Origin of the sequence: Mycobacterium sp. 1465703.0 (assembly GCF_001672975.1) — a bacterium.
Taxonomy (GTDB): domain Bacteria; phylum Actinomycetota; class Actinomycetes; order Mycobacteriales; family Mycobacteriaceae; genus Mycobacterium.
Window position 1 is genome coordinate 1 of record NZ_LZKU01000171.1, and the last position, 55,088, is coordinate 55,088.

Sequence of the window (55,088 nt, forward strand, 5' to 3'; positions counted from 1 at the left end):
GGCCATCGATGCCCTCGTCGGTTCGGGTGCGATCAGATAAGCGACGAGTGGGATTTCCACCAGCGCGAAGGCAACGACGTTGAATGTCAGCAGCGCGCCCAGTTGCGTTGTGACCGCCGCGCCGGATGCCAGAATCACCGCCAGAGCGGCCAGATAATCCACCGAAGGCAGCGCGATGCCCAGGCCCGCCACTGCGGCGACCCACAGCGACCGTCCGTCCAGCAGTCGTCGGGTGCCCGTCATCAGCCTTCCCGGTCCGGCGGTGCTTTCGTCGGCAGGAGCTGGCTCGCTGCCGCTCAACCGGTCCGCGAAGGTTTTCATCGCCAGCAGGGCGGCGGCCACCAGCGCCAGTGCGCCGATCAGAAATTGAACGCGCGGCAATGTGAAGTACGTCGACCCCAGCAATATGTGCCGCAGGGCGAACAGGACGGTCGCGCCCACCGTGATCCCCATCGCGAACCCGCCACCCAGAAACGCGAGCAACTGCAGCTGCGGGCGGGGTCTGTTCAGCATCAGGACCGTCATGCCGATGCGGAAGGGCTCCATGCTGACCGCCACGGCCATGACCACAACGGTGAACAACATCGCAGATATGGTTTCCTGTCCCGCCCGACCGCTCAGCCGTCCAACCGGGCGAACTGTTGGCGGCGGTACTGCTCGACACACGCGGCCCGCCGGATCTTTCCGCTCGTCGTGGTGGGGATCGATCCCGGCGGCACCAGGACCAGATCGGCGACGGTGAGACCGTGCGAGTTGGATATCGCCGCGGTGACGTCGTTCTTGATGATGTCGAGCTTGTGCAGTGCGTCGTCATCAGAATCGCCGCGCTTCTTGAGTTCGATGATGGTCACCAGCTTTTCGGTCTCGTCCACCGGAACCGAGATCGCCGCGACCCGGCCGCCGGTGATCTGTTGCACCGTCGATTCGATGTCCTCGGGATAGTGGTTGCGGCCGTAGACGATCAGCAGGTCTTTCATCCGGCCCACGATGAACATCTGATCCTCGGAGAGGAAGCCGAGGTCGCCGGTGCGCAGCCACGGTCCCTCCGGGGTGCCGGGCGACGGATCGGCCAGGACGCCCCCGAAGGTGCGCCGGGTTTCTTCCGGTTTCTGCCAGTAACCGTCGGCGACGTTCTCGCCGTTGACCCAGATTTCACCGACTGTTCCGGCCGGGCACTGTGTGTTGGTGTCGGGGTCGACGATCCGCACCGTCGGCGATGTGGGTGTGCCGTAGCTCAGCAGCGGTGAGCCGGTCTCTGCCGAGCACCGCTGGGCGCTGCCTTCCGACAGCCGCTCGGGATCGAAGTGGACGACTTCCGGGGCTCCGGCCGCGGCGCGGCTGGCGACATAGACGGTCGCTTCGGCCAGCCCGTAGGAGGGTTGCATCATCTGTTCGCGAAAGTTGTACGGGGCGAACCGTTTGCAGAACCGATCGAGCGTGGCGGGATGGATGCGTTCGGCGCCGCTGACGATGCTGATGACGTTGCCCAGATCGACTCCGGCCAGGTCCGCCTCAGTGGTCTTGCGGACGCTGAGCTCGAAGGCGAAGTTGGGCGCGGCGGAGAAGACCGGATTGGTTTTGGACATCGCGTGAATCCAGCGTGCGGGGCGTTGCAGGAACGCGACCGGGCAGGTCAGATCGCCTTGGTAGCCGCCCAGGATCGGCGCGATGACGCCTTGCACCAAACCCATGTCGTGGTAGAAGGGCAGCCACGACACGCAGACGGTGTCGCGCGGGGCGACTCCGTTGAAGTCCGGAAAGTACGCGGCCATCAACTGCTGGAAGTTCACCAGCAGGTTGCGGTGCGAGACCATCACCCCGGCCGGAAGACGCGTGGAGCCCGAGGTGTACTGCAGGTACGCGATGCTCGGGGCGCCGCTGACCCTGATGCTCGACGACTTCGGTTGGTCCAGATCCAGTGCATCGACCGCGATCACGGCTGGGGCGCAGTCCTTGCGGGCCAAGTCCGGACCGTCCAGATAATCGCGGACAGTCGCGGCGGCCGCGGACGTGGTGAGAACGACGGCGGGCGTGGTGTCGGCCAGGACGGCAGCGACACGCTCATCGTGCGAGCCTGGCTGCGGGACCGAGAGCGGGACCGCGATCAGCCCGGCCTGGATTGCGCCCAGGAACGCCACGATGTAAGCCAGGCCCTGGGGAGCAAGGATGACGGCGCGGTCTCCGGCGGCGCCATGCCGCTTGACCTCATGCGCGACATTCAGCGTTCGTTGATACAGCTGCGCCCAGGTCAAAGTCTCGGTGACGCCCGCCCAATCCTGCTCGTAATCGGTGTACCGGAAGGCCAAATCGTCGGGCTGCAGACCGGCGCGTTCGCGCAGCAGGGCGACGACCGACAAGCTTTGCACGCGGGCTACGCTACCGCTTCGCGATTTTCGCGCACGGCGGACGACGCCAGGCAACGGGGCGCGCTGTGCTTGCGCCGGCGACGTGCTAACCCCGCTGCAAAACCCGCAATCCCAGCGAAAACAACAGCCGCACCTCGGGATCGGCCAGCGACGTCGACAGCAATTTCTCGATCCGTCGCACCCGGTAGCGAACCGTATTCGGATGCACCCGCAACGATTGTGCTGCCGCGGCGATGTCGCCGAAGGCGTCCAGATAGGTCCGCAGCGTCTGGGCCAGCACCGGATCGTCGTCGCGCAGCGCCACGATCCGCGGATCGATCAATCGCTGGTCGTCGCCGACCAGGGACACGATTTCGTCGAGCAACACGGTGGTACGCGCTTCGGCCAGCGACGTCACCTGCCCGAACGAGATCGGGTGCCGCTCAGCGCTGTCCAGCACCCGGTCGACTTCGATGCGCGCCGCGGCGATCGCGGCAAGTCCGGCGACTGGCGCGGCGATGGCCGCCCGTAGCTGCACCCCGAGCTCGGCACGCATGGCGCCGATGGTGCCGCGCACCCACGAGGTCAGCGACCGGCTATGCGTCTGGGGGAGCAGCACATATGTTCTCGAGCCGTGCGAGGCGACCTGGGCGTCGTGACGAAAAGCGCTGGCGCTCAGAGCAATAACATCGGCAAGCCGAGCGTGACGGGGTGAGCTGTCCGTCACGTCCCAACCGATCAGGGCCGCGTCGCCGTCGGCGGCCAGGCCGAGTTCACCGGCAACCGCAACCACGTCGACGGGCCCAAGGGCGTCGGGTTCGGTGAGTCCGAGAAGTTGCTGCACCCGCCGGGCGTGGGTGGACGGCCGCGCCGCGAGCCGGGAGATGATGCGGGCTGCCAGCACGGCGGCGCCTACCAACATCTCCTCGGCGTCGTCGGCCAGCGGCTGCGAGCCTTGCTGTACCCAGATGGTTCCGGCGAACACCGACGGTCGCCGGGCATCGGGTGCGGGCTGGTGGATCCCGACGGCCAGTCGCGGACGCAGGCCTAATTCGGGCCGCTCGGCGACGCGGACCACCTCGCTGCCCGACCGCAGCGCATCGAAGATGCCCCATTGGCCGATCCACTCGAGATGCTCGGGCGGGCCCGCCCTGCCCAGGATGGAAAGGCGGCGCAACTCGTCGGCCTCGTCGTTGGAGGCCGAGTAGGCCAGCACGTGTGATTGGGCGTTTTCGATGCTGACCATGCCGTGGATGCGGTCGGCGAGCGACTGGGCCAACCCGAACAGGTCGGTGCCCGAGTCGTCCATGGCATCGGTGCGGTCCCCGTGATGTTCCAGAACATGGTTGACCAGTTGATAGAGCCGCTCCCAGCGGGCCCGCGGATCGACGGCCACCACCGCCGAGCCGGCCGCGATGGCCATGTCCACCAAGGCTTTCGACGGCTCTTTGACGAAGATCGCCACCGGTACCCGTTCGCGCGCCTGCTTGTTCATCCATTGCCGCGCCTCGTCGTCGGCGACCCCTAGCAAGAAGAAGACGTCGGCGGAGCCCGCCGCGGCCGCCAACCCGAGCCGCACGTCGTCGGAATCGATCAGCGCCGCCGAGCCCACCGACAGATCCAGGCCCCGGGGGGCGTCGACCAGGCTGACCAGGGTCGCGTCCAGCGCGAGCAACAGTTGCCCCAGCCCGACACCGGCCATGTTGTCCGATTTTACTATGAACAACGGCCTCTATTGTTCATTCGGCTAACTCTATGCGGCGGCGACGCGAGGATCCTTGCAACATGGACGCCGTAACCCAGGTCCCGATGCCGGCCAACGAGCCGGTCCACGACTACGCCCCGCGCTCCCCGGAACGCACCCGCCTGACCGCCGAGCTGGCGGCGCTGGCCGACCACCCGACGGACCTGCCGCACGTCATCGGCGGCGCCCACCGGATGGGCGACGGCGAACGCATCGACGTTGTCCAGCCGCACCGGCACGCCGCGAAGCTGGGCACCCTGACCAACGCCGGGCACGCCGAGGCAACGGCGGCGATCGAGGCCGCGATGGCCGCGAAGAATGCTTGGGCTGCACTGCCTTTCGATGAGCGTGCGGCGGTGTTCCTGCGTGCCGCCGACCTGCTGGCCGGGCCATGGCGGGAGAAGATCGCCGCTGCGACAATGCTCGGCCAATCAAAGTCGGTGTACCAGGCCGAGATCGATTCCCCATGCGAGCAGATCGACTTCTGGCGATTCAATGTGGCGTTCGCCCGACAAATCCTCGCGCAGCAGCCCATCAGCGGGCCCGGCGAGTGGAATCGCAGCGAATACCGCCCACTGGATGGCTTCGTCTACGCGATCACGCCGTTCAACTTCACCTCGATTGCCGGCAATCTGCCGACCGCGCCGGCGCTGATGGGCAACACCGTGGTGTGGAAGCCGTCGATCACCCAGACGTTGTCGGCCTATCTGACCATGCGCTTGCTCGAGGCCGCCGGCTTGCCGCCCGGGGTGATCAACCTGGTGACCGGCGACGGCCTGGCCGTTTCCGAGGTGGCGCTGGCCGATCCGCGGCTGGCCGGTATCCACTTCACCGGGTCGACGGCCACCTTCCAGCGGTTGTGGCAGCAGGTGGGCGCCAATATCGGCCGCTACCAGAGCTATCCGCGGCTGGTCGGCGAGACCGGCGGCAAGGACTTCATCGTCGCGCATGCCTCGGCGCGGCCGGATGTGTTGCGCACAGCCCTGATTCGCGGGGCATTCGACTACCAGGGACAGAAATGCTCGGCGGCATCGCGCGCCTTCATCGCGCAGTCCGTGTGGCGCCGGATGGGGGACGACTTCCTAGGCGAGACGGCCGCGCTGCGCTACGGAGACGTCACCGACCTGATTAATTACGGGGGAGCACTGATCGACCGGCGCGCCTTCACCAAGAACGTCGACGCCATCGAGCGGGCGAAGGGCGCAGCACACGTCACTATCGCCGTCGGCGGCGAATACGACGACAGCGAAGGCTATTTCGTGCGCCCCACGGTCTTGCTGTCCGATGACCCGACCGACGAGTCGTTCGCGACGGAATACTTCGGCCCGCTGCTGTCGGTGCACGTGTACCCCGACGAAGATTTCGAACGGATCCTCGACGTCGTCGACACCGGCTCTCGGTACGCGCTGACCGGCGCGATCATCGCCGACGATCGTGCCGCCGTGCTGAGCGCCCAGCATCGACTGCGGTTCGCTGCCGGGAACTTCTATATCAACGACAAACCCACCGGCGCGGTCGTCGGGCGCCAACCCTTCGGTGGCTCGCGTGGCTCAGGCACCAACGACAAGGCCGGGTCGATGCTCAACATGTTGCGCTGGACATCGGCGCGCACCATCAAGGAGACATTCGTCCCGGCAACCGAGCACACCTATCCGCATATGGGCGCCGACTGATGACCGGACTGTTCGCCACCACCTTGCGCCCGGTGATCCTGGCCGCCGGCCGCGGCGAAGCATTGCGCCGGACCGCCGAGCGACTGTCGGTCACCCGTAAGGTGGTGCGTCGGTTCGTACCCGGGGAGACCATCGAATCGGCACTGAATAACGCTGTGACGCTTCGCGACTCGGGCCGCTTCGTCAGCATCGACTATCTGGGCGAAGACGTGATCAGCGCCGACGACGCCGATGCAAGCGTCCGGACGTACTTGAATCTGATCGGCACATTGGCTGACCTCGATACCGCGGCTGACACGGTGCGGCCGCTGGAAGTCTCGGTCAAGTTGTCGGCGCTTGGGCAGTCGCTGGAGCGCGACGGGCACAAGATTGCACGGGAGAACGCATGGTCGATCTGCGATGCCGCCCAGCGTGCCGGCGTGTGGGTGACGGTGGACGCCGAGAACCACACCGCCACCGATTCGACGCTGCGCATCGTGCGCGATCTGCGGACCGAATTCCCCTGGCTGGGACTGGTTTTGCAGGCTTATCTGCGGCGAACGCTGGATGACTGCGAGGAGTTCGCCGACTCCGGCGCCCGGGTGCGACTGTGCAAAGGCGCCTATGACGAGCCCGAGTCGGTGGCCTACCGGAAACCCACCGAGGTCACCGACTCCTATCTGGCTTGCCTTCGGGTGCTGATGGCCGGTTCCGGCTACCCGATGGTGGCCTCCCACGATCCGATGATCATCAGCGCGGTGCCCGGTCTGGTGCACGAATCAGGGCGCCGCACTGACGAATTCGAATACCAGATGCTGTATGGCATTCGCGACGACGAGCAGCGACGCCTCGTAGCGGCCGGCAAGCAGGTGCGGGTCTACGTCCCGTTCGGTACCCAGTGGTACGGCTACTTCATGCGGCGACTGGCCGAACGGCCGGCCAATCTGGCGTTCTTCATGCGGGCGCTGGCGCACTGACCAGCTCAGCAGGGTGGCTGAATCCTTGCGTGTGAAGCCTGAGTGTGAGCACATGGCGGCGACACGCCGTAAAACCTCGCCGAGGCTTCACACCCGACGCCCGGGATTCACAACCGAAGGCCGTCGCTACCCGCGCCGCGGCCGCGGACGGTCGCTGGCGAATCCGCGTACCACATGGGCCCGAACGAATTCCGCTGCCACCTCGGGATCATCCATGTCCAGCGTCGAGGACGGCGTGCTGAAAAGCGAGAACAGGATGCGCGCGAACCATTCACCGGCGGCCTCGATGTCGAGGTCCTTGCGCACCTCGCCGGTGCGCCTGGCGGCGGACAAATAGGGGGCGAAGAATTCCGCGCATTCGCGCAGCAGCACGGCGGCGTCCTTGGTCAGCAACAGGCTGATTGCATCTTCGTCAAAGTACTTCTCCGAGGCGATGACCCGTCGTGCCTGAGTGACGAAGACCGCGGCCTGGCTGAGCTTTTCCTCAAGCGAACCGCCCCGGTCCATGGCCTTGGACATCTCACGATAGAACTGCTCCGACGCGTGCTCGGCGCAGGCTTCGATGATGGCGGCTTTGTCGCTGAAGTACTCGTAGATGGTGCTGCGGGAAACGCCGGCCGTCCTGGCGATGTCGACGATCGTCGCTTTCTGCAGTCCCTGCTTGCGAAAGCAGGCGTACGCGGATTCCACGATCAGCTCGCGGGTGTCGATGGCCTGGGCCGCTTGCGTCATCACGGAATCAGCGCCCCCCGTGGCACCAGCCCGGCATTGGCCGAGGCGAACGCGGCGTTGACGTCGGTCAGATGGAATGGCTTGGGCATCAGCCGCTCGAACGGAAAACTGGTGTGCTGCAGGAACGATAGACCGGTGGCCAGCGTGATCGGGTCGTACAGCATCACGCCGCGCACGGACTTATTGCCGTAGACCAATGCGCTCGGGTCCAGCTCGAAGGTGCGTCCCATCCCGACGTTGCCGACCTCGAGCAACGTCCCGCCGTTGTTGAGAAATCCGACGCCCTCGGGGATGACGCCCGGCACGCCGACAACCTCGAGCACCCAGTCGGCACCGATGCCGTCGGTGTGCTTGCGCACCTGCTCGCCGACGTCTGCCGACGAGATCCCGCTGGCATCGATGCAGTGGGTCGCGCCGAAATCGGCGGCGACGTCGAGTCGCTCGGCGATCTTGTCGATGACGATGACCGCGGCGGCGCCAGCCGTTCGCGCGACGGCCGCGGCGTTGATGCCCAGCCCGCCGGCGCCCTGAATGACGACGGTGTCGCCGAGCCGCACATCGCGCAGTGCGAACAACACTTGGGCCAGCGCACAATTCAACGGTGCGACGGCCTCATCGGGCAGGTCCTCGGGGACCTTGTACAACGGCTGCCGGCGGCTGGTGTAGTAGTACTCGCCATAGGCGGCGACGAAGTGCGGCGGCTGTTCATGGGTGCGGTATTCGCCGGCCATCAGGTTCTGGCATGCGTACGACCGTCCCCGCGCGCACGCGTGACAACTGCCGCAGAACCAGAAGTACGGCGCCACCACACGATCGCCAACGGCCAGCTGTTTACCGGTAGCATCGGTGGTCAGACCCTCGCCGAGTTCGGCGATCTCGCCGACCATTTCGTGACCCATGGCAAACGGGCACGGCAGGGGCAGCTCGCCGCGGAAGATGTGCAAGTCGGAACCGCAGATGCCGGCCATCCGCAGTCGTAGCGCTGCAGTGCCCGGCGCCGGTGTGGTCAACGGGAATTCGGCGAGTTCGATTGGCCCGCCGTGGGCGGTCAGCAGCGCAATCCTCGGCATGACGGTTCGCTCAGCCGGCCGGTGCGAGGATCAGGCCACTGGTGGGTACGCCGGTTCCCGACGTGACGAGCACGTGTTCGACGTTGTCGACCTGGTTGTACGACGTGCCGCGCACTTGGCGCACCCCCTCGGTGATGCCGTTCATGCCGTGGATGTAGGCCTCGCCGAGTAGGCCGCCGTTGGTATTGATGGGGAACTCTCCACCGAGCGAGAGCCGCTCGACGGTGGCGAAGTCCTTGGCCTCCCCGCGCCCGCAGAATCCCAGCTCCTCGAGTTGGGCGAACACGAACGGCGTGAAATGGTCGTAAATGAAGGCGGTTTGGATGTCTTGCGGCTTGAGGCCCGAGTCGCGCCACAGCTGGCGGGCCACCACGCCCATCTCGGGCAGCCCGGTGATCTCGTCGCGGTAGTAGCTGGTCATCATCTCTCCGTTGGCGGCCGCACCCTGGGCGGCGGCGGTGATGATGGCCGGTGGCTGCCGCAGGTCGCGGGCGCGCTCGGCGCTGGTGACGACGAGAGCGACGCCGCCGTCGCTCTCCTGGCAGCAATCCAGCAGCCGCAGCACGGGTTCGACGATCCACCGCGAATTCTGGTGATCTTGCAGGGTGATCGGACGTTGGTAGAACCAGGCATCGGGGTTGGTCGCCGCGTGCTTGCGGTCGACGACCGCGACCCTGCCGAAGTCCTCGTTGGTGACGCCGTACGTCGACATGTAGCGCTGGGCGTGCATCGCGACCCAGGCCGCGGGAGTGAGCAGTCCGAACGGTGCGTAATGCGCCATGAACAACGGTGTTTCGGCCATGCTGCGTCCGCTGCCACCGAACCGGAAGCCGGACCGTTCGTTGAAGGCACGCCAACACACCAGGACGTCGGCGACACCGGTGGCGACGGCCATTGCCGCATGCACCACCGTCCCGGCTGCCGCGCCGCCGCCGTGATGGACGCGGGAGAAGAAGCTCAGGTCGCCGATGCCGACATTGCGGGCGATGTCGATCTCGTCGCTGGAGTCCATGGTGAACGTGACCATGCCGTCGACGTCGCTGGGCGTAAGACCCGCATCGTCAAGCGCGGCGCTGACCGCTTCACACGCCAATTGCAGCTCGCTGCGCCCGGATTCCTTGGAGAACTCGGTCTGGCCGATCCCGACGATGGCCGCGGCGCCCGGCAGCGTAGTGGTCACGCGCCGACCCCGCCGAGCAGGCTGAGCACCGCGGTGCCGGAAACGTGATCGCCCAGACTGTTGGAAGCCTTGAACGTCACCTCGACGAAGTTCTCGCCGCCCGATCCCTCGGTCTTGCCGGTCACACTACCGGTGAAGCGCAGTGGATCGTCGGGAAAGCACGGCACGCCAAGGCGAATCGACAGGTTCTTCACCATCGCTTCGGGCCCGGCCCAATCGGTGAGGAAGCGCACGCAGTAACCGTTGGTGGTCAGGATGTTCATGAACAGGTTCGGCGAGCCCTGCTGCTTGGCGTAGTCGCGGTCGTGGTGCACCGGCATGAAGTCCCGGCTGGCGATCGCACCGGCGACGATCATCGTTGTGGTGATCGGTATTTCGAGCGGGGTGACCTCGTCGCCGACCGAAATGTCTCGCCATGGCAAAGTGCGGGTGGCGGTCGTCGTCATGCGTGTCCTTCCGAATGGGTTGCGCCGTAGGTTGCACCGAGTCGGGCCAGCTGCGCCGAAGCGGGACCGAGGGTCAGCTCGTTGTGCTTGGCCCACAGGAAATACCGGTGCAGGGGATAGGTGACGTCGATGCCGATACCGCCGTGTACGTGCTGTGCGGTGGCGGCCACCCGGGCGCCGGCCTCGGCGGCCCAGAATTTCGCGATGTGCGCCGCGCGGTCGTCCGGACGGCCATGCGCGATCAGCCAGGCCGCCTGCCAAGTGGTCCACCGGATCGCCTCGACGTCGATGAAGGCGTCGGCCATGCGCTGCTGCACCGCCTGGAAGCTGCCGATCGGGCGGCCGAATTGCTCACGGGCGCAGGTGTATTCGGCGGCAATGTGCAGCGCCCGCTCGGCGACACCGAGCTGGATTGCGCACAGCGCCACCAGAGCACGGGTGTGCAGTGACTCGACCACCCCGGCACCGGCGATCACGTCCGCTGCGGAAACGATTGCGCCGTCCAAGAATACGTCGGCGTGTGGTTCGCGGTTGGTGGTCGGCACCGGGCGAATTTCCACGCCGGCGGCGTCGCGGGCCAGCAGGAACAGGCCCACAGTGCCGTCGTCGACAGCGGCGGGAATCAGCACCGTGTCGGCGAGTTGCGCGGCCGGCACCACCTCCTTGGCGCCATCGAGGCGCCAGTTCGGGCCATCGCGGCGTGCGGTGGTGACCGGGCGTGCCGGGTTTGAGCGGCCCGGTTCGGTCAATCCCGTTGTCATAACCCGGGATCCGCTGACCACGCCTGGCAGGAATCGCTGTTGCTGTTCGTGGTTGCCGTGCCGGGCGATCGGGTCGGCGCCCAGCACCAGCGTCGGGTAGGCGGGCACCGGCGCGACGCTGTAGCCGACCTCGGCCAGCAGTACCCCGAGTTCCACGAAGCCGCCACCGTTGCCGCCGACCGACTCGGGCAGCGCGGTGCCCAGCAGGTCGGCGGCGGCCAGCTCTTTCCACAGCGCGTCGTCGTAGCGCACGTCACCGGCTTCCAGCTCGGTCAGCCGTTCCGGCGTGGCGCGGCGCTCGAACAGATCCCGCGCCAGTTTGGCGATCGTCTCTTGCTCTTCGGTGAAGGAGAAGTCCATGACGGTCCTAGGCTTTCGGCCGGACCTGGTGTAGCACCAGGTCGTCATCGAACGTCTGGAAATGGACCTCGACCGGCATTCCGGGGGTTATATCGGCGGGGTTGATGCCGGTCAGGTTGGACACCAACCGTACCCCCTCGTCGAGTTCCACCAGCACGACGACGTAGGGGTACTCGAAGAACGGGAACTTGGGTTCGTGCGGCATCACGTAGCTGTAGACGGTGCCGCGGCCCGACGACTCGATCGCCTCCCACTCCAGTGACCGACAGTGCGGGCACATCGGGCGGGGCGGATGACGCAGCTGCCCGCAGCCATCGCAGCGCTGGATCAGAAGTTTGTTCTGCCGCAGCCCATTCCAGAAGAACTCGGTGTCCGGGGTGATCGCCGGAGCCAGACGGGCCGCCATCAGTTCGCCGGCCTGAAACGCAGCACCCGGAATCGCTGTCGGCCCAACACCTCACCGTGCTGGTCGGTGTAGGTCGTCAGCCAGGTCAGGAAGAAGCCGGTGCCCAGCGCCGTCTTCTTTTCGTCGGAGACCGACTCGTAGACCGTGGTCGCGCTGATCTCGTCGCCCAATCGTGGGTAGCGCTCGATCTCGAATTCCGAATTCGTCGCCACCGTGCTGGTGTAGCCCGCCTCATCGAGGAATGCCGTGGGATTGCTGTGGATCTCGACCGGCGCCCCACCCCGCTCACCGATTCCCTCCAGCTTCGGCGACGGCATCGTCCAGGTTTGCAGCATGACCGGCGGCGACACGATGCCGCCGAACCGTGACGACGCGGCGAACGCCGGATCGATGTAGACCGGATTCATGTCGGCCATGGCGTACGCCCAGTGCCGAATCATCGGCTGATTCACCGGGTCCGGCGCCAGCGAGGGCTTGCCGGTACCGCCGGTCGGCTGGCCGACGAGGGCCTTGACCTTGGCCCTGACGGTTTCTGAGTCGGTCACTGAGTTCTGTCCTCCTTGCTATTTCGCGGCCCGAAGGTCGCGCGGCGCCCGGGGCATGCCCAACCCGGCCATGGCGATGATGTCACGTTGAATTTCGTTGGCGCCGCCGCCGAAGGTATTGATAACGGCCTGGCGGTAGGCGGATTCCAGGGCGCCGTGCAGCGGAGCCTCGGCCCCGCGCCGCACCCCGTTTCCTTCCAGGACCTCGAGCAACTCCCGGGCGACCTGCTGGGTGAGCTCGGTGCCGAACACCTTCGCCGCCGACGCCTCGCCCATGGTGAGCACCCCCTTGGTCATCGCCGCGTTCACCCGCAGGTTGACGAGTTTGTACGCGGCGACTTGGGCTTCGACCCGGGCCAGCGTCGATCGCACCCAAGGTTGGTCGATGACGCGGCCACCGTCGAGCTCGGTGCTGACGGCCCAGTCCAGGGTCTTCTCGAACAGCGGCTCGAGCGCGCCGAGATTGCCCAGAGCGGCGCGTTCGAAGTTCAACTGCGTGGTGATCAGTTGCCAGCCTTGATTTTCCGCACCGACCAGCGCACTGACCGGCACCCGGACGTCATCGTAAAAAGTGTAGAACGTCGAGATACCCGGCATGGTGTGCAGCGGCTGCCAGGAGAACCCGGGAGAGGAGGTCGGCACGATGAGGATGGAAATACCCTTGTGCTTCTTGGCATCCGGATCGGTGCGCACCGCCAGCCAGATGTAGTCGGCGTAGGCGGCGCCGCTGGTGAACATCTTTTGGCCGTTGATCACGTACTCGTCACCGACACGGACGGCCGTGGTCCGCACCGAGGCCAGGTCACTGCCGGCGCCCGGCTCGGAGTAGCCGATGGCGAACTCCACGGTGCCGTCCAGAATCGCCGGTAGAAACCGCTGCTTCTGCTCGTCAGTGCCGTAGTGCATCAGCGTCGGCCCGACGGTGTTGAGCGTCACCAGCGGGATGGGCGCGCTGACCCGGCGCGCCTCTTCGGAGAAGATGAACTGCTCGATGGCCGAAAAGCCCTGTCCACCATATTCTTTAGGCCATCCGACGCCCAGTAGATTCGCGGCGGCCAGGGCCCGGATGCATTCGCGCACCGCGGGCCCGCCCTCCATCCGCTCGCTGACCGCGGCGACGCGCTCCGGCGTCATCACGGTTTCCAGCGTCGCGCGGATTTGGGTGCGCAGCTTCTCTTGTTCTGGCGTGTACTCGAGGTCCATCGGCTCAGGCCCCCATCCGCACCGGCATGCGTTTCACCCCGGGGACCATGGTGGCCCGCATCCTGTTTACCTCGCCCACCAACTCCATGCCGGGGAATCGGCGCAGCAGCTCCTCGAAGAGCACCGTTGCTTCCAGACGCGCCAATTGCGCACCCACACAGGAGTGTTCACCGCAGCCGAAGGCGATGTGTGGGTTCGGGTGACGGGTCACGTTGAACTCCTCGGAGTCGGGGCCGAACACCTCTTCGTCCCGGTTGGCCGACCCGTACAGCATCACCACCACCTCGCCAGCGGCGATGCGTTGACCGCGGATCTCGACGTCGGCGGTCGCGGTGCGGGCCATGTGCACCACCGGACTGTTCCACCGCAGCATCTCCTCGACGGCCAGCGGGATGCCAGCCGGATTCTCAACCAGCAGGCGGTATTGGTCGGGATGGGTGATCAACGCCAGCGTGCCGAGCGCGATCAAGTTGCGGGTGGTTTCGTTGCCGGCCACCAACAGCAGAAAGGCAAAGTTCAGCAGGTCTTCATCGGTCAGCCGGTGTTCGTCGATCTCGGCCTCGGCCAGCACCGACAGCAGGTCGTCGCGCGGTTGCACGCGCCTGGCCGCGATCAGCTGCTGGAAGTACTCGTAGAGTTGCCCGGCCGCCACCGCCGAGTCCAGCTCGATCTCCGGATCGGCCGTTCCGGTGGCCGCATCCGACCAGGCGCGGAATTGTTCCCAGTCATCGGGCGGGGCCCCGATCAGTTCGGCGATCATCCGGGTGGGCAGCGGAGCGGCGATCTGTTCGGCGAACTCGTGCACCGAGCCGGGTTCGATGCCGTCGAGAATGCCGCGCACGATCTCGCGGATCTTTGGCTCGAGCACCGAAACACGGCGCCGGGTGAATCCGGAGTTGATCAGCTTGCGCATCTGCCGGTGCCGCGGCGGGTCGGTGAAGATGAGACTGCCCTGCTGCACCGGGTTGGGCATCTGCGGATCGGGGATCGTGATGCCCTGGGTAGAGGTGAACAGTGCCGGGTTGCTGGACACGTAGCGGATGTCCTCGTACTTCAGCAGGGCCCAGAAGTTGGTGACGTCGTTCCAGCACACCGGCGCCGTCGCGCGCAGCTCCCGGTAGGCGGGGTAGGGGTCGCCCGCATAGAAGTCGGGGGAGTGCAGCGGGAAACTCGGCGAGCGCAGCGGCGGATGAGTCTGCACGGTAAGCCCCTCTCGCAGGACACCCGATCCGACAGATTAGGCCAATCTGTCTGCCGACTGTGTCTACTCCGCGCCGCCGCATGCTGTCAATACGACGCCAAAATATTGAAATAGCACGGTTTTCATCTGATTGACGATTGACGGCGGACACGCGGAGGTGTACACCAAGTGATCAGATGACCGGAGGAAGCACATGGCTGATTCGCCCGCTCTTGTCCAGACCTACCAGCTCTACATCGACGGCAACTGGGTCGAGCCGCAGGACGGCCGCTACGACGACCTCTCGCCGTCCACCGAGGCCGTCATCGCCACCGCACCCGACGCGAGCGTCGCCCAGGTCGGCGACGCCATCGCGGCCGCGCGCCGCGCGTTCGACAGCGGGCCCTGGGGCACCATGACCGCCGAGCAGCGCGCCGGGTGTCTGAACCAACTGGGCGAGGCGCTGACCAAGCACGCCGACGACTTCTTCGCGCTGTCCCAGGCGGAGTGGGGTTGCATCGCCAACGAGCGCATGATGCAGATCGACGGCGCCGGGTTCATGTCCATGCATGCCGCCCAGCTCGCCACCCAACTGGTCGACCAGGAGGTCAGCGGCATCAGCGCCGGAACCACCTTGCTGCGGCACGCGCCGCTAGGTGTCGTATCGGTGCTGACGCCGTGGAACTTCCCGCACTGCCTGAACGTCATGAAGCTGAATCATGCTCTGGCAGCTGGAAATACGGTGGTGCTCAAGCCCTCTCCGCTGACGCCGCTGGCCGGGTTGGCGCTGGCGCGGCTCATCGACGAACACACCGACATCCCGCCGGGCGTGGTCAACGTGGTCACGCCCTCAAGCGTCGAGGCGGCCAAGCTGCTGACCACCGACCCGCGCATCGACATGGTGAGCTTCACCGGCAGCTCGGTCGTCGGTCGCCAGGTGATGTCCGCCGCCGGGGACACGATGAAGCGCATCCTGCTGGAGCTGGGCGGCAAGTCGGCCAGCGTCGTGCTCGACGACGCCGTCGTCACCGACGACATGCTGCGGCAGATGCTGTTCGAATCCTGTTCGCTGCATGCCGGACAGGCCTGCATCCTGCACAGCCGGCTGCTGTTGCCCGATTCGCTGCACGACGACCTCGTCGATCGGCTCGCCGCGTTGGCCCGCGAGGTCAAGGTGGGCGACCCCACCGATCCCGACGTGCAGATGGGTCCGCTGATCAGTGCGGCACAACGCGACCGGGTCGAGGCGCACATCGCCGGCGCCCGCAGCGACGGGGCGAAGCTGGTGACCGGCGGCGGCCGGCCGGCCGGTCTGGACGTCGGCTACTACGTCGAACCGACGATCCTGACCGGGGTGGAGCCGAATTCGACTATCGCCCAAGAGGAAGTCTTCGGTCCGGTGTTGACCGTGCTGCGCTACCGCGACGACGACGACGCCGTCGCGATCGCGAACAACTCGCAATACGGGCTCTCCGGCGCGGTGTGGGGCGACGACGTGGACCGCGCCGTCGGCGTCGCGCGCCGCATCCGCACCGGTCAGATCGCGGTCAACGGCATCAGTCCCGGTGGCGCGCCGTTCGGCGGCTTCAAGCTCAGCGGCCTGGGCCGCGAGGGCGGCGGAATCGGCGGTTTGCATCAGTACATGGAACCGATGGCCATCGGGGTTCCGGCGTGACGGAACCCCTTGCGGGGCTGCACGTCGTCGAAATCGCCAGTGAAATCTCAGGTCCCTACGCCGCAAAGCTGCTTGTCGACCTGGGTGCCGAGGTCGTCAAGATCGAGCCGCCCGGTGGAGACATGCTGCGGCACTGGGGCCCGTTCGCCTCGCGCGTTGCCGACCCGGATCGGTCCGGCTTGTTCGAGTACCTCAACACCGGCAAACACGGTGCTACCCTTGACCTTTCAGTGGCCAGCGACCTCGCAATCGCACACGAACTCATCGCGCAGGCGCACCTGCTGATCGACGATTCCGCACCCGGAACGCTGGACGGGTACGGACTCGGGGTCGACGACCTGCAGCGAATCAACCCAAATCTGGTGCTATTACGCATCTCCGCGTTCGGTCAGTCCGGTCCGTTCCGTCATCGCCGGTCCACACCGCTGACCCTGCAGGCGGCATCGGGCTGGATCAGCGCCCGGGATCCCGGGCGCCCACCCGTTCAGGTTGGCGCGCGGATCGCCGAGTACGTCGCGGGCGGCTATGGTGCGCTGGGCGCGCTGACCGCGCTGCGACAGCGGCCCACCGGCCGCGTCACCGAAGTGGATGTCTCACAACTGGAATCGTTGTTGTCCACGTTGCCCTACCCGATGTTGATGGCCCAGCGGATGCGACGGCTCGGCCTGCCCGCCAACCTGCGGTCGGCGCCCATGCTGGGCGTCGTCCGGGCCGCTGATGGCTGGGTGGGCATCAACTGCCTGACCGGCCAGCACTGGCTCGACGTCTGCGCGATGCTCGGCCTGCCCGAATTCGGCGAGCACCAGCTCGCGATCATGATGGGCGGCCCGGAGCGCGACGACTTCTTCGCCAAGGCCGAGCCGGTGCTGGCCGGACAGACCGTCGCCGAGATCGTGGAACTCGCTCAGGCGCTACGCATTCCGGCCGCACCGGTCAACGACGGCGCCACCGTGCTCGACTGCCCGCAGTACGCCGCGCGGGGGTTCTTCGTTGAAACCGGGTCGTTTCGGCGTCCCGGGCCGCCGTTCAGGCTTTCGAAAACCCCAGTGCTGCAGCATCTTCCGGCGCCATCGCGAACGTCGCGAACCGCGAAGTGGGCCGCCGACGGCCGACCGCTGCAGCAGTCAGCGGGGCCGCTGCCCTTCACCGGGCTGCGGGTGCTGGACCTGACCACGTTCTGGGCCGGGGCGTATCTGACCTGCTACCTCGGGGCGTTCGGCGCAGACATCGTCAAGGTCGAGTCGATCCAGCGGCCGGACGGACACCGCTATTCGGGAGCCTTCGCCTACGAGGGTGACGACTGGTACGAGCGCAGCCCCATCTGGCAGGGCACCAACCTCAACAAGCGCGACCTCACGCTTGACCTGACCTCGCAGCGCGGCCGCGACATCTCGCGGCGGCTGGCCGCCCAAGCCGACGTCGTGGTGGAAAACTTCTCGCCGAGAGTGGTCGAGCAGTTCGGCCTGGACTACGACTCGCTGGTGTCGCTGAACCCCGACGTGATCGTCGTCCGGATGCCGGGCTACGGCCTGCGCGGCCCGTGGCGCGACTATGTCGGCTGGGCGCTGAACTTCGAGCAGACCGCGGGGATGTCGTCGGTCACCGGATACGCCGACGGCCCGCCGTGCAATCCGCAGGGTCCGGCCGATCCGATCGTCGGCGTGCATGCCGGCGTCGCGTTGCTGGCCGCGCTCGAGCACCGCGACCACACCGGCGCCGGTCAACTCGTCGAGATTGCCCAGATCGAGGTCGCCGCCGCGGCGACCGCGGAACCGGTGATCGAGTACTCGATGACCGGTGTGGTGCGCCCGCGCGAAGGCAACCGACAGCGTGGCTACCTGCAGGGCGTCTACCCGACCAACGAAGAAGACGTATGGGTGGCGCTGTCCATGCCTAGCCAGCCGATCGACCATGACCTGTTCGACGAACTCGTCACCGGCTGGACCCGCACGCGGACCGCCGCGGCGATAGTCGACACCCTTCACGCACAGGGCATCGCGGCGGAGCGGGTGATCACCGGGGACCAGATGTACAACCCCGATCTCATCGGAGCCCAGCTGGACGCCCGCGGATACTACGAGGAAATCGAACACCGGATCACCGGGCCACACCGCTATCCCGGCTGGCCCTTTCGCATCACACCAGGTCCGCCGCATCACCACCGCACCGCGCCACCGACGCTTGGCCAGCACAACGACGCCGTGCTGCGCGAGCTGGGCCTGTCCGACGCGGAGGTGGCCGACCTGCGGCTGCAGCGGGTCATCGGTGAGCGGCTGCTCAACGGCTAGCCGGCGGCGACCGGGCTGGCAAGCACAAGCCCGGCCGCCCTTTGGTAAACCGCGACTAACATGCCAAGCTGCTCGACATGGCCTTTGACATCGCCCGCCCCAAGCTCGAGGGCAACATCGCGGTCGGCGAGGACCGCCAGATCGGCTTCGCCGAGTTCGGCGACCCGCAGGGCCGGGCGTTCTTCTGGCTGCACGGCACCCCCGGCGCCCGCCGGCAGATCCCCACCGAGGCGCGCGTCTACGCCAAGGAGCACGGCATCCGCCTGATCGGCCTGGACCGGCCCGGGATCGGCTCATCGACGCCGCACCGGTACGCGAACGTGCGGGCCTTCGCCGACGATCTGCGCACCATCGCGGACATCCTCGGCATCGACAAGATGGCCGTCATCGGCCTATCCGGCGGCGGCCCGTACGCGCTCGCGTCGGCCGCGGCCATGTCCGACCGGGTGGTGGCAGCCGGCATCCTCGGCGGCGTCGCGCCGTTCCTGGGCGACGAGGGGATCACCAGTGGGCTGATGAACCTGGGCAAGCGGGTAGCGCCGCTGCTGAAGCTGGGTGGCGACCCGTTGCGGATCGGCGCGAGCCTGCTGGTCCGGTCGATCCGTCCGGTCGCGAACACCGCGCTGTACCTGTACGCCGCGATATCGCCGGAAGGCGACCGGCGCCTGCTCACCCGACCCGAGTTCGGGGCCATGTTCCTCGACGACCTGCTCAACGGCAGCCGCAAGCAGTTGGCCGCCCCCTTCAACGACATCATCTTGTTCACCCAGGACTGGGGATTCCGGCTGGACGAAGTCAAAGTCCCGGTCCGCTGGTGGCACGGCGACAGCGACCACATCGTTCCGTTCGCGCACGGCGAGCACGTGGTGGCGTTGCTGCCCGACTCCGAGCTGATCGTGCTCCCGGGCGAAAGCCACCTCGGCGGCCTGGGCCGCGGTGAGGAGATCCTGGCCACCCTGATGAAGATCTGGGACGAGAAAGACTGACCTTTTCCACGCCGGGTAGCCTGCTGACGTGCTGCTGGCTTCCCTCGATCCTTCGGTCCTCTCCGCCACTGATGTCTCCGACGCGGTGCGCATCGACGGCACCGTGCTCAGCCGCAGCGACCTGGTCGGCGCCGCCACGTCGGTGGCCGAACGGGTGGGCGGCGCGGACCGGGTCGCCATCCTGGCCGCACCGACCGCCGCGACGGTGCTGGCCGTCACCGGGTGCTTGATCGCCGGAGTGCCCTTCGTCCCGGTGCCCGCCGACGTCGGCGCGGCCGAACGCCGGCACATGCTCACCGACTCCGGAGTGCAAGCCTGGCTCGGGCTGGCCCCACCAGACGCTGCGTCGGAAGGGCTGCCGCACATCCCGGTGCGGTTGCACGCCCGCTCCTGGCATCGCTATCCCGAGCCGTCACCCGACGCCACCGCGATGATCATCTACACCTCGGGCACCACCGGGCTGCCCAAAGGTGTGGTGTTGAGCCGGCGGGCCATCGCCGCCGATCTGGACGCGCTGGCGCAAGCCTGGCAATGGACCGCCGACGACACCCTGGTGCACGGCCTGCCGCTGTTTCACGTGCACGGCCTGGTGCTGGGCCTGCTCGGCTCGTTGCGGATCGGGAATCGCTTCATTCACACCGGAAAGCCGACACCGGAGGGTTACGCGCAGGCCAGTACCGACTTCGGCGGCACACTGTTTTTCGGGGTGCCGACCGTGTGGTCGCGGGTGGTGGCCGACGAGACGGCCGCCCGGGCGCTGCGCCCGGTGCGGCTACTGGTTTCCGGAAGCGCGCCGCTGCCGGTCCCGGTGTTCGACGGGTTGGCCAGACTCACCGGACATCAGCCCATCGAACGCTACGGCGCCTCGGAATCGCTGATCACGCTCTCCACCCGGGCCGACGGCGAGCGACGCCCGGGGTGGGTGGGTCTGCCTCTGGCCGGTGTGCAGACCCGGGTACTCGACGACGACGGCGGGCCGGTGCCGCACGACGGGGAGACGGTCGGGAAGCTTCAGGTACGCGGGCCGACGATGTTCGACGGCTACCTGAACCGGCCGGAAGCCACCGCCGAGGCGTTCGACACCGACGGCTGGTACCGCACCGGTGACGTCGCGGTGGTCGACGGCGGCGGAATGCACCGCATCGTCGGACGTGAATCGGTCGACCTGATCAAGTCCGGCGGCTATCGCATAGGTGCGGGCGAAATCGAAACGGTGCTACTCGGGCATCCGGGCGTCCAAGAGGCTGCGGTGGTCGGGATGCCCGACGAGGACCTGGGCCAGCGCATCGTGGCGTTCATCGTCGGATCGGCCAATGGAGACGCACTGATCGACTATGTCGCCCAAGAGCTTTCGGTGCACAAGCGACCGCGTGAGGTGCGCATCGTAGACGCGCTTCCCCGCAACGCCATGGGCAAGGTCCTCAAGAAGCAGCTGCTGACCGACGGCTGAGTGGCCGCTGAACCGGCTATGGCCGGCCGGGCGCACAGACACGCAGCAATTTGCCAGCTTCAGCGCCGAGCGTGGCCGCGAACCTTCACCTACCGTCGTAACGGTGTATCGATGCAACCGGACAGTGAGCGGCCACCGTGGGTGAGCCTTATCGGTCGGCGGGCACCGCAGTCGCGACCCCGGCCCCCAGCGCACCTCCTCCCATGCGCCGAATTGCCACGGCATGTCTTGTCGGCTCGGCCATCGAGTTCTACGACTTTCTGATCTACGGGACGGCCGCGGCACTGGTCTTTCCGGCGGTGTTCTTTCCGCGTCTGGGCCCGACGGTGGCCACCATCGCCTCGATGGCTACCTTCGCGACGGCATTCTTGTCCCGCCCGTTGGGCGCGGCCGTCTTCGGATACTTCGGCGACCGGCTGGGCCGGAAAAAGACGCTGGTCGCCACGCTGCTGATCATGGGTGCGTCGACGGTGAGCGTGGGCCTGGTCCCCACCACGGCGTCGATCGGGGTGGCCGCACCCTTGATCCTGGTGGCGCTGCGGTTGTTGCAGGGGTTCGCCGTCGGCGGCGAATGGGCCGGTTCGGTGCTGCTGAGCGCCGAATACGCTCCGTCGGGTAAACGCGGCTGGTATGGCATGTTCACCTCGCTGGGCGGTGGCACGGCGGGGATACTGGCCAGCCTGACCTTCCTGGTCGTCAGCCTCACCGTGGGCGAGAGCAGCCCCGCATTCCTGGAATGGGGATGGCGGGTGCCGTTTCTGATCAGTAGCGGGCTGATCGCCATCGCTCTGTATGTACGGCTCAACATCGACGAGACCCCGCTGTTCGTGGAGGAGAAAGCCCGCAATCTGGTGCCCAAAGCGCCGCTGGCGGAGCTGGTCCGGCTGCAGCGACGCGAGATCGTGCTGGTCGCGGGCTGCTTCCTCGGCGGCATGGGCTTCGTCTACCTGGGCAACACCTTTCTCGTCATGTACGCCCACTCCCACCTGGGTTATTCGCGCAGCTTCATCTGGGGTGTCGGTGCACTGGGCGGGCTGACGAGCATCGCGTTCGTCTCGTTCGGGGCGTGGCTGTCCGATCGAGTCGGGCGTCGCCGGGTGATGCTGTGCGGGCTGGCGGCGTGTCTGCCGTGGGCGTTCGTGGTCATCCCGCTGATGGACACCGGCAGCCCCGTCATGTACGCGGTCGCCGTGCTCGGCATGTTCGCCTGCGCGGCGGTGGCTAACGGCCCCACCGGAGCCTTCGTTCCCGAACTGTTCGCCACCCGCTACCGCTACAGCGGCGCGGCGGTCGCGATGAACCTCGCAGGCATTCTCGGCGCCGCCCTGCCGCCGCTGTTGGCGGGCACGTTGTTGGCGACCTATGGCAGTTGGGCGATCGGGCTGATGATGGCGACGCTGGTAGTGGCCAGTTTCGTGTCCGTCTACCTGCTGCCTGAGACCGCGGGAACCGCGTTGCGAACCGTCCCGGCCGACGAGAAGGTCTCCGCCGAGCTATAGCTGCACGCCTCAGTTGGCGTGCAAATCCTCGTTGAGGGCGATGCCCTGACCGCCGCGGGCCACCACTTCCACCGCCCCGCTCACCGAATTGCGGCGGAACAGCAGGTTGTTGCCGCCGGACAGCTCGAGAGCCTTCATCGTCTTGCCCTCGGGGGTAATGACTTTGGTGCCCGCGGTGACGTACAGGCCCGCTTCGACGACGCAGTCGTCACCCAGCGAGATGCCCAGGCCGGCGTTGGCGCCGAGCAGGCAGCGCTTGCCGATCGAAATGACCTCGGTGCCACCGCCGGACAGCGTGCCCATGATCGAAGCTCCACCCCCTATATCGGAGCCGTCGCCCACCACCACGCCGGCCGAGATGCGTCCCTCCACCATCGACGCACCCAGGGTGCCGGCGTTGTAGTTGACGAAGCCTTCGTGCATCACCGTGGTGCCCGGCGCCAGGTGTGCGCCGAGGCGCACCCGGTCGGCGTCGGCGATGCGCACCCCGGTCGGCAAAACGTAGTCGACCATCCGCGGGAACTTGTCGACGCCGTAGACCGTCACCGGGCCGTGGCGGCGCAGCCGGGCCCGGACCGCCTCGAACCCGTCGATGGCGCACGGTCCGCGATTAGTCCAGACCACATTCGTCAATACCCCGAATAAGCCGCCGGCGTTCAGCCCATGCGGCGCCACCAGTCGGTGCGACAGCAGATGCAGTCGCAGGTAGGCGTCGTAGGCGTCGGCGGCCACGTCGTCCAGTGAACCGATGACTGTGCGCACGGCCACGGTCTCGGTAGCGCGATCGTCGTCCCGACCGATCAGTGCGCTCAGTTCGGGAGGGACGTCGGACAGCGCGAGCCGCGACGTCGCGCTGGTGCCCGATTCGGTCAGTTCCGGTGCGGGAAACCAGGTGTCGAGGATCGATCCGTCGGCGGCCAGCGTTGCCACTCCGATGCCTGCAGCTCCAGTCACGGCGGTCAGGTTACTTCGTGGGCTGCCCGCGGGTCCGGCCGCCCTGCGAGCCGCGCGCCTTGCGCGCGGTTCGCCATAGCCGGTGACCGACTACATCGAGGGTGGCGACCCGCTGCGCCCGGCTCCGCCGCGCTTGCGATCGCCACTGGGTCAGAGGGTGGCGACCCGCTGCGCCCGGCTCCGCCGCGCTTGCGATCGCCACTGGGTCAGAGGGTGGCGACCCGCTGCGCCCGGCTCCGCCGCGCTTGCGATCGCCACTACCCTGAGATCGTGCTGGACTTACGCGCAGATCCGATCGCGCTGACCGCGGCGCTGGTGGACATCCCCAGCGAATCGAGAAACGAGGCGCGGCTGGCCGACGAGGTGGAGGCCGCCCTGCGGGCCCAGACCTCGGGCTTCGAGATCGTCCGCAACGGAAACGCGGTGCTGGCACGCACCCAGCGCGGGCGGCCCTCGCGGGTTCTGCTGGCCGGACACCTGGACACCGTGCCGGTGGCGGACAACCTGCCCAGTCACCGCGAGGGCGGCGACCTGTACGGGTGCGGCACGGCGGACATGAAATCCGGGGACGCGGTCTTTCTGCACCTGGCCGCCACGGTGGCCGAACCGCTGCACGATCTCACCCTGGTGATGTACGACTGCGAGGAAATCGACGCGGCGGCAAACGGTTTGGGCCGCATCGAACGGGAGCTGCCGGACTGGCTGTCCGCCGATGTGGCGATTTTGGGCGAGCCCACCGGCGGCTACATCGAAGCCGGCTGCCAGGGCACCCTGCGTGTCGTGGTCAGTGCCACCGGGACCCGTGCCCATTCGGCCCGATCCTGGTTGGGAGACAACGCTATTCACAAACTGGGCGCGGTCTTGGAGCGGCTGGCCGGATACCAGGCACGCAGCGTCGACATCGACGGGTGCGTCTACCGTGAGGGCCTGTCGGCGGTCCGCATCGACGGTGGTGTGGCGGGCAACGTCATTCCCGATGCGGCCGCGGTGACGGTCAACTTCCGTTTCGCCCCCGACCGGTCGGTGCCCGACGCCCTGCAGCACGTGCACGACGTGCTCGCCGGGCTCGACGTGCAGATCGAACAGACCGACGCGGCCGCGGGCGCGCTGCCCGGATTATCCCAACCGGCGGCCAAGGCCCTGGTCGAGGCGGCGGGCGGCAACGTCCGGGCCAAGTACGGCTGGACCGACGTGGCGCGTTTCGCCGCGCTGGGCATACCGGCGGTCAACTTCGGTCCCGGTGACCCGAATCTGGCGCACAAACGCGACGAGCGGGTCGCGGTCGCCAATATCACCGCTTCGGTGGACGTGCTGCGCGGCTACCTGAGCGGCTAAGCCTTCCCCGCCTCGCACCGCTGCGCCTGTGCGGCGGCGTCAGCGGCGGCGGCATGCATGCCGATCGAGGTCAACTCGTCCGACACCGCCCGCAGCGCCGCGGCATCGCCGGCCCCCAGCGCGCGGGCATGGGCCAGCGCGATTCTGCCTACCACGCAGTCGATTTCGTCGCACAGCCGAGCCAGCGGATCAGCGGCCCGGCTGTCGCCCAGCCGCACCGCCTCGTGCCAGACCCGCAATGCCGCCCCCCGCTGCCCACCGCGTTCGGCCATCCGGGCGGCATCGCGAGCGGCGGCCACCGCGCCGTATGAGTCGCGCATCAAGGCCAGCCGCCATGCCCGCGCCACACCGAGCTCGGGCGCGAACAGCGCCGACTTGGTTCCGTGCCGAGATTCGGCCCTGCTCAATGCCTTTGCCGCCGCCGCGGTGTCGCCCTGTTGGGCCAGCGCGGTGGCCAAAAGCGTCAGTGACAGCGGGCCCCACGAGTAACCGGTGCGTTCCAGGGCGGCCGCCGCCGGTGTCAATAACGCTGCTGCAGAAGCAAATTCGCCACCAGCAAGTAATACATGCGCCAGCAGCACCTCGCCGATGGCGCGGCCCGGCTGTTGCAGCTCGGCGAAGTCGGTGAATTGCTGAGCCAGCTGGTGGGCTTGATCGGACCGCCCGGCCATCAACAGCGCGGTGGTCTGGCCCAGCCCGATCGTGAAGCGCAGCAGCCCGGGATGTTCGGCGCCCAAGGCGCGCTCGGCAAAAGGCTCGACGTCATCGAATCGGCCTTGGCGCGCCGAGCACAAGGCGGCCGCACTGCCCGCCCAGGCCACCGCCTGGTCATCGGCCGACGCCGATGCGAGGACCTCGCCGGCCACCTTGACGGCGTGCCCGACATTGCCCGCGTTCATCGCGAAGGTCGCGCTCAGCGCGTCCAGGGTGTTCCGCGGACCGCTGTCGGTGACCCGATTGCGCACGGTCCGCAGGAACGCGGTGGCCCGCTCCGGTTCACTCAGCATCCAGAACTGGTTCGCTGCCCGCAGCAGGGCCCAATCCATCAGCGCCGCTTCGGTCAACGCGCTGGAGTCGACCTCGGACAGCACCGCATCGGCCTCGCGGCCACGACCCTGCCACGCCAGCGCGTGGGCCAGCGCTAGCCGCGCCGCCAACCCGCCGGACCGCTGCAACGCCGACCGGGACAACCGTTCGCCCAACGCCAGGTCGCCTAGCCGCAGCGCCTGCTGGGCGGCGGCCACGACGTCGGCGGCCCGCGGGGCGCTGTCGCTGTCCAGCGCCAACGACACCAGCCGCAGCCGGTCGCTGAGCTGCCCGGACGGATGCCGCGACAGCAGGTTGACCAGATCGGTGCGCTTTTGCCGGGCGTCGTCGGGATCCAGCGCGGTGCGCGCCCGCTCGGCGAACAGTGGGTGCGCGGTGTAGACGACCGGGTCGTCGGAGGACCCGCCCCGCACCCGGGTCTCCGCCGCACCCCAGCTGACCGCGTCGGCCACCGCGCCGTCGCCGGCGAGCACGGTCAGATCGGCGACCGACAGCGGTTCCGCGACGGCGAGATAGTCCAGCACCGATCGCGCCGCTTCGGGTAGTTCGGCGAGGAACGTGTCGATCTCCGCCGGCGTGGTCGCCCCGCCGGGAGGCTCGATGTCGATCCGGGGGAGCAGGCCGTCGGTCCACAGCGCGGCGATCGCTTCAGGCGAGGAGTCGGCCCGTGCGGTGACGATGAGCCGTCCAGCGCCACGCCGCGCCAGCTGGTAGACCAGCGTCGCCGACAGCACGTCGAGGTATTGCGCGTCGTCGACGACGAGCAGCAGGTCGTCACCGCCCAGCGATGCCCGCGCCGCCCGCAACAGCGCGGCCGGCTTGCCGATCTCGGTGATCTCCACCAGATGGCTGAACGCCCCGAACGGGACGGTGCGTTCCGTCGGAGTGCCGGTCACCCAGCGGGTGAGCGCGTCGGGATGACGATCGGCGAAGCGCTCGGCGGCCACCCGGGCCAAGGTGGATTTGCCGACGCCGTCCGGTCCCAACACCACTGCGCCCCGGACCGCCAAAGCCGCGTCCAGCCGTTCTGCGGCCGCCGCATGCTGGGGGACGTTCCAACGAATCGGCACTGCCGAATTTTAGGGTGCCCGAGCCGGCCGCCAGGGCGAAAGCCCCAGATATGACGGCTATGTGCGGTTGGTCTACCTTTGGCGGATATGCCCGGCGAAAGCGATTCATCAGGCGAGTGGTCGGTGTGCGTGTACTGCGCATCCGGCCCGGAGCACCCCGAATTGCTCGGCGTCGCTGCAGAACTCGGCGAGGCGATCGCCGAACGCGGGTGGACGTTGGTGTGGGGCGGTGGCCGGGTGTCGGCAATGGGCGCGGTGGCGAGCGGGGCGCGCGCCCGCGGCGGCCGGACCGTCGGCGTCATCCCCAAGATCTTGATGCGCCGCGAGATCGCCGACGCGGAAGCCGACGAGTTGATCGTCAGCGACACCATGCACGAGCGCAAGCAGGTCATGGAACAGCGGGCCGACGCGTTCGTCGTGCTGCCCGGTGGTATCGGCACCCTCGACGAGTTGCTTGACGCTTGGACGACGGCCTTCCTCGGTCTGCACGACAAACCCATCGTGCTGCTGGACCCCTTCGGCCACTACGAGGGGCTGTGGACCTGGTTGTGCGGGTTGCTGGACAGCGGTTACATCTCGCAGGTGGCGATGGATCGGTTGGTGCTGGTTGACAAGGTGAGTGCGGCGCTCGACGCGTGCGCACCCGGCTGAGGTAGTCGATGGGTTTGCCACCCCTACTAGGCTGTCCGCCGAGCTTGACTTTGCAAACGAATCGAGGGGATCACGTGTCCGATCGTGACGGGGAAGCGCGCACGGCGGTCAAACTGACCGACATCGCATCTCGGGTGCCGGCCGTGCTGGCGGACCTGCCGGTGATCGTGCGCGGCGCGATGACCGGACTGCTGGCCCAGCCGGGCTCCAAGAAATCGATCGGCACGGTGTTCCAGGAGCGGGCCGCCCGCTTCGGCGACCGGATCTTCCTGCGGCTCGGTGATCAGCAACTGACTTACCGCGACGCCAACGCCGCCGCCAACAGATATGCCGCCGTGCTGGCCGCGCGTGGTGTCGGCCAGGGCGACGTCGTCGCCATCATGCTGCGTAACTCGCCCAATACCGTGCTGGCCATGCTGGCCGCGGTCAAGTGTGGCGCGGTCGCCGGCATGCTCAACTACCACCAGCGCGGCGACGTGCTCGCGCACAGCCTCGGCCTGCTGGACGCCAAGGTGCTCATCGCCGAGACGGACCTGGTCAGCGCGGTGGCCGAGAGTGGCGGTTCGGGCAGCACCGAGACGCTGACCGTCGAGGACCTGGAGCGGTTCGCGGTGAGCGCCCCGGCCACCAACCCCGCCTCGGCGTCGGCCGTGCATGCCAGAGACACCGCGTTCTACATCTTCACCTCGGGCACAACGGGTTACCCCAAAGCCAGCGTCATGACGCACCTGCGCTGGCTGAAGGCGCTGGCGGCGTTCGGCGGTATCGGGTTGCGACTGAAGAGTTCCGACACCCTCTACTGCTGTCTGCCGCTGTACCACAACAACGCGCTGACGGTGGCACTGTCGTCGGTGATCAACTCGGGGGCGACGCTGGCGCTGGGCAAGTCGTTCTCGGCGTCGAAGTTCTGGGACGAAGTGATCGCCAACGAAGCCACGGCTTTCATCTATATCGGCGAGGTGTGCAGGTACCTGCTCAACCAGCCGGCCAAGCCGACCGACCGCGCACACAAGGTGCGGTTGATCGCCGGGAACGGGCTGCGCCCCGAGATCTGGGACGATTTCACCAAGCGATTCGGCATCGCCCGCGTCTGTGAGTTCTACGCCTCCAGCGAAGGCAACGCCGCCTTCATCAATATCTTCAACGTGCCCCGATCCACCGGTCTGTTCCCGCTGCCGCTGGCCTACGTCGAGTACGACCACGAAACCGGCGCCCCGCTGCGCGACGACAACGGACGGGTTCGTCGCGTCCCGCCCGGAGAGCCCGGCTTGTTGCTCAGCCCGGTCAACAAGTTGCAGCCCTTCGACGGCTACACCGACCCCGAATCGAGCGAAAAGAAGCTGGTCCGCAACGCTTTTCGTGAGGGTGACTGCTGGTTCAACACGGGCGACGTGATGAGCCCGCAGGGCATGGGCCACGCCGCCTTCGTCGACCGGCTCGGCGACACCTTCCGCTGGAAGGGCGAGAACGTGGCCACCACGCAGGTGGAGGCTGCGCTGGCGTCCGACGACTCTGTCGAGGACTGCACGGTCTTCGGGGTCGAGGTTCCGAACACCGGCGGCCGCGCCGGAATGGCCGCGGTCAAACTGCGCAGCGGCGCCGAGTTCGACGGCCAGTCGTTGACCCGTGCCGTTTACGACCAGCTCCCCGGCTACGCACTGCCGCTGTTCGTGCGAGTGGTGGAATCCATCGAGCAGACCACCACCTTCAAGAGCCGCAAGGTGGAGCTGCGCGAACAGGCCTACGGCTCGGACGTGAAGGACCCGCTGTACGTGCTGGCCGGGCGCGACGAGGGCTACGTGCCGTATTACGACGACTACCCCGGCGAGGTAGCCGAGGGTAAACGCCCCTAGGGCGCCGGGCCCGCTGAGGCCGACGGTGCGGCTGGCCGCACATTCGAGCGCTGGGGTCCATGATCGGGTGTCTGCGATCCCCGGGCCGCGCGCGCGGCGGCGACCGGGCACCATATACATGTGCACTCGACACCGCCGGCGTCCGCCGGCCGATCAACGCTATGCGGCCGCCCGGTCGCAGGCGATCGTGCGCTGATCATGGCGATCGTCAATCGCACCCCGGACTCGTTCTACGACAGGGGCGCGAACTTCACCGACGAGGCCGCCAGGGAGGCCGTGCACCGGGCCGTGGCCGAGGGGGCCGACGTCATCGACATCGGCGGCGTCAAGGCCGGCCCCGGTCAAGAGGTGGATGCCGACACCGAGATCGACCGGCTGGTGCCCTTCATCGAATGGCTGCGCGACGCCTATCCGGACCAACTGATCAGCGCCGATACCTGGCGCTCGGAGGTCGCCAAGGTGGCCTGTGCGGCCGGCGCCGACCTGATCAACGACACCTGGGGCGGCATCGACCCGGCGCTGCCGGAGGTGGCCGCGGAATTCGGCGCCGGACTGGTCTGCTCGCACACCGGCAACGCGCTGCCGCGGACCCGGCCGTTCCGGGTGAACTACGGGACCACCACCCGCGGCGTGGTCGATGACGTCATCGCCCAGGTCACCACGGCCGCCGAGCGCGCGGTGGCGTGCGGGGTGGCCCGCGACCGGGTGCTGATCGACCCCACCCACGACTTCGGCAAGAACACCTTCCACGGGCTGCTGCTGTTGCGCCACGTCAGCGATCTGGTGGATACCGGGTGGCCCGTGCTGATGGCTTTGAGTAACAAGGACTTCGTCGGGGAGACTCTGGGTGTGGAATTGACCGAGCGCCTCGAGGGAACGTTGGCGGCCACCGCGCTGGCGGCCGCCGCTGGTGCGCGGATGTTCCGCGTGCACCAGGTCGCGGCCACCCGGCGGGTGCTGGAAATGGTGGCCTCGATCCAGGGGACGCGCCCGCCGACGCGCACGGTAAGGGGCCTGGCATGACGACATCGGACTTGGTCGCCGGCGATCTCGCCAACGACCGGATGCTCGCCGCCCGGCCCGGTGACACCTGGCTGGCCAACCGCAGCTGGAACCGGCCGAGCTGGACCATCGCCGAGCTGGAGGCCGCGAAGGCGGGCCGAACCATCTCGGTGGTGCTGCCGGCGCTCAACGAGGAAGAGACCATCGAGTCGGTGATCGAGAGCATCTCGCCGCTGGTCGACGGGCTGGTGGACGAGCTGATCGTGCTGGACTCCGGCTCCACCGACGACACCGAGATCCGGGCCGTCGCCGCGGGTGCCCGCGTCGTCACCCGCGAGCAGGCGCTGCCCGAGGTGCCGATACGGCCGGGCAAGGGCGAGGCGTTATGGCGCTCGCTCGCGGCCACCTGCGGCGACATCGTGGTGTTCGTCGACTCCGACCTGATCAACCCGCACCCGATGTTCGTGCCGTGGCTGGTGGGCCCGCTGCTCACCGGCGACGGCGTCCACCTGGTCAAGAGCTTCTACCGGCGACCGCTCAATGTCGGCGAGGCGGCGGCCGGTGATACCGGCGGCGGGCGGGTCACCGAGCTGGTGGCCCGGCCGCTGCTCGCCGCGCTGCGGCCCGAGCTGGGTTTCATGCTGCAGCCGCTCGGCGGCGAGTACGCGGCCACCCGGGAACTGCTGACTTCGGTGCCGTTCGCCCCGGGCTACGGCGTGGAGATCGGCCTGCTGGTGGACACCTTCGACCGGCTGGGTCTGGATGCCATCGCCCAGGTCAACCTGGGTGTCCGCGCGCACCGTAACCGGCCCCTGGCCGAGCTGGGTGCGATGAGCCGCCAGGTCATCGCGACCCTGCTGTCACGCTGCGGGATTCCCGACTCCGGAGTCGGGTTGACCCAGTTCGTGGCCGACGGCCCCGGCGGCTATGGCTACAGTCAGCACACCTCACCGGTGTCACTGGCCGACCGGCCGCCGATGCAGGCGATCAGACCCAGGTAGGCCCGTAGGTTCACGCTGACCGTTGCCGTGTCGGTGGCATAGGGCAATATCGATCACGTGGCGTTGGTGTTGCTGTACCTGGTGGTCCTGGTGCTGGTGGCGATCGTCCTGTTCGGCGCGGCCAGCCTGTTGTTCGGTCGCGGCGAGCAGTTGCCGCCGCTGCCCCGGGGCACGACGGCCACGGTGTTGCCAGCGTTCGGGGTGACCGGGTCCGACGTCGACGCCGTCAAGTTCACCCAGGTGCTGCGCGGCTACAAAACCAGTGAAGTCGACTGGGTGCTGGACCGGCTCGCCCGCGAACTCGAGGCGCTGCGCGGCCAACTGGCTACCGTGCAGGCCACGCCGGGCGCCGAGCAGCAGGCCGACGACGAATCCGGTGAACCCGACGACGGCGAGGAACGTCAGGACTCAATGTGAGTGAAGACGAACTGGTTCGCTGCAGTTGGGCCACTGTGCGACCAGGACCCGACTTCGAGCTCTACCGCGACTACCACGACCGGGAGTGGGGCCAACCGGTGCGCGACGGGGTCGCGCTATTTGAACGGATGAGCCTGGAGGCCTTTCAAAGTGGCCTGTCGTGGTTGATCATCCTGCGGAAACGGGAGAACTTCCGGCGCGCGTTCGCCGGGTTCGACATCACCACCGTCGCCGAGTACACCGATGCCGACGTGCAGCGGCTGATGGCGGATCAGGGAATCGTGCGCAACCGCGCCAAGATTGAGGCGACGATTGCCAATGCGCGCGCCGCCGCCGAACTGGGAACGTCGGCGGACCTGGCGGACCTGCTGTGGTCATTTGCGCCGTCGCCGCGATCCCGGCCGGCCGACGCGTCGCAAATCCCCTCGGCCACTGACGAATCGAAGGCCATGGCAGGAGAACTCAAGCGGCGCGGGTTCCGCTTTGTGGGTCCGACCACCGCCTATGCGCTGATGCAGGCGACCGGCATGGTCGACGACCATATTCGCGGCTGCTGGGTCCCCGCGACTGCTCGCTGAGCACACAGATGTGGGTCTTTGTACAAGTGGTGACCTGGATAGGGAACAATGGAGGGGTGATAAAGCAGTTCGATGCCGGGCATGGCTTGAATTTCGCTGGCGGGGCGTGCTCGGTGCCGACCAGGTCCGTACGGGCGGGCCAGCTCGAATCTGGAGGGAGCACTCGATGGCGGCGATGAAGCCCCGGACCGGCGACGGTCCTCTTGAAGCGACCAAGGAGGGGCGCGGCATCGTGATGCGGGTACCACTTGAAGGAGGCGGTCGACTGGTCGTCGAGCTGACGCCCGACGAAGCCGCCGCCCTCGGTGACGAACTCAAGGGCGTCACAAGCTCCACCTAGGGCTCGCCGCCGAAAAATGCCGGCGGCGCTACGCACACACTTTCCGATAGATCTCCAAGGTCTGCTCGGCGACGTGGGCCCAGGAGAACTCCTCGACGCAGCGCTGCCGGCCAGCCTTGCCGTAGCGGTGCGCTTTTTCGCCGTCGGCGATCAGCTCGTTGACCGCTTCGGCTAATCCGGCCTGATATCCGCTCGCATCGTCGGGGCGGTAGTGCACCAGCGTCCCGGTAACCCCGTCAGCAACCACCTCAGGGATGCCGCCGACATCCGAGGCCACCACCGCAGTCGAGCAGGCCATCGCCTCCAGATTCACGATGCCCAGCGGCTCGTACACCGACGGGCATACGAAAACAGATGCCGCCGACAAGATTTCGCGTAACTCTCCGATAGGCAGCATCTCCCGAATCCAGAACACACCCGTGCGACTGCGGGCCAGCCCGGCCACGGCGTCGCGAATCTCCTCGGCGATCTCCGGGGTATCGGGGGCGCCGGCGCACAACACCACCTGCGCCTGCGGGCTGAAATGGTGGGCGGCGGCCACCAGGTGCGAAAGCCCCTTCTGCCGGGTGATCCGACCCACGAACACCACCATGGGCCGGGCCGGATCGACGCCGAGCTCGGTCAGTATCGACCCCGTTTGGACCGGACCGGAGGGATACCAGACGTCGGTGTCGACGCCGTTGCGGATGACGTGCACGGTGCTGGGATCCAGTGTGGGGTAGACGCGCAGGACGTCCTCGCGCATCGCGGAGCTGACCGCGATGACGGCCTGTGCGGCCAGCACCGCGGTCTGCTCGACCCAGGTCGAGATCCGGTAGCCGCCACCGAGCTGCTCGGCCTTCCATGGGCGCAGCGGTTCCAGCGAATGCGCGGTCAAGACGTGCGGGATGCCGTGCAGCAGGGCGGCCAGATGACCGGCCATGCCGGTGTACCAGGTGTGTGAATGCACCACGTTGGCCGCCGACGCGGCGTTGGCCATCATCAGGTCGGCGGACAGCATCGACATCGCCGCATTGGCGCCCTGCAGCCGCGGGTCGGGCTGGTGCACGTACACGCCCTGGGCGCCCGGGCGGGGTGCGCCCATGCAATGCACGTCGACCGCACACAGCCGACGCAGCTGGGCGACGAGTTCGGTGACGTGTACTCCCGCTCCGCCGTAGACCTCCGGTGGGTACTCCCGCGTCATCATCGCCACCCGCATACCCGCACGGTAGTTTGCCGAGGAGGGCGGCCGCGAGCCGGGTAGGCCACCCCGTCGGGGCGATCTTGCCGGGCGTGCGCAGCCAAATACCTTGACGGACAGCCGCACAGAACACTGCTAATAGCCTGTTCCCCCTGGCAGCCCTTCGCTGGGGCCGATAGGTTTGAACCATGAGGGAAGCGCCACATGTGCTGGGCATCGTCCTGGCCGGGGGTGAGGGCAAGCGGTTGTATCCGCTGACCGCGGACCGCGCCAAGCCCGCAGTCCCCTTCGGTGGCGCCTATCGGCTGATCGACTTCGTGCTGTCCAACCTCGTAAATGCCCGGTATCTGCGCATCTGCGTTCTCACCCAGTACAAGTCGCATTCACTGGACCGTCATATTTCGCAGAACTGGCGGCTGTCCGGCCTGGCCGGTGAGTACATCACGCCGGTGCCCGCACAGCAGCGCCTCGGCCCGCGCTGGTACACCGGCTCGGCCGATGCGATCTACCAGTCGCTCAATTTGATCTATGACGAAGACCCGGACTACATAGTGGTTTTCGGCGCCGACCACGTGTACCGGATGGACCCCGAGCAGATGGTGCGGTTCCACATCGACAGTGGCGCCGGCGCGACGGTGGCCGGCATCCGGGTGCCGCGCAGCGAAGCCACCGCGTTCGGCTGCATCGACTCCGACGAGTCGGGCCGCATCCGCGATTTCGTGGAGAAGCCACTGGATCCGCCGGGCACCCCGGATGACCCCGAGGCGACGTTCGTGTCGATGGGCAATTACATCTTCACCACCAAGGTGCTCATCGACGCGATCCGCGCGGACGCCGACGATGACCACTCCGATCACGACATGGGCGGTGACATCATCCCGCGACTGGTCGCTGACGGGATGGCCGCCGTGTACGACTTCAACGACAACGAGGTACCCGGGGCCACCGACCGTGACCGGGCCTATTGGCGCGACGTGGGGACGCTGGATGCGTTCTACGACGCGCACATGGACCTGGTGTCGGTGCACCCGGTGTTCAACCTGTACAACAAGCGCTGGCCGATCCGGGGTGAGTCGGAGAACCTGGCGCCCGCCAAGTTCGTCAACGGCGGTTCCGCGCAGGAGTCCGTGGTGGGTGCCGGCAGCATCATCTCGGCGGCATCGGTGCGCAATTCGGTGCTGTCGTCCAATGTGGTGGTCGACGACGGCGCGATCGTGGAGGGCAGCGTGATCATGCCCGGCGCCCGGGTCGGCCGCGGCGCGGTGGTGCGCCACGCGATTTTGGACAAGAACGTGGTTGTCGGTCCCGGCGAGATGGTCGGTGTCGATCTGGAAAGGGATCGGGAGCGCTTCGCGATCAGCGCCGGCGGCGTGGTCGCGGTCGGCAAGGGCGTTTGGATCTAGCGTGGCGAACGGGGTAGTGCACCGCTGAGCGGTGGCGCCGTCGGGCCTAGCAGGGGATCTCCGGGATCAACAGGTGTGCGTCGCGCTGCGGATCCCAATGCAGGGTGATGCGACCCCGCGGCGAACCCGCGTAGCCGCCCGGAAACTGGCCGTACAGTGGGTTTTTCGGGGCTAACCACCGCCCGGCGACCACCAGTCGCAACTGTTCCCCGGCGCGGAACAACGTCGCCGACGGCCCAAGTGCGACCTCCACCAGGGCCAATTCTCCGGGGGAGACCGGCCGCGGATCGGTACCGGCGATGACGGGTTCGGCCGGCCGGGACAGTTCGGGATCCAGTGCGCGCAGCGCGACCCGCTGCCACCCGGTGGTCACCCGATCGCGGCCGTATCCATAGGACCCCTCGAAGCCGACAAACCTTCCGCTGCGCCACTTCTCCACGCCGACGAACAGGTTCGCGTCGTCACAGCCGCTCAGTTCGACCCACAACCGGGCCGCCATCGGGCCGGTCAGCTCGATGTCTTCGGGCGCGGTCCAGGTGAAAGACGCTGCACTGGACTGTGTTTGGAAAGTGATACGGCCGGCAGCCGCGGGCGGCTCGGGCGTCAGCGCACCGGCTTCGCCCAGATACAATGGGCGCCAACGCGTGCGGGCCAGCGGCCATTCGGCTTCTTCACGCACCGCGGTGACGGTGTCGCGATCCTCACGCACTTCCAGGCGCACACTGCGGCGGGCCGAAGCACCGTCCAGCACGTCGCGAAAGAACTTCAGCTGTTCGGCCAGCGCCGTGTCGGAGTAGAAGGTCGCCCACTTGCCGCCGCGATGCATGTAGAGCCGGGCGTGGTCAGAGCCGCCGTGCACGAATGCCCGCACCGAACCGCGGCTGTGCAGGTTGTTGTCGGAGAAGCTGCCGCACACCAGCATCGGCACCTTGATCGCCGACAGGTCGGGTGCCAGCGAGCGCCAGAACTCGTCGCGCAGCGGGTGGTCGTCCTGCATCCGGGCGAGGTCGTAGCTCTGCCGGGTATCGCGACTCAGGTTGCGCGACCACAACCGGCTGAAGCCGGTCTCCTGCACGCCACCCGGAAACATCAGGTCGCGGTAGGCATCGGTGAAGCCTTCCCACGGGCAGATCGCCCGCAATGCCGGCGGCCGCAGGGCGGCAACGGCGTACTGGCTGATCGCCAGGTAGGACACCCCGAGCATGACCACGTTGCCGTCGCTCCACGGCTGTGTGGCGATCCACTGCACCAGGTCATAGGTGTCCTCGGCTTCCTGGTGAGAGAGCAGGTTTCCGGTGCCGTCCGAATGACCGCAGCCGCGGGAGTCGGCATTCACCACGACGAAACCGTGCGCGGTCCACCAGACCGGATCCGGTGCCTCCCAACCGGTCAGGGTGGAAAACGCCACCGGCTGTGGCTGGCGTATGACGCGGTATTGCTTCGAGAACGTCGTCTTGCCGCCGCGCGGGGTCGGCAGGTTGTCCTTGCCGTAGGGATGGATGCTCAGGATGACCGGCCGGGGCGCCGCGTTGTCGCCGCCCGCGCGAAAGACGTTGATGCGCAATACCGTTCCGTCTCGCGTGGCAACGGCCACGTCGCGGTCGGCGTGCAGGTCACCGGGTGGATCGGTGACGGTGACGGGGGGTCTGGCGATGCCGCGAATTCTGTTCAGCGCGTAGCGTAGTGCGCCGCCACGTCGCCACGGACGGTCCAGCGCCGGTGGTCGATTGTGCACCACGCCAATACCGCCGAGTTACCAGACGCGCGGCACCAGCCGGTAGGGCACGCGTTGGGCGTATTCGGGGTAGCCGGGCAACTCCCGGGTGAGCAGCTTTTCCTCGTCCAGGATGCGCAGGATGAGCACGAATGTGCCCGGGATGACGAAGAGCAGTCCCCAGTACGAGCCGAGCGCCAGCGGGATACCGATCATCATGATCACGTTTCCGACGTACATCGGGTGGCGTACGTATCGATAGAGGCCGTTGGAAATCACTGTCTGGCCGGCTTCCACCGTGACCGTGGCGGCGGCGTAGCTGTTCTGCACGATCACCAGCATGGCGATGCCGAGCCCCGTCGCCACCAGGACGTCGCCGAGCACCGACAGCCACGGCGGTACCGATGACCATCCGAATCGATGGTCGAGTGCGCTGAACACCATCGTCGCGAACAGGCCCAGAAACGAGCCGGTGATGATGAACTTCTGAGCCTTCCTGGGTTCGGCTCGTGGTCCCGCACGCATCCGGCGCTGCAGCGCCGCGGGATTGGTCCGACTCAGGTAGACGGTGGGGACGATGGTGGCCACGGTGAACACGGCGATGAAGAGCCACGCCTGCCAGTAGTGCAGGGTGCCGGCCGGCAGTAGCAGGATCAAGATCCACGAGAGAATGCCCCAGATGGACGTCGCCGTTACTCTGATTCCGGTTTTCATCACGCTCCTAGCAATGTAGATCGCGGCGCCGAAAAGCCATGACACCCAGAATCGTCAACACTACGTCGATGGCCAGTAGCCACAACAGCGGCACGACGGTGAAATCTGCGCCAATCCGCGGGATGTGGGCGAAGGGTTCCAGGTCGAGCAGCCACTGCGAGAACCCGGCCAGCGATCCGATCAGATACAGGGCGACGAAGCCGATCAGCACACCCCAGGCCACCGGCGTCAGCCGCGGCGCAACGCCGAACAATAACACCGTCACCGCCGACAACAGCCACACGGCGGGCAGTTGGACGGCCGCGCTCCCGACGACCATGGACAGCTTGGCGCCGACATCGCCGGCCGAGACGCCGTAGACGATGCCGGCGGTCACTCCGCTGGCCAGCATCGCCACCGCGGATCCGGCCAGCGCGGTCACTAAATGGCTTGCCAGCCAACGGGTTCGGGACACCGCACCGGCCAGTACCGTTTCGGCTCGCTGGCTAGACTCTTCCTGATGCAACCGCAACGTGAGTGAGATGGCGAACGCGGCGGCCACCATGCCCATCATGGCGAACGCAACGGCGATGAAAGCCTGCTCGAGGGCGCTGGTGCCGCCCATCCGTGCGACGATGTCGCGCGCCACGCCGCTGTCGCCCAGTTCGTCGCCGATACCGTGCACCACGCTGCCGATCAGCAGGCCATACAAGAACAATCCCACGGTCCACAGCAGCAGCGCCGCGCGGTCCAGCCGCCAGGTCAGCCCGAGGGCGTTACCCAGCGCCGGCGCGGCGACGGCGGGGCCGGGACGTTCCGCGATGAGCCCGGCGCCGACATCGCGGCCGGCGAGCAATCGATACGCCAGCACGGTCAGCACACCCGTCGTCACCAGGTGCAGCAGCAGCACCCACCAGCGATCGCCCGCATACGGTTTCACCTGCAGCGACCAGCCCAGCGGTGACAGCCACGACAGCGTGCCGTCACCGGCGTCGCCGACGGCGCGCAGGGTGAACGCGGCGCCCAGTACGGCGAATGCGGCACCGCGGGCGAACCGGGCGCTCGGCGAAAGCTGCGCGGTCACCGCGGCAACGGCGGTGAACACCAGGCCAGAGCAGGCCAGCGCCGTCCCGAATGCCAACGATCCGGCGGCCGGGACGTGAGTGCTCAACAGTCCGGCGGCGCCGATGGCGCCGGTGGCAATCGATGCCCCGAACGACAGCAACAGCGCCGCGCTCAGGCTGGCATAGCGGCCGATGGCGGTCGAGTCCACCAACTCGGTCCGGCCGTTCTCCTCGTCGGCGCGGGTGTGCCGGATCACGGTGAGAATGACGGCTACCGCGATCAGCACGTGAAACATCCCCGCCTTCCAAATGCCCACGGCACCAAGGCTGTTGCTGTAGACCTGACCGTACAGGGCGCGTTGGGCCGGACTGGCCATGATGGAGGCCGCGAACCCGGTGCGGGCCGCTTCGGTGGGGTAGACCTTCTCGATGCTGCCGACGTACACCGTGGCCAACGGCACCGAGAGCAGCAACACCCATAGCGGCATTGAGACCCGGTCGCGGCGCAGGTAGAGCCGCAGCATCGCCAGCGTTCCGGAAAAACTCGAACTGCCATGCGGTGCAGGCGATGCCGACGCGAAAGGCCGGTCCAGCGTTGTGGTGCTCATGACAGCGCCCTGGCTTCATCGCGGCCGTGCCGACCGTCGCCGCCTGAGGTGCCTCCGGACGTGTCATAGTGGCGCAGGAAAAGCTCTTCGAGCGTGGGCGGCTGGCTGACCAGACTGCGCACTCCGGCATCGCCGAGCACGCGGATGAGCTCACCCAGGCTTTCGCTGTCGACCTGAGCGCGCAGCGTGTTGCCTTCGACACTGACGTCCTCAACACCCTTGATACGCCGGAGATCGCCTGGATCGCCGGTCATTTCGGCCTTGATCGAGGTGCGGCTCAGGTGCCGCATCGAGTTCAGTGAACCGCTTTCGATCGTCTTGCCGGCCCGGATGATCGTCACCCGTTCGCACAGCGCTTCCGTTTCGGCCAGGATGTGGCTGGACAACAACACCGTCGTGCCCCGGTCGCGGGCCTGCGCCACGCACTGCTGAAACACGTTCTCCATCAACGGGTCCAGACCGCTGCTCGGCTCGTCCAGCAGCAGCAGCCTGGCGTGCGAGGAGAACGCCGAAATCAGCGAGACCTTTTGCCGGTTGCCCTTGGAATACGTGCGCGCCTTCTTGTGCGGGTCCAGATCGAAGCGCTCGATCAGTTCGGCGCGGCGCTTCTTGTCGATGCCGCCCCGCATGCGGGCCAGCAGGTCGATGGTCTCGCCGCCGGTCAGCGACGGCCACAGCGTCACATCGCCGGGAACGTAGGCGATGTGACGATGCAGGGCGACGGACTGGGTCCACGGGTCGCCGCCGAGCAGTCGCACACTGCCGCCGTCGGCCTTCACCAGGCCCAGCAGGATGCGGATCGTCGTCGACTTCCCGGCGCCGTTGGGTCCGAGGAAACCATGCACTTCCCCTTCCCGCACGGTGAGGTCCAGGCCGTCCAGCGCCCGCACCGCACCAAAATTCTTGGTGAGACCGCGGATCTCGATGGGCGCAACACCGGTCGAGTTTTCAGTTGGCATCAGATTCTCCTTGATCTTCAGCGGCCAGGAATGCGTCGTACATGGTCCGGTCGGTCAGCAGTCCCTCGGTGTAGACCTCGAGCGCGGGCAATATCATGTCGCGCGAGTAGTCGCGCAGCACCGCACGCAAATCTGTTGGTGTTTCATGCATTTGGATGTAGAGAAGGAAGCCGCCGCCGCCGGTGATCGCCAGATATCTGGCCCTGGCCTCGGGGTCACGACTGGGCTTGATCGTCCCGGCGCGCACACCCTCGTCCATGTATTCCTTGGCGTTGTCAATCATCCTGCGCCACAGCATGTTCGCCAGATCCCCACCGGCCTGCATGCTGCGCACCAGATACGCCATCAACGGCGCGTACTCTTCGATCTCGGCCAACTGGGCGAACCAGGTGGCCGGCTCGTTGGATTGCAGCGCTTCGGACTTGGTGCCGCGGATCGTTTCGGCGATGTAGTCCTCGCAGGCTTTGCGCAGGCCCTTCTTGGAGCCGAAGTGGTGGATGACCAGCGCCGCGCTCACGCCGGCCGCTTCGGCGATGGCGCGCAGCCCGACACCGAACCCGTGCTGGCCGAATTGCTCGATGGCCGCATCTCGGATGCGGGCGGCGGCCGTCAGGTCGGCTGAACGCATGTTCAGTACGCTAAACGCACGTTCAGCCTGCAGTCAAGGAAGGCGCGCGTCAAGAATTCGTAAAGGTGTGGGCGGAGGCGAAGAAGTCGCGTGAAAAGGTCGCGGTGAAAAAGGCGGCGAATCAGTCGCGGACGGCGGCCAGAATGCCGTCGCCGAGCGGCACCAGCGCCGGGGTGAGCCGCTCGTCCTCGGCGATCAGGCGGGCCGCCTCCCGCACCGCGACCACCTCGGCGTCGCGGGCCGCCGGGTCGCCGGCCCGCCCGCCCAGCGCGGCCCGGTGCACCACGATGATGCCGCCGGGTCGCAGCAGCCGCACGCCCTCGACGACGTAATCCGGCTGATCGATCGGGTCGGCATCGATGAACACCAGGTCATAGGACTCGTCGGCAAGCCGGGTGAGCACCTCCTGGGCGCGGCCACCTATCAGTCGGGTGCGCGACGGACCGATGCCGGCTTCGGCGAACGCCTGCTTGGCCAGCCGCAGGTACTCCGGCTCGATGTCGATCGTCGTCAAGACACCGTCGTCGCTCATCCCGGACAGCAACCACAACCCGCTGACGCCTGCGCCGGTGCCGACCTCGGCGATGGCCTTGCCGCCACTCAGCTTGGTCAGCAGGCTCAGCAACGCCCCCACAGTCGGCGTCACCGCGCCCGCACCGATGTCCATGGCCCGCTCGCGGGCGGCGGCCAGCAACGCGTCTTCCGATATCGAGCTCTCCGCGTGCGCGAAGAGCGCTTCGGCCCGGCTGGGCGCCGTCTGGCCGGGAGCTTCTGCGTCGGTGCCGTCCATGCCCGCAGCGTATTCCAATTCGCCGCGCGGTCCGACAGGCGCGCCTGAATCCGATCGCGGCGACACGCCCAACCGGGCGTATGCGTTTAAGGTCACCCCGCGGTGGATATCTCCTGCACAGCGCAGGTAACGATACGGTTTCTCAGGTTCAGCTCAGACTGTTCATATACCGCACATACTCCGGTAGGCGACGGTAGCCCTATGGATCACGGAGGGCGTGGGACCGGGAATACCGATTGGGAACCGCCTGTTGTCGCCAGTGACGAAGTGCCGCTGTTCGGCGCACCTGATTCGGAGGATTCGATCATCACCACGCTTCTCAGCCCGTCCAGCATGTCTCATGCGCAGGAACTCCCCGCCGATGTGTGGGTGGAGCCGTCCGACGCGCTGCAAGGCACCGCGGTCTTCGACGCGACCGGAGACAAGGCGGCCATGCCGTCCTGGGACGAGTTGGTGCGCCAGCATGCCGACCGGGTCTACCGGCTGGCATACCGGCTTTCCGGCAATCAGCACGACGCCGAGGATCTCACTCAGGAGACCTTCATTCGGGTCTTCCGGTCGGTGCAGAACTATCAGCCGGGAACGTTCGAAGGCTGGCTGCACCGCATCACCACGAACCTCTTCCTGGACATGGTTCGCCGGCGCTCGCGCATCCGGATGGAAGCGCTGCCCGAGGACTACGAGCGGGTGCCCGCCGACGAGCCCAACCCTGAGCAGATTTTTCACGACTCGCGGTTAGGGCCTGACCTGCAAGCCGCACTGGACTCGCTGCCGCCGGAGTTCCGTGCCGCGGTCGTGCTGTGCGACATCGAAGGTCTGTCCTACGAGGAGATCGGCGCCACCCTGGGCGTCAAACTCGGCACTGTACGCAGCCGCATCCACCGCGGACGTCAGGCGTTGCGGGACTATCTGGCCGCGCACCCCGACCACGACGCTTTGCGCGCTCAGTCGGCCTAACCACCGACCGCCCGTCTAACGTTCGGGCAGCTATTCAGCGGCTTTGTGGCCTTGCCCTCGGTATTGCGTCCTCGCTCGCGCTACATTCGAATAAGGCGGGATTAAGAAATTGAGTGGCGAGGAGCTGGTGATGGCCGATCGAGGACATGTGTTCCGCCGCGCGTTCTCCTGGCTCCCCGCTCAGTTCGCCTCCCAAAGCGACGCACCCGTCGGCGCCCCGCGCCAATTCGGCTCCACCGAGCACCTGTCCGTCGAAGCGATCGCGGCGTTCGTCGACGGCGAGCTGCGGATGAACGCCCACCTGCGGGCCGCGCATCATCTCTCGCTGTGCGCTCAGTGTGCGGCCGAGGTCGACGGCCAGAGCCGGGCACGGGCGGCGCTGCGTGATTCGCGACCCATCCGGATCCCCAGCACGCTGCTAGGCATGCTGGCTGACATTCCCTACGATTCGCCCGACGGCTCCTCCGCACAGCCATCCGACCGGTTCGCGGACCCTGACGGCCCTGACCGGCGCAAGCGCCGGTAGTTCGTGGCGACCAACGGCGCGCCGTGGATACTAGGGTGGACACGGACAGCGCCGGTGCCGCGTATTTCGCCCGGTAAAGGCCCGTCTCGAGCGCTCAAGTAGAGGATCCAAAGGGACAACGTGACCTCCGACCAAGGCTACGACCAAGCAAAAGACAGCGGCAGCCGGTTAGCGCCGCGCCCCATCTCACGGCCGCCGGTCGACCCCGCATCGCGTCGGGAGTTCAGTCGTCCCGACGGGCTGCGCGGGTCGTTCGTGGCCGAACGGGTCCGTCCGCAGAAGTACCGCGACCAGGCCGAATTCCGGCCCACCGATCGACCGGCCGACCCCGTCCTGGCCGAGGCATTCCACCGGCCGGACGGCAGCCCCGACTCGCTGCAGCGCCACCCGGTGGACGCCGGCGCGCTGGCTGCCGAGAAAGACGGTGTGGCGCCCGACGAGCTCGACGATCCCTGGCGAGACCCCGGGGCCGCGGCGGCGCTGGGCACACCGGCGGTGGCCCCGTCACGCCCCGGGACCGCGCTGGGCTACGGCGGCAAACTCGGTGTGCGCGACGTGTTGTTCGGCGGCAAGGTGTCCTACCTCGCCTTGCTGGTCTTGCTGCTGATCGCGTTGGTCATCGGCGTGCTGGGCGGTGTGATCGGCCGCAAGACGGCCGAAGTCGCCGAGGCGTTCACCACCTCGAAGGTGACGCTGTCGACCAACGGCAACGGTGAATCCCCGGCCGGCCGCTTCGCCAAGGTGGCGGCCGCGACGGCGGGCGCCGTGGTGACCATCGAATCCAAGAGCGACCAAGAAGGCATGCAGGGTTCCGGCGTCGTCATCGACGGCCGCGGCTACATCGTCACCAACAACCACGTCATCTCCGAGGCGGCGAACAATCCCAGTCAGTTCAAGACCACGGTGGTGTTCAACGACGGCAAAGACGTTCCGGCGAACCTGGTGGGCCGCGACCCCAAGACCGACCTGGCCGTGCTGAAGGTCGACAACGTCGACAACTTGTCGGTGGCGCGCCTGGGTGATTCGGACAAGGTGCGGGTGGGTGACGAGGTCCTTGCCGCGGGTGCGCCGCTAGGACTGCGCAGCACCGTGACGCACGGCATCATCAGCGCGCTGCACCGACCGGTGCCGCTGTCGGGGGAGGGCTCGGACACCGACACGGTGATCGACGCGCTACAGACTGACGCGTCGATCAACCACGGAAACTCCGGTGGTCCGCTGATCGACATGGATTCCCAGGTGATCGGCATCGACACCGCGGGTAAGTCGTTGTCCGACAGCGCAAGTGGGCTGGGCTTCGCGATCCCGATCAACGAGGCCAAGCAGGTGGCCGAGACGCTGATCAAGGACGGCAAGATCGTGCACCCGACGCTGGGGGTCAGCACCCGGTCGGTGAGCAACGCGATCGCGTCCGGCGCGCAGGTGGCCAACGTGAAGGCGGGAAGCCCCGCGCAAAAGGGCGGAGTGCTGGAGAACGACGTCGTCGTCAAGGTGGGTAACCGCAACGTGGCCGACGCCGACGAGTTCGTCGTCGCCGTGCGGCAGCTGACCATCGGCCAGGATTCCCCGATCGAGGTGGTCCGCGACGGCCGGCACGTCACGCTGACCGTCAAACCAGACCCTGACGGCAGCTGATGTTCGGCAGCCTGAGCTGGGAGCACATGCTCGTCCTCGTGGTGGTCGGGCTGGTGGTCCTGGGGCCGGAGCGGCTGCCGGGCGCCATCCGCTGGACGTCGAACGCCTTGCGTCAGGCGCGTGACTACCTCAGCGGCGTGAGCAGTCAGCTGCGTGAGGACCTCGGGCCCGAGTTCGACGAGCTGCGCGTCCCGCTCAGCGAGCTGCAAAAGCTGCGAGGCATGACACCACGTGCGGCACTGACCAAGCACTTGCTGGACGGTGACGACTCGTTCCTGACCGGCAGCTTCGACAAACCGGTGAGCTCAGCTTCGCCGGAGACTCCGCACCCGGCCCCGCCTGCGGCCAACGGGCAGACGCCGGTGGTCGAACACCCGGCTGGCGGCCGCACGCCGTTCGACACCGACGCGACCTGACCGCTCGGCCGCGTTCTCAGCGCCGGGTCGGATCGAGCCCGAGCGATACGCCGGCCAGTCCGCGCTTGCGCGACGACAAGCTGTCTGCGACCCCGCGCAATGCCTTGCCAACCGGCGAATCGGGGGCGCTCAGCACCAGCGGCGTGCCGGAATCGCCGGCGGCCACCAGTTCGGGATCCAGCGGGATCTGACCCAGCAGTGGCACATCGGCGCCGACCGCCCGGGACAACCGCTCGGCCACCTGCCGGCCACCGCCCTCACCGAACACGTTCAGCGTGGAGCCGTCGGGCAGGGTGAGCCCGGACATGTTCTCCACGACGCCGACCACTCGCTGGCGGGTTTGCAGCGCGATGCTGCCGGCCCGCTCGGCGACTTCGGCCGCGGCCAGCTGTGGTGTCGTCACCACCAGGATCTCCGCGTTCGGGATCAGCTGCGCCACCGAGATGGCGATGTCGCCCGTCCCCGGCGGCAGGTCGAGCAGCAGCACGTCCAGATCGCCCCAATACACGTCGGCCAGGAATTGTTGCAGCGCGCGGTGCAGCATCGGCCCGCGCCAGACCACCGGCGTGTTGCCCTCGGTGAACTGAGCGATCGAGATGACCCGCACCTCGTGCGCGATGGGCGGCAGGATCATCGACTCGACCTGGGTGGGCCGGTCGGTGGTGCCCATCATCCGGGGGATGGAATGGCCGTGGATATCGGCGTCCAGCACACCGACCGACAGGCCGCGGGTCGCCATCGCCGCCGCCAGGTTGACCGTGACGGTGGACTTGCCGACACCACCCTTGCCGGAGGCCACGGCGTACACGCGCGTCAGCGAATTCGGTTGTGCGAACGGGATAACGGGCTCGCGGGCATCGCCGCGCAACTGCTTGCGCAACTCGGTGCGCTGCTCGTCGTTCATCACGTCCAAGGTGACCTTCACCGTGCCGGTGCCCGGGACGTCCGAGACCGCCTGGCTGACGCGGTCGCTGATCTCGGTTTTCTTCGGGCAACTGGCGGTGGTCAGGTAGATCGCGACATGCACCGCGCCACCGGGCTCGGTGTCAATGCTCTTGACCATGCCAAGCTCGGTGATCGGACGCCGCAGTTCGGGGTCGATCACCTTGCTCAGGGCGCTGCGGATAGCCGCGCTCAGGTCGGCGTCTGAATCAGAAGAGTCGTGGCGGGACATCACCGCCGAGTGTAGGCGTGCGGGAGTGGGCCCGTTGGCGGCGACCCATCCCCGCAAGCGGGAGGTGCTCGCGATACCCGCTTGCAGTCGCCGTGGCGCAGGTCAGCTGGTCGGACCGGGTCCGGGCTGCTTCGGTTGGAGCGCGCCGGGGGCCGCGCCCGACGGGCCGGCAGGCTTGGGTGCCGGCGCGGCTTGCGAGGGCCCCGCGGCGTTCGGAGCCGGCGGGGTTCCGGCATCCGGCGGCGGCGCGCCGAACGGCGGTGCGGGCGCCAGCGGTGGCGGTGCGGGCGCGAACGGTGGCGGCGGGGGCGCGGACGGTGGCGGCGCCCCGGCAGGCGGCGAAGCCTGCGAATTGATGCAGATCACCGTGCAGCCTGGGGCTTGAGCCGGCGCCTGCTGGGGTGTGGGTGTCATCCACGGGAACATCGGCGGCTGACTGACTTGCCCGGGGCTGCTCAAGTCGATCAGTGGGATGCGCGCCAGCGGGTCGTCCAGCGGCAGGCCGTTGACGTTCATCGGCAGGTTGGGCCCGAGCCCTTCGGGATGCTCGAGATGCGCGTCGCCCAGCGGCGGCGGCGGGCCGGTCATCGGCGGCAGGTCGACCGGAACAACACCGGTGGCGTAGGCCGCCGCCCAGCCCAGCACGTTCTGCGCGTAGGGCATCGAGTTGTTGTAGCGCAGAATCGCGGTCAAGACCTGCGACTGATCACGCAGATTGAGTCCGCCGCTGCACAGATACCGGGCGGCCGCCAGGGTGGCGTCGAAGATGTTCTGCGGATCCGCGACGCCGTCGCCCTTGCCGTCGGAGGCGTAGCGCGCCCAGGTCCCCGGCAGGAACTGCATCGGACCCATCGCGCGGGCGTAGGTCACCCGGCTGCCGGCGCTGCTCTGGATGATGGTTTCGTTGCCGGGCAGCGTGCCGTCCAGCGACGGGCCGTAGATCGGGCTGATCGCGGTGCCGCGTGCGTCCACCGCGCCGCCGCCCGCGTGGCCCGATTCGATGCGCCCGATTCCGGCCAGCAGGTTCCAGCTGACGCCGCAGCCCGGGGCCGCGACGGCCATCTTTTGTTCGGCACTGCGGTAGGCGGCCAGGGCGATGCTCGGAATGCCCAGTGCTCCGCGCGCATTGACGATCATCGCCGGCGGAGGGGCGGACAGTGCGGGCTCGGCGACGTGAAAGACGGTCGGGCCGCGGTCGATCGCGACGACGGCGGGCCCGGTGAGGTCGGGGAAGGTCGGGGAGACCGCGGCCACCGGAGTGACCCGGGCATGGATCGGCGGCGGCATTCGCACCGGAAATGACGGAGGTTCGGCGCTGACCGCGCCCGCGAAGACCAATGGAGCGATTATTGCCATGCCGAATATCGGCTTGCGCGTGTTCCGAAGTGCTCGCTGCCGCACAGTCGCGGCGGCGGGGCTCTCACCCCGGCTTCCCCCTATGCGCACTCGACCGTCCTAGATTGTGAGCTGGGTCAACTTTCTGTTAGCTCGGTGAACCAGATCACCATACATAACTCTTGTGACACGAGTGGCGCAATGGTCTAAACGGTTCTCACCTGGTTTTCTTAGCTGTTCTCTCCAGCCCATCGCCACCCTGAACCGGCTCGGCATCCGCCGTTTCCGGCTGCAAATTGGCCAGCAGTTCACGCAGGTCATCGAGCTCGTGACGCAGGTATTCACGAGTCACCACCTCGCCGACGGCCAGCCGCACGGAGGCCAGTTCGCGGGCCAGGTATTCGGTGTCGGCCTTGGTCTGCGCGGCACGACGGCGATCGTCCTCGAGCGCCACCCGGTCCCGGTTCTCCTGACGGTTCTGGGCCAGCAGGATCAGTGGCGCCGCGTACGCGGCCTGCGTGGAGAAGGCCAGGTTCAGCAGGATGAAAGGGTAGGGATCCCACCGCATTTTCACGGCGAACAAGTTCAGCGCGATCCACACGATAACCACGATCGTCTGCAGCAGCAGATACCGGCCGGTGCCGAAGAATCGCGCGATCGACTCGGTGAACTGCCCGACGGTCTCGGGATCCACCCGCGGCGAATACCTGCGCGAGGTCCGCGGGGTGTACAGCCCGCGCGGGGCCGGGGATTTGCTCACGCGGATCCTCCCAGTCCTTCGAGCGGGCTCCCGGTGTCGAGTTCCTGCATGTCCACCCGCCAGTCGTGCGGCAGCAGGTGGTCAAGCAGGTCGTCGACGGTGACGGCGCCCAGCAGGTGTTTCTCGGCGTCGACCACCGGGCCGCACACCAGGTTGTACGCGGCCAGGTAGCGGGTCACCGCGATCAGCGGTGTGTCCGGTGTCAGGGTCAGCAGATCACTGTCGAGGATGCCGCCGACAAGTTCGCCCGGCGCCTCGCGCAGCAACCGCTGCAGGGGCACACAGCCCAGGTAGCGCCCGGTCGGGGTGGCCGTGGGTGGACGCACTACGAACACCATGGACGCCAGCGCGGCGGTGAGATCGGGATCGCGGACGCGGGCCAGGGCCTCGGCGACCGCCGTGTCCGGGGTCAGCACCACCGGATCCGACGTCATCAAGCCGCCCGCCGTGTCGGGCGAGTGGGTGAGCAGCCGGCGTACCGAGGCGGAATCCCCGGGGTCCATGCGCTTCAGCAGCATTTCGGCGTCGGTCGGATTCAGCACCCCGAGCAGGTCGGCCGCGTCGTCGGGATCCATTTCCTCGAGTACGTCGGCGGATCGCTCGGTGCCCAGCTGGGACAGCACGTCGGCCTGATCCAACTCGGGCAACTCCTGCAAGATGTCCGCCAGCCGATCGTCGTTGAGCGCCTTGAGCACCTCGTAGCGGCGCTTGGCCGGCAGGCCGCGGATGGCGTCGGCCACGTCGACCGGTTTGCGGCCCTCGAACTGATCCAGCAGTTGTGCCACACCTTGGCCCGGCAGCGCCAGGGCCGACGGGGTCAAGCCCTGCACGTTGTGCCAGTCGACAACGTGCACGGGTCCCCTCCGTCCCAGCCGGCGTTGGCTGCGCACGGCGACCCGGCTGACCATCCAGTCCCGGGTCCGGATCTGCTCGATCCCCAGGTCGGTGACCACCACATCGAGCCCGGCCAGCTCCGGCAGTTCGGGGTCGTTGACCTTGACGACGGTGTCGAGCACCTGGCCGATCGCCAGCACCTCGCCGGGCCGCTGGACGAAATGGCGTAAGGACACATTGCCGGTGCTGAGCGTGACGGCGTTGGGCTCGATGGAGGCGACCCGCAAGATCGGGATGAAGATGCTGCGCCGGGTGGCCAGGTCGACGACCAACCCCAGCACGCGCGGTTGCTGGCGCACGATGCTGATGCTGATCACCACATCTCGGACTCGCCCGACGGATTCGCCGAGCGGGCCCAACACCAACATCCGCGACAGCCGCGCGACATACACCCTGTTGACCGATCCCATGGAAGTAAAGCCTAGGCAGCCGCCGATCCGATGGCAGACGAGCCGGGCGCGATCGCCACGGGCCTGAGGCGTTAACGCGTATGCAGCGCGAAGAGCAGAAACACCAAAGTCACGCCCAGAGTGGCGATTCCGATCACGATGCCGGCGACTGCGAGGCCGAACCCGTCCTGTCGGGTCCGCTTGATCTGATCCAGGGCAATAGCGCCCAGCACCATGGCCACGATCGACCCGACGCAGCACAGCAGGCCGGTGAAGGATGCGATGAGCGAGGCGATCGCCAGCGCGTTCGTCCCCGCCTTCTCCGGTCGCGCAAGTCCATAGTCGCTCTGGTAGTCCGGCGCGGGGTAATAGCCGCCCGGATATCCAGGGGGTCCGTAGCCGGCGGGTGGGCCGCCGTACTGCGGAGGCCCCGACGGATAGGCCGATGCGCCATAACCTGGTGGTTGCTCGTAGCCTGGTGGTTGCTCGTACCCCGGTGGTTGCCCGTACCCGGGTGGTTGCCCGTACCCGGGCGGGGGAGTAGCCGGCGGTGGGTAGTAAGGCCCATACCCGGACGGGTAGCCGGCGGGATATCCCGACGGCGGGTACACCGGCGGCGCAGACTCGGCCGGGGGTGGCGGTGCGGGCGGCTCCCACGGCGTGGACGCATCAGGCTGCTCGGCCGCTCCGCTGTCGGCACGGGCCGAGTCAGTCTCGTCGTCGTGGGCGCCTTCTTCGAAGCCGCGCCCGGGAACTGTCATGGTATTCAACCTAACCCATGCACAGGGGGGCAGCGCCGCCGCGAATCGCCGCCGGGCGGGCCAGGGCGCCACACCAGTTCGACGCGAGCCCGACTGAACCTCGCCGTGGTCGGAATCGGGCAGCTCCGCCTGGGAGGTCCCTTTTTCCGCAGGTGGCCGAAAGCCGCGGGATAGGGTGAAGAGGCCCTGAGATGAAACGCTGGCCGAGGCGGAGGACAATGAGTTGCAATGACTAATCCATTCCAGCCCGGGCAAGTTCCCGGCTCGACGCCCTCCAATGCGTCGGGGCGCCGCGGGGCGCCCGGACTCCCGACGCCGCCCAGGGGTTGGCCGGTCGGGTCCTATCCCACCTACGCCGAGGCGCAGCGTGCCGTCGACTACCTGTCCGATCAACAGTTCCCGGTGCAGCAGGTAACCATCGTCGGCGTCGACCTGATGCAGGTGGAACGGGTCACCGGCAGGCTGACCTGGCCCAAGGTGCTGGGCGGCGGCGTACTGAGCGGGGCATGGCTGGGGTTGTTCATCGGGCTGGTGCTCGGCTTCTTCAGCCCCAACCCGTGGGGAGCCCTGGCCACCGGTCTGGTCGCCGGTGTCTTCTTCGGGCTGATCACTTCCGCTGTTCCCTATTCAATGGCCCGTGGCACAAGGGATTTCAGCTCGACCATGCAATTGGTCGCCGGGCGCTACGACGTGCTCTGTGATCCGCAAAATGCAGAAAAGGCGCGAGACCTGTTGGCGCGCTTGGCGATCTGAGGCGCGCTCGAGAGGTGTGAATTAGTGGTGAATCGTCGCGGGCGCGTACGCCGGATAGGCGCAATCGTGCTGGCGACGTTGATCATCGCCTCGGCTGTGTCGGCCTGCGCTTCCGGGAGCCACGGGCTGGTCATCAGCTTCTACACGACGGCCGCCGACCGTGCGACGTTCAGCGCGGTGGCCCAGGACTGTACGACGCAATTCGGTGGCCGCTTCGCGATTCAACAGATCAGTCTGCCCAGAGCGCCCGGCGAGCAGCGGTTGCAGCTGGCCCGCCGGCTGACCGGCCGTGACCGCACGCTGGATGTGATGTCGCTGGACGTGGTGTGGACGGCCGAGTTCGCCGAGGCGGGCTGGGCGTTGCCGTTGGCCGCCGACCCCGAGGGGCGAGCCGAGGCCGACGCCACGGTGGATACCTTGCCGGGCCCGCTGTCGACTGCCCGCTGGCAGGGCAAGCTGTTCGGCGCGCCCATCACCACGAATACCCAATTACTTTGGTATAGGCCCGATTTGGTGACCCAGCCACCGCGAACCTGGGACGATATGGTGTCCGAGGCCACCAGATTGCACGCCGCGGGGCAGCCCAGCTGGATCGGCGTCCAGGCTAACGAGGGTGAAGGTCTGGTGGTCTGGTTCAACACGCTGCTGGTGAGCGGGGGCGGTCAGGTGCTCTCCGAGGATGGTCGCCGGGTGACGCTTACCGACACGCCGGCGCACCGGGCGGCCACCGTCAATGCGCTGCGCGTGCTGAAGTCGGTGGCCGTCGCGCCGGGCGCCGATCCGTCGATCAGCCGTACCGACGAGAGCACCGCGCGGTTGGCGGTCGAACAAGGCAGGGCGGCGCTCGCGGTCAACTGGCCGTACGCGCTGGCGTCCATGCTGGAGAACGCGGTGAAGGGCGGGGTGCCCTTCTTGCCGCTCAACCAGAATCCAAAGCTGGCCGGCAGCATCAACGACGCCGGGACATTCGTGCCCAGTGACGAGCAATTCCGTATCGCCTATCAAGCCAGCCAGAAAGTGTTCGGCTTCGCGCCGTATCCTGGTGTGGCGCCGGGCCGTCCGGCCAAGGTGACGATCGGTGGGGCGAACCTGGCGGTGGCAAGCACCACCCGGCACCGTGCCGAAGCGTTCGAAGCCATCCGCTGCCTGCGCAACATGGCGCACCAGAAGTACGTTTCGATCGCAGGCGGCCTGCCGCCGGTACGCACCTCGCTGTACTCCGATTCGCAATTCCAGACCAAATATCCGATGTACACCATCATTCGCCGCCAGCTCACCGACGCCGCGGTGCGCCCGGCAACCCCGGTGTACCAGGGTGTGGCCATCCGGCTCGCCGCGACGCTGAGCCCGATCAACCAGATCGACCCCGAGCGGACCGCCGACGAACTCACTGCCCAGGTGCAGAAGGCGATCGACGGGAAGGGATTGTTGCCGTGACGGCCACGGTCGAAACCCGCGCCCCGCGTTCATCTTTAGCTGCGCCGGGATTGCGCGGCCGGCCCTCCGAGCAGCGACTGGCATTTGTTCTGGTCGCTCCGGCGGCCATCCTGATGCTGGTGGTGACGGCATACCCGATCGGCTACGCGGTGTGGTTGAGCTTGCAGCGCAACAACCTTGCGGTTCCGGGCGACACCGCATTCGTCGGCCTCAACAACTACGTGACGATCCTGACCGACCGCTATTGGTGGACCGCGCTGGCGGTGACCCTGGGCATCACGGTGGTCTCGGTGTCCCTCGAATTCGTACTGGGCCTGACGTTGGCTCTGGTGATGCACCGCACCCTGGTCGGCAAAGGCCTGGTGCGGACCGCGGTGCTGATTCCGTACGGCATCGTCACCGCGGTCGCGTCGTACAGCTGGTATTACGCATGGACGCCGGGGACCGGCTATCTGGCCAACCTGCTACCGCAGGGCAGTGCGCCGCTGACCGAACAGATTCCGTCACTGGCGATAGTCGTCGTCGCCGAAGTCTGGAAAACCACACCGTTCATGTCGCTGCTGTTGCTGGCCGGTCTGGCCCTGGTCCCCGAGGACCTGCTGAAAGCCGCCCAAGTCGACGGGGCGGGTGCGTGGCGGCGGCTGACCAGAGTCATCCTGCCCATCATCAAGCCGGCGGTGGTGGTCGCGCTGTTGTTTCGGACCCTGGACGCCTTCCGCATCTTCGACAACATCTACGTGATCACCAACGGCGCCAACAACACCGGATCGGTGTCGATGCTGGGCTATGACAACCTGTTCAAGGGCTTTAACGTCGGGCTCGGCTCGGCGATCAGCGTGCTGATCTTCTTCTGTGTGGGCCTGATCGCCCTGCTCTTCATCAAAGTTTTCGGCGCGGCGGCCCCCGGGGGTGACGTTGATGGCCGCTGACGGGGCGGGCGTCTCGACGGGCATGCGGCGCAGCGCGATCTGGGCCGTCATCGACACCCTGGTGGTGCTGTACGCGCTTCTTCCGGTGTTGTGGATCTTCAGCTTGTCCCTCAAGCCGAGCTCAACCATCAAGGACGGCAAGCTGATTCCGTCGACGGTCTCCTTTGACAACTATCGCGGGATCTTCCGCGGTGACTTCTTCAGTTCTGCGCTGATCAACTCGGTCGGGATCGGGTTGACCACGACCGCGATCGCGGTCGTGCTCGGCGCCATGGCGGCGTACGCGATCGCCCGGCTGGACTTCCCCGGCAAGCGCTGGCTGGTCGGTGCCACCCTGTTGATCACCATGTTTCCCGCCATCTCACTGGTGACGCCGTTGTTCAACATCGAACGCTTCATCGGCTTGTTCGACACCTGGCCGGGGCTGATCCTGCCCTACATCACCTTCGCGCTGCCGCTCGCGATCTACACGCTGTCAGCCTTCTTTCGGGAGATCCCTTGGGATCTGGAGAAGGCGGCCAAAATGGACGGTGCCACACCGGCTCAGGCGTTCCGCAAGGTGATCGTGCCGCTGGCCGCCCCTGGCGTGGTGACGGCGGCGATCCTGGTGTTCATCTTCGCCTGGAACGACCTGCTGCTGGCGCTGACTTTGACGGCCACCAAAGCGGCCATCACCGCACCGGTGGCGATCGTGAACTTCAGCGGCAGTTCCCAGTTCGAGGAGCCGACCGGGTCGATCGCGGCCGGCGCGGTGGTAATCACGGTGCCCATCATCATTTTTGTTTTAATCTTCCAACGACGAATCGTCGCCGGGTTGACCTCTGGCGCCGTGAAGGGATAACGCGATGGCCGAGATTGTGCTGGACCATGTCAGCAAGAGTTACCCCGACGGCGCGACGGCGGTGCACGACCTGAACCTGACCATCGACGACGGCGAATTCCTGATCCTGGTCGGGCCTTCCGGCTGCGGCAAGACCACGACCCTGAATATGATTGCCGGACTTGAAGACATCTCATCCGGTGAGCTCCGTATCGGTGGCGAACGGGTGAACGAGAAGGCGCCCAAAGACCGCGACATCGCGATGGTGTTCCAGTCCTATGCGCTGTACCCGCACATGACGGTGCGGCAGAACATCGGGTTTCCGTTGACGCTGGCCAAGATGAAGAAGGCCGAGATAGCCCAGAAGGTCGAGGAGACGGCCAGAACGCTTGACCTGACCGAGCTTCTGGACCGCAAGCCATCGCAGTTGTCGGGAGGCCAGCGTCAACGGGTGGCGATGGGCCGCGCAATCGTGCGCCACCCCAAGGCATTTCTGATGGACGAGCCGCTGTC

At 67.3% G+C, this 55,088-nt stretch carries 51 protein-coding genes; 25 read left to right on the forward strand and 26 right to left on the reverse strand.

Going from position 1 to position 55,088, the window contains the following annotated elements; translation table 11 throughout:
* The 3 genes from A5625_RS15215 to A5625_RS15225 form a co-directional block, all read right to left on the reverse strand.
* Nucleotides 1-585 (reverse strand): GAP family protein (locus A5625_RS15215; RefSeq protein WP_066995309.1); only part of this gene is annotated, 585 nt, incomplete at its 3' end.
* A gap of 32 nt (nt 586-617) precedes the next feature.
* A complete protein-coding gene (gene fadD21 / locus A5625_RS15220; protein WP_066995177.1) occupies nt 618-2,366 on the reverse strand; it encodes a fatty-acid--AMP ligase FAAL21/FadD21 in 1,749 nt (582 codons plus the stop codon).
* A gap of 85 nt (nt 2,367-2,451) precedes the next feature.
* The gene (locus tag A5625_RS15225; protein ID WP_066995179.1) at nt 2,452-4,047 is read right to left on the reverse strand and encodes a CdaR family transcriptional regulator; all 1,596 of its coding nucleotides are present in this window, start codon (nt 4,045-4,047) and stop codon (nt 2,452-2,454) included.
* Nucleotides 4,048-4,130: 83 nt separating this feature from the next.
* Between A5625_RS15225 and pruA the strand changes: the two genes are divergently transcribed.
* Both pruA and A5625_RS15235 read left to right on the forward strand, forming a co-directional pair.
* Nucleotides 4,131-5,762 (forward strand): L-glutamate gamma-semialdehyde dehydrogenase, encoded by a 1,632-nt coding sequence (gene pruA / locus A5625_RS15230; RefSeq protein WP_066995311.1) that lies wholly within the window; start codon nt 4,131-4,133, stop codon nt 5,760-5,762.
* Nucleotides 5,762-6,718 (forward strand): proline dehydrogenase family protein, encoded by a 957-nt coding sequence (locus A5625_RS15235; RefSeq protein WP_066995182.1) that lies wholly within the window; start codon nt 5,762-5,764, stop codon nt 6,716-6,718. The genes pruA and A5625_RS15235 overlap by 1 nt, the downstream gene beginning before the upstream one ends.
* Nucleotides 6,719-6,844: 126 nt before the next feature.
* On the opposite strand, the gene A5625_RS15240 is transcribed toward A5625_RS15235, so the two are convergent.
* From A5625_RS15240 to A5625_RS15280, 9 genes are read right to left on the reverse strand one after another with little or no spacing between them, the layout of a single operon-like run.
* Nucleotides 6,845-7,450, reverse strand: coding sequence for a TetR/AcrR family transcriptional regulator (locus tag A5625_RS15240; RefSeq protein ID WP_156748252.1), 606 nt, complete (start codon nt 7,448-7,450; stop codon nt 6,845-6,847).
* Nucleotides 7,450-8,520 (reverse strand): zinc-binding dehydrogenase, encoded by a 1,071-nt coding sequence (locus A5625_RS15245; RefSeq protein WP_066995185.1) that lies wholly within the window; start codon nt 8,518-8,520, stop codon nt 7,450-7,452. Before A5625_RS15245 ends, A5625_RS15240 begins: the two co-directional genes overlap by 1 nt.
* A gap of 10 nt (nt 8,521-8,530) precedes the next feature.
* Complete coding sequence (locus A5625_RS15250; RefSeq protein ID WP_066995187.1) at nt 8,531-9,700, reverse strand: lipid-transfer protein; 1,170 nt, start codon at nt 9,698-9,700, stop codon at nt 8,531-8,533.
* Nucleotides 9,697-10,146, reverse strand: a complete 450-nt coding sequence (locus A5625_RS15255; protein ID WP_066995189.1) for a MaoC family dehydratase — start codon at nt 10,144-10,146, stop codon at nt 9,697-9,699. The genes A5625_RS15250 and A5625_RS15255 overlap by 4 nt, the downstream gene beginning before the upstream one ends.
* On the reverse strand, nt 10,143-11,267 hold the full coding sequence (locus A5625_RS15260) for an acyl-CoA dehydrogenase family protein (RefSeq protein WP_066995191.1): 1,125 nt from the start codon (nt 11,265-11,267) through the stop codon (nt 10,143-10,145). Before A5625_RS15260 ends, A5625_RS15255 begins: the two co-directional genes overlap by 4 nt.
* 7 nt (nt 11,268-11,274) lie before the next feature.
* The gene (locus A5625_RS15265) at nt 11,275-11,673 is read right to left on the reverse strand and encodes a Zn-ribbon domain-containing OB-fold protein (protein WP_066995194.1); all 399 of its coding nucleotides are present in this window, start codon (nt 11,671-11,673) and stop codon (nt 11,275-11,277) included.
* Complete coding sequence (locus A5625_RS15270) at nt 11,673-12,218, reverse strand: MaoC family dehydratase N-terminal domain-containing protein (protein ID WP_066995197.1); 546 nt, start codon at nt 12,216-12,218, stop codon at nt 11,673-11,675. The genes A5625_RS15265 and A5625_RS15270 overlap by 1 nt, the downstream gene beginning before the upstream one ends.
* Nucleotides 12,219-12,236: 18 nt before the next feature.
* Entirely contained in the window at nt 12,237-13,421 is a 1,185-nt protein-coding gene (locus tag A5625_RS15275; RefSeq protein ID WP_066995200.1) for an acyl-CoA dehydrogenase family protein, read from the reverse strand.
* Between the two features lie 4 nt (nt 13,422-13,425).
* Complete coding sequence (locus A5625_RS15280; RefSeq protein WP_066995203.1) at nt 13,426-14,622, reverse strand: cytochrome P450; 1,197 nt, start codon at nt 14,620-14,622, stop codon at nt 13,426-13,428.
* 193 nt (nt 14,623-14,815) lie between these two features.
* Between A5625_RS15280 and A5625_RS15285 the strand changes: the two genes are divergently transcribed.
* From A5625_RS15285 to A5625_RS15305, 5 genes are all read left to right on the forward strand, one after another.
* A complete protein-coding gene (locus A5625_RS15285; RefSeq protein WP_066995207.1) occupies nt 14,816-16,276 on the forward strand; it encodes an aldehyde dehydrogenase family protein in 1,461 nt (486 codons plus the stop codon).
* A complete protein-coding gene (locus tag A5625_RS15290; RefSeq protein WP_066995210.1) occupies nt 16,273-18,564 on the forward strand; it encodes a CaiB/BaiF CoA-transferase family protein in 2,292 nt (763 codons plus the stop codon). The genes A5625_RS15285 and A5625_RS15290 overlap by 4 nt, the downstream gene beginning before the upstream one ends.
* A gap of 77 nt (nt 18,565-18,641) precedes the next feature.
* Nucleotides 18,642-19,550: an alpha/beta fold hydrolase gene (locus tag A5625_RS15295; RefSeq protein WP_066995213.1), complete on the forward strand. Its 909-nt coding sequence runs from the start codon at nt 18,642-18,644 to the stop codon at nt 19,548-19,550.
* Nucleotides 19,551-19,578: 28 nt separating this feature from the next.
* Entirely contained in the window at nt 19,579-21,000 is a 1,422-nt protein-coding gene (locus A5625_RS15300) for an acyl-CoA synthetase (protein ID WP_066995216.1), read from the forward strand.
* A gap of 203 nt (nt 21,001-21,203) precedes the next feature.
* Nucleotides 21,204-22,499, forward strand: coding sequence for an MFS transporter (locus A5625_RS15305; RefSeq protein ID WP_066995219.1), 1,296 nt, complete (start codon nt 21,204-21,206; stop codon nt 22,497-22,499).
* 9 nt (nt 22,500-22,508) lie between these two features.
* Here the strand turns inward: A5625_RS15305 and dapD are convergent, their stop codons facing one another.
* A complete protein-coding gene (gene dapD / locus A5625_RS15310) occupies nt 22,509-23,462 on the reverse strand; it encodes a 2,3,4,5-tetrahydropyridine-2,6-dicarboxylate N-succinyltransferase (RefSeq protein ID WP_156748255.1) in 954 nt (317 codons plus the stop codon).
* A gap of 261 nt (nt 23,463-23,723) precedes the next feature.
* On the opposite strand from dapD, the gene dapE reads away from it, so the two are divergent.
* Entirely contained in the window at nt 23,724-24,788 is a 1,065-nt protein-coding gene (gene dapE / locus A5625_RS15315; protein WP_066995225.1) for a succinyl-diaminopimelate desuccinylase, read from the forward strand.
* On the opposite strand, the gene A5625_RS15320 is transcribed toward dapE, so the two are convergent.
* On the reverse strand, nt 24,785-26,905 hold the full coding sequence (locus tag A5625_RS15320) for an AAA family ATPase (protein ID WP_066995227.1): 2,121 nt from the start codon (nt 26,903-26,905) through the stop codon (nt 24,785-24,787). The genes dapE and A5625_RS15320 overlap by 4 nt on opposite strands.
* A gap of 87 nt (nt 26,906-26,992) precedes the next feature.
* On the opposite strand from A5625_RS15320, the gene A5625_RS15325 reads away from it, so the two are divergent.
* The 7 genes from A5625_RS15325 (at nt 26,993) to A5625_RS15355 (ending at nt 32,747) form a co-directional block, all read left to right on the forward strand.
* Entirely contained in the window at nt 26,993-27,556 is a 564-nt protein-coding gene (locus A5625_RS15325) for a TIGR00730 family Rossman fold protein (RefSeq protein WP_066995230.1), read from the forward strand.
* Between the two features lie 74 nt (nt 27,557-27,630).
* Nucleotides 27,631-29,409, forward strand: coding sequence for a long-chain-acyl-CoA synthetase FadD6 (gene fadD6, locus A5625_RS15330; protein WP_066995233.1), 1,779 nt, complete (start codon nt 27,631-27,633; stop codon nt 29,407-29,409).
* 198 nt (nt 29,410-29,607) lie between these two features.
* Nucleotides 29,608-30,432 carry a dihydropteroate synthase gene (folP, locus tag A5625_RS15335; RefSeq protein WP_066995314.1) on the forward strand — a complete coding sequence of 275 codons (825 nt, stop codon included), beginning with the start codon at nt 29,608-29,610 and terminating at the stop codon, nt 30,430-30,432.
* Nucleotides 30,429-31,412 carry a glucosyl-3-phosphoglycerate synthase gene (locus tag A5625_RS15340; protein ID WP_066995236.1) on the forward strand — a complete coding sequence of 328 codons (984 nt, stop codon included), beginning with the start codon at nt 30,429-30,431 and terminating at the stop codon, nt 31,410-31,412. The genes folP and A5625_RS15340 overlap by 4 nt, the downstream gene beginning before the upstream one ends.
* Nucleotides 31,413-31,469: 57 nt before the next feature.
* Nucleotides 31,470-31,829, forward strand: coding sequence for a DivIVA domain-containing protein (locus A5625_RS15345; RefSeq protein ID WP_066995239.1), 360 nt, complete (start codon nt 31,470-31,472; stop codon nt 31,827-31,829).
* Entirely contained in the window at nt 31,826-32,407 is a 582-nt protein-coding gene (locus A5625_RS15350; protein WP_066995243.1) for a DNA-3-methyladenine glycosylase I, read from the forward strand. The genes A5625_RS15345 and A5625_RS15350 overlap by 4 nt, the downstream gene beginning before the upstream one ends.
* 166 nt (nt 32,408-32,573) lie before the next feature.
* Entirely contained in the window at nt 32,574-32,747 is a 174-nt protein-coding gene (locus A5625_RS15355; RefSeq protein WP_066995255.1) for a DUF3117 domain-containing protein, read from the forward strand.
* A gap of 28 nt (nt 32,748-32,775) precedes the next feature.
* On the opposite strand, the gene glgA is transcribed toward A5625_RS15355, so the two are convergent.
* Nucleotides 32,776-33,948, reverse strand: a complete 1,173-nt coding sequence (glgA, locus tag A5625_RS15360) for a glycogen synthase (RefSeq protein WP_066995258.1) — start codon at nt 33,946-33,948, stop codon at nt 32,776-32,778.
* 170 nt (nt 33,949-34,118) lie between these two features.
* Between glgA and glgC the strand changes: the two genes are divergently transcribed.
* Nucleotides 34,119-35,333, forward strand: coding sequence for a glucose-1-phosphate adenylyltransferase (gene glgC / locus A5625_RS15365; protein WP_066995261.1), 1,215 nt, complete (start codon nt 34,119-34,121; stop codon nt 35,331-35,333).
* Nucleotides 35,334-35,379: 46 nt separating this feature from the next.
* Here the strand turns inward: glgC and A5625_RS15370 are convergent, their stop codons facing one another.
* From A5625_RS15370 to A5625_RS15395, 6 genes are all read right to left on the reverse strand, one after another.
* Complete coding sequence (locus A5625_RS15370) at nt 35,380-37,071, reverse strand: CocE/NonD family hydrolase (protein WP_066995264.1); 1,692 nt, start codon at nt 37,069-37,071, stop codon at nt 35,380-35,382.
* A 15-nt stretch (nt 37,072-37,086) separates the two neighbouring features.
* The gene (locus A5625_RS15375; RefSeq protein WP_066995267.1) at nt 37,087-37,761 is read right to left on the reverse strand and encodes an isoprenylcysteine carboxylmethyltransferase family protein; all 675 of its coding nucleotides are present in this window, start codon (nt 37,759-37,761) and stop codon (nt 37,087-37,089) included.
* Nucleotides 37,762-37,768: 7 nt separating this feature from the next.
* Nucleotides 37,769-39,412: an ABC transporter permease gene (locus A5625_RS15380; protein WP_156748258.1), complete on the reverse strand. Its 1,644-nt coding sequence runs from the start codon at nt 39,410-39,412 to the stop codon at nt 37,769-37,771.
* On the reverse strand, nt 39,409-40,371 hold the full coding sequence (locus A5625_RS15385) for an ABC transporter ATP-binding protein (protein ID WP_066995270.1): 963 nt from the start codon (nt 40,369-40,371) through the stop codon (nt 39,409-39,411). Before A5625_RS15385 ends, A5625_RS15380 begins: the two co-directional genes overlap by 4 nt.
* Nucleotides 40,361-40,999, reverse strand: coding sequence for a TetR/AcrR family transcriptional regulator (locus A5625_RS15390; RefSeq protein ID WP_066995273.1), 639 nt, complete (start codon nt 40,997-40,999; stop codon nt 40,361-40,363). Before A5625_RS15390 ends, A5625_RS15385 begins: the two co-directional genes overlap by 11 nt.
* Before the next feature lie 121 nt (nt 41,000-41,120).
* On the reverse strand, nt 41,121-41,789 hold the full coding sequence (locus tag A5625_RS15395; protein ID WP_066995319.1) for an O-methyltransferase: 669 nt from the start codon (nt 41,787-41,789) through the stop codon (nt 41,121-41,123).
* A 201-nt stretch (nt 41,790-41,990) separates the two neighbouring features.
* Here A5625_RS15395 and sigE point away from each other — a divergent pair, with 201 nt between their 5' ends.
* From sigE to tatB, 4 genes are all read left to right on the forward strand, one after another.
* The gene (gene sigE / locus A5625_RS15400) at nt 41,991-42,746 is read left to right on the forward strand and encodes an RNA polymerase sigma factor SigE (protein ID WP_066995276.1); all 756 of its coding nucleotides are present in this window, start codon (nt 41,991-41,993) and stop codon (nt 42,744-42,746) included.
* 130 nt (nt 42,747-42,876) lie between these two features.
* Nucleotides 42,877-43,272 carry an anti-sigma E factor RseA gene (rseA, locus tag A5625_RS15405; protein WP_197516116.1) on the forward strand — a complete coding sequence of 132 codons (396 nt, stop codon included), beginning with the start codon at nt 42,877-42,879 and terminating at the stop codon, nt 43,270-43,272.
* 120 nt (nt 43,273-43,392) lie between these two features.
* Nucleotides 43,393-44,907, forward strand: coding sequence for a S1C family serine protease (locus A5625_RS15410; RefSeq protein WP_066995279.1), 1,515 nt, complete (start codon nt 43,393-43,395; stop codon nt 44,905-44,907).
* Nucleotides 44,907-45,323 (forward strand): Sec-independent protein translocase protein TatB, encoded by a 417-nt coding sequence (tatB, locus tag A5625_RS15415; protein ID WP_066995282.1) that lies wholly within the window; start codon nt 44,907-44,909, stop codon nt 45,321-45,323. Before A5625_RS15410 ends, tatB begins: the two co-directional genes overlap by 1 nt.
* 16 nt (nt 45,324-45,339) lie before the next feature.
* On the opposite strand, the gene A5625_RS15420 is transcribed toward tatB, so the two are convergent.
* The 5 genes from A5625_RS15420 to A5625_RS15440 form a co-directional block, all read right to left on the reverse strand.
* Nucleotides 45,340-46,497, reverse strand: coding sequence for an Mrp/NBP35 family ATP-binding protein (locus tag A5625_RS15420; protein WP_156748260.1), 1,158 nt, complete (start codon nt 46,495-46,497; stop codon nt 45,340-45,342).
* A 102-nt stretch (nt 46,498-46,599) separates the two neighbouring features.
* On the reverse strand, nt 46,600-47,943 hold the full coding sequence (locus A5625_RS15425; RefSeq protein WP_066995288.1) for a lytic murein transglycosylase: 1,344 nt from the start codon (nt 47,941-47,943) through the stop codon (nt 46,600-46,602).
* Between the two features lie 106 nt (nt 47,944-48,049).
* Nucleotides 48,050-48,592, reverse strand: a complete 543-nt coding sequence (locus A5625_RS15430; RefSeq protein ID WP_066995291.1) for a DUF1003 domain-containing protein — start codon at nt 48,590-48,592, stop codon at nt 48,050-48,052.
* Nucleotides 48,589-49,896, reverse strand: coding sequence for a magnesium transporter MgtE N-terminal domain-containing protein (locus tag A5625_RS15435; protein ID WP_066995294.1), 1,308 nt, complete (start codon nt 49,894-49,896; stop codon nt 48,589-48,591). Before A5625_RS15435 ends, A5625_RS15430 begins: the two co-directional genes overlap by 4 nt.
* A gap of 71 nt (nt 49,897-49,967) precedes the next feature.
* Nucleotides 49,968-50,636: a DUF4190 domain-containing protein gene (locus A5625_RS15440; RefSeq protein ID WP_369830013.1), complete on the reverse strand. Its 669-nt coding sequence runs from the start codon at nt 50,634-50,636 to the stop codon at nt 49,968-49,970.
* 228 nt (nt 50,637-50,864) lie between these two features.
* On the opposite strand from A5625_RS15440, the gene A5625_RS15445 reads away from it, so the two are divergent.
* The 5 genes from A5625_RS15445 to A5625_RS15465 form a co-directional block, all read left to right on the forward strand.
* Entirely contained in the window at nt 50,865-51,389 is a 525-nt protein-coding gene (locus A5625_RS15445) for a general stress protein (RefSeq protein ID WP_066995300.1), read from the forward strand.
* Nucleotides 51,390-51,413: 24 nt separating this feature from the next.
* Nucleotides 51,414-52,826: an extracellular solute-binding protein gene (locus A5625_RS15450; protein ID WP_066995303.1), complete on the forward strand. Its 1,413-nt coding sequence runs from the start codon at nt 51,414-51,416 to the stop codon at nt 52,824-52,826.
* On the forward strand, nt 52,823-53,755 hold the full coding sequence (locus A5625_RS15455; RefSeq protein ID WP_369830014.1) for a carbohydrate ABC transporter permease: 933 nt from the start codon (nt 52,823-52,825) through the stop codon (nt 53,753-53,755). Before A5625_RS15450 ends, A5625_RS15455 begins: the two co-directional genes overlap by 4 nt.
* On the forward strand, nt 53,745-54,596 hold the full coding sequence (locus A5625_RS15460; RefSeq protein WP_066995306.1) for a carbohydrate ABC transporter permease: 852 nt from the start codon (nt 53,745-53,747) through the stop codon (nt 54,594-54,596). The genes A5625_RS15455 and A5625_RS15460 overlap by 11 nt, the downstream gene beginning before the upstream one ends.
* Nucleotides 54,597-54,600: 4 nt before the next feature.
* On the forward strand, nt 54,601-55,088 hold a 488-nt coding region (locus A5625_RS15465; protein ID WP_156748262.1), incomplete at its 3' end, for an ABC transporter ATP-binding protein.

Coding starts and splice junctions, on each gene's coding strand:
- A5625_RS15225 (WP_066995179.1), bottom strand. CDS start 4,047: ATGGCCGGTGTCGGGCTGGGGCAACTGTTGCTCGCGCTGGACGCGACC.
- pruA (WP_066995311.1), top strand. CDS start 4,131: ATGGACGCCGTAACCCAGGTCCCGATGCCGGCCAACGAGCCGGTCCAC.
- A5625_RS15235 (WP_066995182.1), top strand. CDS start 5,762: ATGACCGGACTGTTCGCCACCACCTTGCGCCCGGTGATCCTGGCCGCC.
- A5625_RS15240 (WP_156748252.1), bottom strand. CDS start 7,450: ATGACGCAAGCGGCCCAGGCCATCGACACCCGCGAGCTGATCGTGGAA.
- A5625_RS15245 (WP_066995185.1), bottom strand. CDS start 8,520: ATGCCGAGGATTGCGCTGCTGACCGCCCACGGCGGGCCAATCGAACTC.
- A5625_RS15255 (WP_066995189.1), bottom strand. CDS start 10,146: ATGACGACGACCGCCACCCGCACTTTGCCATGGCGAGACATTTCGGTC.
- A5625_RS15260 (WP_066995191.1), bottom strand. CDS start 11,267: ATGGACTTCTCCTTCACCGAAGAGCAAGAGACGATCGCCAAACTGGCG.
- A5625_RS15265 (WP_066995194.1), bottom strand. CDS start 11,673: ATGGCGGCCCGTCTGGCTCCGGCGATCACCCCGGACACCGAGTTCTTC.
- A5625_RS15275 (WP_066995200.1), bottom strand. CDS start 13,421: ATGGACCTCGAGTACACGCCAGAACAAGAGAAGCTGCGCACCCAAATC.
- A5625_RS15285 (WP_066995207.1), top strand. CDS start 14,816: ATGGCTGATTCGCCCGCTCTTGTCCAGACCTACCAGCTCTACATCGAC.
- A5625_RS15295 (WP_066995213.1), top strand. CDS start 18,642: ATGGCCTTTGACATCGCCCGCCCCAAGCTCGAGGGCAACATCGCGGTC.
- A5625_RS15305 (WP_066995219.1), top strand. CDS start 21,204: ATGCGCCGAATTGCCACGGCATGTCTTGTCGGCTCGGCCATCGAGTTC.
- A5625_RS15325 (WP_066995230.1), top strand. CDS start 26,993: ATGCCCGGCGAAAGCGATTCATCAGGCGAGTGGTCGGTGTGCGTGTAC.
- folP (WP_066995314.1), top strand. CDS start 29,608: ATGGCGATCGTCAATCGCACCCCGGACTCGTTCTACGACAGGGGCGCG.
- A5625_RS15340 (WP_066995236.1), top strand. CDS start 30,429: ATGACGACATCGGACTTGGTCGCCGGCGATCTCGCCAACGACCGGATG.
- A5625_RS15355 (WP_066995255.1), top strand. CDS start 32,574: ATGGCGGCGATGAAGCCCCGGACCGGCGACGGTCCTCTTGAAGCGACC.
- glgA (WP_066995258.1), bottom strand. CDS start 33,948: ATGCGGGTGGCGATGATGACGCGGGAGTACCCACCGGAGGTCTACGGC.
- glgC (WP_066995261.1), top strand. CDS start 34,119: ATGAGGGAAGCGCCACATGTGCTGGGCATCGTCCTGGCCGGGGGTGAG.
- A5625_RS15375 (WP_066995267.1), bottom strand. CDS start 37,761: ATGAAAACCGGAATCAGAGTAACGGCGACGTCCATCTGGGGCATTCTC.
- A5625_RS15380 (WP_156748258.1), bottom strand. CDS start 39,412: ATGAGCACCACAACGCTGGACCGGCCTTTCGCGTCGGCATCGCCTGCA.
- A5625_RS15385 (WP_066995270.1), bottom strand. CDS start 40,371: ATGCCAACTGAAAACTCGACCGGTGTTGCGCCCATCGAGATCCGCGGT.
- A5625_RS15390 (WP_066995273.1), bottom strand. CDS start 40,999: ATGCGTTCAGCCGACCTGACGGCCGCCGCCCGCATCCGAGATGCGGCC.
- A5625_RS15395 (WP_066995319.1), bottom strand. CDS start 41,789: ATGGACGGCACCGACGCAGAAGCTCCCGGCCAGACGGCGCCCAGCCGG.
- sigE (WP_066995276.1), top strand. CDS start 41,991: ATGGATCACGGAGGGCGTGGGACCGGGAATACCGATTGGGAACCGCCT.
- rseA (WP_197516116.1), top strand. CDS start 42,877: ATGGCCGATCGAGGACATGTGTTCCGCCGCGCGTTCTCCTGGCTCCCC.
- tatB (WP_066995282.1), top strand. CDS start 44,907: ATGTTCGGCAGCCTGAGCTGGGAGCACATGCTCGTCCTCGTGGTGGTC.
- A5625_RS15420 (WP_156748260.1), bottom strand. CDS start 46,497: ATGTCCCGCCACGACTCTTCTGATTCAGACGCCGACCTGAGCGCGGCT.
- A5625_RS15435 (WP_066995294.1), bottom strand. CDS start 49,896: ATGGGATCGGTCAACAGGGTGTATGTCGCGCGGCTGTCGCGGATGTTG.
- A5625_RS15440 (WP_369830013.1), bottom strand. CDS start 50,636: ATGACAGTTCCCGGGCGCGGCTTCGAAGAAGGCGCCCACGACGACGAG.
- A5625_RS15445 (WP_066995300.1), top strand. CDS start 50,865: ATGACTAATCCATTCCAGCCCGGGCAAGTTCCCGGCTCGACGCCCTCC.
- A5625_RS15460 (WP_066995306.1), top strand. CDS start 53,745: ATGGCCGCTGACGGGGCGGGCGTCTCGACGGGCATGCGGCGCAGCGCG.